A 53,461-nucleotide genomic window follows, 5' to 3' on the forward strand; every position below is an offset into this window, starting at 1 on the left:
GTCCGCGTAGCCCAACTAACGGACAATGAGAGTCGCACAGATCGGGTCGGGAACGCCGGAGATCGCAGTCGTTGCGGGCGTCCACGGGGACGAACCCTGTGGCGTCCGCGCGGTCGAACGGCTGCTGGACGAGCGCCCGACCGTCGAACGGCCCGTCAAGCTCATCGTCGCCAACGAGAAAGCCTTGGAGCGGCGGGTGCGATTCGTCGACGAGGATCTCAACCGCGCGTTCCCGGGCGATCCGGACGCGAAGACCCACGAAGGACAGCTCGCCAACCGGCTCGTCGAGGAACTCGAGGGTTGTCTCACCTTCTCGATGCACTCCACACAGAGCCACGCAGAGCCGTTCGCAATCGTTAACGGCGTCAGCGAGACGGCCGAGGAAATCGTTCCGCAACTCCCGGTTACGGCGATGGTCGAGACGAGCAACTTCGCGGAGGGACGGCTCTTCTCCGAGATCGACACCATCGAGGTCGAGTGTGGGATGCAGGGGTCGGAGACGGCCGCGCAGAACGCCGACCGGTTGACGCGGGCGTTCCTCACGGCCGTCGGCGCCTTGCCCGGCGACGCGATGCGTCGCGATCTGCCGGTCTTCCGGCTCACCGACGTCATCCGCAAGCAGGAGGCCGACACCTACGAGGTGTTCGTCGACAACTTCACCGAGGTCGAGGCCGGCGAGTCGTTCGCGGCGGCCGACGGCGACGAGCAGATCGCCGACGAGTCGTTCTACCCGGTGCTCATGTCGTCGAACGGCTACCGCGACGTCTTCGGTTACGCCGCCGAAAAGCTGGACGTGCTGACGGCGCCGCCGGCAGCCGACTGAACCGATTGCACCGACGGTAGCGGCGCGTTCGAGGACCAACTGTTGTCGCACCCGCATGCTTCCTTGAGGTGAGTGTGCCGGGGGAAGGTACGGTGCTCGCAACAGTTGTGATCGCGGTGTGAGTTTTTCTCGCCGTTGTTACTGTATCCAGCCTGAACGCAGCCTGTCTCGGGGGCTCCGCTCGTAGTCATCGCTGGTAGTGCGACGGAATCCCACACTGTGGAAATACCTAACAGGACCGTTCTCGATACGTGTCGTATGGTCGACAAAGACGCCGTTCGTCGGGGCTACGACGGACTGGCGGAAACGTACGCCGCGCGGCGCGATCCCGACGACGGCGAGTGGGCGATGCTCGAGCGACTGCGGAAGCAGTTGCCGGCAGCCGCGCGGGTGCTCGACGCCGGCTGCGGGCAGGGCGATCCGATACTGCGCCGGCTGGCAGAGGCTCCCGCGATCGAAGCGACCGGCGTCGACTTCTCGCGCGAGCAACTGCGGTTCGCGCACGAAGCCGCTCCGGACGCCGCCCTCGCGCAAGGCGATATCACGTCGCTTCCAGTGGGCGACGACGCGTTCGACGCCGTGACCGCCTTTCACTCGCTGATTCACGTCCCCGAATCGGAACATCAGGCGGTCATCGACGAGTTCGCGCGCATCCTGCGTCCGGGCGGGCTGGCCCTGCTGACCGAAGGGACGAACGACTGGCACGGCAGGAACCCGGACTGGCTCGAGACCGGCGTCGAGATGCAGTGGCACATCGCCGGCGCGGACACAACGCGGGAGCAACTCCGGGCCGCCGGATTTACCGTCCGCGACGAGCGGCTGGTCGGCGACGAACTCGCCGACGAAGACGCTTCGTGGACGGTGTTTCTCGCGCAACTCGAGGCCTGAGCGGGCTGCTCGAGCGCTCGAGCCGCCGCGGGGCTTCCGGACAGTACCGTGGGCCGACGCAAGGTCTATCCCTCCGCGCCGCCATACGACGGATATGGACTTTCCACCGAACCAGGGACTCGATCAGGAGGAAGTAAACGAACACGTTGCAGAAGCCATCGAAGAAAACGAGGTCGTCCTCTTCATGAAGGGGACCGAACTCATGCCCCAGTGTGGCTACTCCCGCAAGGCGCTCGGGCTGATCGATCACCACCGCGACGAGTACGAGACGGTCGACGTCCTCGAGTCGCTCGACGAGTACCGACAGGCCCTTGCCGAACACAGCGACTGGGAGACCATCCCGCAGACGTTCGTCGACGGCGAGTTCGTGGGCGGCTCGGACATCCTCGAGGAACTCGAGGAGCGCGACGAGCTCGCAGAGACGCTCAACGCGGCCTAACAGCGCCGAATCGAGTTGTGGCTCGTTCGCCGTTCGTTTCTATCGTTCAGAGGCGAAACGAGACGAAACGGCCGGTACGAGCGCTCTACTCGGAATACCCGGTGAGCCTGTGACTTAAATTTATCCAGATACGCGGTACACGCATTTAATAGCAGATCATATAAGTCACGCACCCGTACACTGAAGCAAGCGACCGTCGCCCCACAGTCAACTTCCCACTATGTCAACAGAGGAATCCAGACACGTTTATCGGCTGCACTCGACGCTCGAACTGCCCCTCGAAGACCTGCGCGACCACCTCGAAGAGGCGAAATACCCGGACGGCATCGACGACGTCGAGCTCACGCGGCGGAACAACACGCTCATTCTCAAGGCCGTCGCGGAGGATCAGTCGGTCAGCAAGTACACGCCGACGGCCCAGCTCAAGGCCAGCGTCACCGAGAACCGCGTCTACGAGGAGGATCCCGACGAGCGCCGCCAGTCCTTTAGCTGGGACGAGGAGGAAGAGGAGGAGATCGAGTCCGAACTCGTCGAGTTCGCGGCGTTCAAAGGCGACCGCGAGACGGTACTGCAGAACTCCTTGCTGCAGTACGAGATGTTCCTCGTGCTCTGCGAGATCGCCGAAGCCGCCGAGAAGGGCACGCTGACGGCCATCTCGGAGCGTGACGGCGAACTGCAGGCGACCCGGATCGTCGACGGCGAACCGCGGCCGGCGAACATCGAAGTCGTCGAGGGGCCGCGCGACCACGGCTCCGGCGAAGGCGGTGTCAACTGGCGCGACAACAAGTTCATCAGCGACTGATAGCGCTCCGTTTTAGCGGCTATCCTTTTAGCGGCTATCCCCCACCCCCGCGGACGAGTAGGCTCGACCCCGAACGCTGGACGGAAAGAGACGAGTGACGCCGAGTATTCGAACGTTCCTACGCGTCTCCCTAATCACGGCTCTCCCGTCTAATGGTCCTGTTTACCGGCCTATACGACTACTACGGACGAAACAAGAGAACGGCGGGCAGCGAGTAACGGGGAACGCGGGAGATAACAAACCGAATCGACGGTACCAGAAACCGGAACGAATGAGTTGCACGGACATCGGCGTCCTCCTCGACGGCGAGTACCTGCCCGCGTATCAGACGGCGGCCCTCGAGAAAGTGAGCGCCGAGACGGCGGCCGACGTGTCGCTCGTCGTCGTCAACCAGGAATCCCGTTCGCTCCGGCACCGGTCGCTGCGTCGCCAGGCCCGGCGCGCCTGGAGCTGGGGGGCGTGGCTGCCCGTCTGGACGGGGACCGAACTGCTGCGATCCGTCCGGGGCCGACCCGCGTACGACGAGCCGCGGCACGTCTCGACGGTCGATGTGTTCGCCGGCGCGGACGTCGTCGGTTGCACACCGGAACGGACGGACGACCTGTGGGCGACGCTGCCGGATCCGATCGTCGACAGGCTCGCCGCCGAAACCGACGTCGTGATCCGCTTCGGCTTCGGCCTGCTCACCGGTCGGATCCTGAACGCGCCCGAGCACGGCGTCCTCTCGTTTCACTACAGCGATATTCGCGACTACCGCGGCCGAATCGGCGGCCTGTGGGAGTTCATCGGCGACGACTCGAACGCCGGCGTCACGCTTCAGCAGCTCACCGACCGCATCGACGGCGGCCGGATCGTCGCGCTCGAGCACGTTCCGATCGAAGAGACCGATACGTACCAGGACCTCAAGCACCGCCAGCGCGATCCCACCACGGGAACGGTACTGGTCGACGGCGTCCGGAACCTGAACGATCCCGAGTTCGAACCGGCCGCTCCGGACACGCTGGGGACCTACCGCACCGCACCCACGCCGCTCGAGGTCGCGCGGTACCTCCGGAAGAACAACGCGAACAAACTCAGACGGCTACTCTCCGAAGGTCGACCAGCGTCCAGCCCTCCGTGACTGTTGCCGCGGAGGCGACGGCTCGAGTCTCCGGTGTTACGCTCGTCCGAGCGATCTTTCGCGGCGGTCGCGGGGTAGTGGGTCGGACTGCAGCGGTGCCGCTCCCGATGGCGACACCGTCGGCGAATCCGCCGAGCAGTCGCCGTCGACTGAGAGCGAGCGGGCCGGGACCGTCGTACCTGCCGGCGATCCTCGGTATCGAAGATGTCTTTTCCCGTGACGGTCACGACACGATGATCGGACGCGGCCCGGCCGCTTCGAAGCGGCCGGATCAGCGGGGTAATGAGTTGCTGAGGATTCACGAGGCGCCGACGGCAGCTGCCGGGACGGCGACCGCGAGGGGTGAAACGATCCGTAGTTGCGTCCTAGCCACCCGGCGCCGTTGCGGTCGAACCGAGGTAGTCCGAGGTAGTCGCTCATTTTCGCGCGTAGCCGAACCCAACACCGACGCCCGAGTGCGAGCGCCGTCACTCGACGACGCATTACGATGGCTAAAATTCGCCGCCGCGCCCGCTACTCGCGGCCGATCCGGTCGCCATCCGGAGTAGCGCGCTGATAACGATATAGCGCGTTTTGGAAGGGACAGTTGTCATGAGCTACGAGGTGATACGACGTGCGCTGTCTCTTCTTTAACAATACGCCGGCTCACGTTCATCTGTACAAACACACCGTCGAGCGACTCGAGGCGGACGGACACGACGTGCTCGTGCTCGCGCGCGGCGACGAGTTCACCGAGTCGCTGCTCTCGTACCACGACGTGCCCTACGAGACCTACGGCGATCGGGGCGAGTCGCTGTCCTCGCTGCTGTGGGAGCTGCCGACCCACCTGTACGCGATGGGCCGCAAGGCGCGAGCGTTCGATCCGGACGTCATCTTCGGCATCGGCCCCTACGCGGCCTATACGGGCACGATCACGGAGACCCCGGCGATCGCCGTCCTCGATTCGGAGCCGTCGCTGGACCACGTCGTTTCCCGCCCCTTCGTGCAGGCGTTCCTGACGCCGGAGGCCTTCCAGAAGGACCTCGGCGCGAAACACTACCGGTTCGAGGGGTTCAAGGAATCGGCCTATCTCCACCCCGACGTCTTCGAGCCGGACGAGTCGGTCCGCGACGATCTGGGCGTCGGTTCCGACGAACCGTACGCGATCGTCCGACTCAACGCCTTCAACGGCCACCACGACGTCGGCCGCGAGGGCTTCTCGCTCGAGCAGCGCCGGCGGCTGATCGAGACGCTTTCCGAGCACGCGACCATCTTCGTCTCCGACGAGGGCGGCGATCTCGACTTCGCGAATCTCGACGCGCAGCCGTACGATCTCCACCCGGCGCGGATCCACGATGCGCTCGCGGAGGCCGACCTGCTTGTCGCGGACACGCAGACGATGGTCACCGAGGCCGCGCTGCTGGGCACGCCGGCGATCCGCTCGAACTCCTTCGTCGGCGAGGACGACATGGGCAACTTCCTCGAGCTCGAGGACGCGGGGCTCGTCGAGAACCTCGCGGAGTTCGAGGCGGTGCTCGAGCGCGCGGCGGAACTGCTCGCGGACGAATCGGCACCCGAACGGTGGGAGCGGCGGCGGGACGACTACGTCGAAGATATGGTCAATCTCACGGAGGTTCTCTCGAACATCGCACTGGCGTACAGCGAGACGAGCACCGATCCGGTTCCGGTCGACGTGACCGGGCCAAGCGCAGGAACAGGGACAGGCCGCGGCGAGGGGGTGAACTGATCGATGCGCGTCTGTTCGGTCGTCGGCGCGCGCCCGCAGTTCGTCAAGGCCGCGGTCGTCTCCCGGAAAATCCGCGACGTCGGCGAGGAGGTGCTGGTCCACACCGGCCAGCACTACGACGAGGAGATGTCCGACGTCTTCTTCGAGGAACTGGACATCCCCGAACCCGAGTACAACCTCGGCGTCCAGTCCGACACGCACGGCCGCCAGACCGCCCGGATGATCGCCGAACTCGAACCGGTCGTCGAGGCGGAAGACCCCGACGTGATGCTGCTGTACGGGGACACGAACTCGACGCTGGCCGGCGCGATCGTCGGCTCGAAGCGCGATATGGCCGTCGCCCACGTCGAGGCCGGGCTGCGCAGCGGCAACCGCGAGATGCCCGAGGAGATCAATCGCATCCTCACGGACCACGCCTCGGATCTGTGTTTCGCGCCCAGCCAGGCCGCGGTCGACAACCTCGCGGCCGAGGGAATCGTCGACGGCGTCCACTGGACCGGCGACGTGATGTACGACGCCGTCCTCGCGGCCCGCGACCGCGCACGCGAGAACTCGACGATCCTCGCGGACCTCGGCCTCGAACCCGACGAGTTCGTCCTGACGACGGTCCACCGCGCGAGCAACACCGACGAGCGCGAGAATCTCGAGGCGATCTTGGACGGCCTCGCGGACGCGCCGCTGCCGGTCGTCTTCCCCGCGCACCCGCGGACGGTGAACCGGCTGCAGGAGTACGACCTCTGGGAGCGCGCCAACGAGGCCCTCGAGATCATCGAGCCGCTGGGCTACCTCGATTTCGTCCGGCTGCTCGATACGGCCGAGCGGGTCGCCACCGACTCCGGCGGCGTCCAGAAGGAGGCGTTCTTCCTCGGCACCCGCTGCGTAACGATGCGCGAGGAGACCGAGTGGACCGAAACCGTCGACTGCGGCTGGAACCAACTCGTCGGCCCGAACGCGGACCTGATCCGCGAAGGACTGACGACCGACTGGGAGCCCGAATCGAACCCGCAGCCCTACGGCGACGGCTCCGCCAGCCGACGAATCGTCGGACTGCTGCAGGAGGAACTCGAGACGATGCCGGATCGGCGGATCGAAGCGCCGCCGCTCGACTAGCGGCCGTCGTTGCGGTATGACGTCCGAAATGCCGTGCCGACGTTTCGGAACGGCCGAGTATTGCCGCTGCTATCGCGCCTTCGATTGACTGTCGACTCCGCGAAGCCGGTGCCGACCGGCCGTCCGAGCGTCGATTGCCGCCCAGATCGACATCGAGAGCGGCCCGTCGCGTACTCGCAGCTTCCGTCAGGCGTTTCCGGTCCCAAAAAGTGTTTAACCCTGCTAATTATATCTAATTACACGAAATGACGGAGAACTTCCCCGACTACGTCGACGTCGACTACGACGACGGCGACGGCGAAGATCCCGAGGACTACCCGCACATCCAGGACAAGATCGAGAAGGCCATCGAGGTCACCCGCGAGGGCCTCGAGGCGTACGAGAACCCGGCCGTGATGTGGACCGGCGGCAAGGACTCGACGCTCACGCTGTACTTCATCAAGGAGGTCGCCGACCGCTTCGACCTCGAAGTACCGCCCGCGGTCTTCATCGACCACTACCAGCACTTCGACGAGATCCACGACTTCGTCGACCACTGGGCCGACGAGTGGGACCTCGAGGTCATCTACGCGCGCAACGAGGACGTCGGCGAGTACGTCGACGAGCACGGCCTCGACCCCGGCGACGACATCGAGATCTCCGAACTGTCGGAGCACAACCAGCACCACGTCCGCGAGATCCTCGAGTACGAGGAGGACACCTTCCCGTTCCTGCTGGACACCTACGTCGGCAACCACCTGCTGAAGACGGTCGCGCTCAACGACGCGCTCGAGGAGTACGACATCGACGGCGTCATCTCCGGCGTCCGCTGGGACGAGCAGGAGGCCCGCGCCGACGAGACGTTCTTCTCGCCGCGCCACGATCCGGACATCTACCCGCCCCACGACCGCATCCAGCCCATCCTGCAGTTCGACGAGGCCGCGGTGTGGGACGCCTTCTGGAACTTCGTCGTCCCGGACACCGTCGACGAGTTCCCCGAGGAGGGCTACGTCCCGCAGGCCGACGACGACCTGCCGGAGGGCGTCACGCAGGCGGACATCCCGATCTCGCCCAAGTACTTCGCCGGCTTCCGCTCGCTGGGCAGCGAGGTCTCGACCGAAAAAAGCGACGAGGATCCCGCCTGGCTGCAGGACCTCGAAGGAACGACCGAGCGCGCGGGCCGCGCCCAGGACAAGGAGGACCTGATGGAGCGCCTGCGCGACCTCGGCTACATGTAAGTCGCGTCGGTTCGCTCACCGCTTCGCGTTTCGCGTTTCCGTTTCCGTTTCCGTTTTTGCGACGACCCGCACTCGAGTAGTGGCGACGATGCTGAGCGGCTAGTCATCGCCCAATCTCGAGTAGGAATCAGGCTAACTACGGCGGCAACGCAGTCAGGGACTCGCCCGATACTGGCCGTGGAGGAGACCGATGCCGAACATAATCAACCCGAAGACGATCATCGACGGCGCGACCATCATCAGGACGGTGTCCGTCGTCATCATCGGCGCGGCGATGAGGCCGCCGACGCCGAGTGCGATCACTGCGATGAACGCGGCCGCGGTCGTGGGAAGATCGAATTCCATACGTGAGCGTTGGGAAGCGACCGCCTAATGGTAACGGAATCCGGAAATCAGTTCAGCGAGCCGATTCCTGATCGCGAGTCAATCCGATCGCGAGGCGAGAATCCCGTGACTGTCGCGAAAACGTGGTGCTGAGTCCGTCGCAGCGCTCAGTTCGACGGCCGAACCAGATTCGCCAACGCGACGACGATCCCGAAGAACCAGCCCAGCGGGAAGGAGAGACCGAACCACATTCCCGCGTAGGCGGCGCCCTCGAGGCTGTAGTTCGCCCAGAGGTACTCGTTGATGCCGCCGATCGACAGCGGGTTCTCGAGCAACCAGGCCGCGAACGCGTAGCTCGGCTCGAGGACGTACGGCTCGAGCGCGGGCGTCACGAGGGCGGCGACGACCGGGGGCAGGAACAGCGCCGTCATCGCGAAGGGATAGGCGAGGACGACGGTCGTGACGCGGCCGCCGAACTTGGCACAGGACGCGGCGAGTGCAGTCGCCAGCGTCGCGACGCCGCTGGCTGCGGCGACGGCGAGCACCGAGTTGAGCGGGATATCGACCTGTTCCATATACGACATCGCGCCCCAGGCGAGCGTCAGCGCGCCCCAGCCGACCAGCGCGAGGGCGGTAACGCCGACGATGCCGAGTCGGGTGCGGGTCGAGTCGAGTTTCGCCGCGTAGTAGCGGGTCGCGAGACCGACGACTGTGAGCGGATAGAGGAGGAGCAAACCGATCGTTCCGAGGACGCTCCAGCCGTGGTAGCCGATCTTCTGCGGGAGCGTTTCGGGCTCCCACTTGCCCATGACGGAGTGGCCGCGGCCGCGCTGCCTGGGGAAGACGATTTCCATCCAGGCACCGTGTAACCGCTGTAAGTCGGTCTTCACCGCGCCGACGATCCCACCACCGCCACGACTCCGTGTGCGGGTGGACATACCCGATCCAAACTGCCGGCGTACCGTAAGCTTTCCTTCTCTTTCAGGATTCGTTACAGGTTAGCGATCGGAGTCGACATCGCCGGTTTCCGAGCCAGGACGGGCGAGGGGTTCGATTCGCGGCGGTGCGAACCGGTCAGTTCCACGGAGCGAATCCGGGATCGATCGTGCGGTTCGTCTCCGCAATGGCGTCGATCGCGTCGACGTCTTCTCGAGCCAACTCGAGGGTCAGCGACTCGAAGTTATCCCGAATGTGCTCCGCGCCGGTCGCCTTCGGAATCGCCGTTATCCCCTTCTCGCGCAGCCAGGCGAGGCTGACCTGCGCCTCGGTGACGTCGTATTCGTCCGCGATCTCCCGAATCTCGGGCCGGTCGAAGATCCCGCCGCGCGCGAGCGGACTGTACGCGACGACCTCGACGTCGTAGTGCTCGCAGGCTTCCCGGATCTCTTTCTGGGGTAACAGCGGATGGCACTCGATCTGATTCGCGAGGATCGGCGCGTCGCAGACGTCGACCGCGACCTCGAGTTGTTCGGGTTCGAAGTTGCTGACGCCGACGTGCTCGATCAGCCCCTCGTCGTACAGTTCCGAAAACGCGGCCAGCGTCTCCTCGGGGTCGTACGTCTTGGCCGGCCAGTGGACGTACAGCAGGTCGACCGTCTCGACGCCAAGGCGGTCGAGGCTCGCGCGGGTCGTCTCGAGGACGTCGTCGTGTGCGAGGTTCGACGTCGAGACCTTGGTTGCGAGGAAGAGTTCCTCGCGGTCGACGTCTGCTCGGGCGATTCCCTCGCCGACGGCGGCCTCGTTGTCGTAGCCCTGTGCGGTATCGATGTGGCGGTAGCCCGTCTCGAGCGCCGTGCGGACGCTCTCGGCGCACTGATCGCCCGTGTTTTGCCACGTCCCGAGGCCGAGCATCGGGATCCCGCTGGCGGTCGGACACAGTTCCGGATCGATCGCGTCGGCGTCGTCGACTCCCATAGGCGACGGACAACCGGCACGCGAAAAGTGGTTAGGGTACCGGTGACTCGAGGCTGACATCTGCTCGAGCGCGGGCCGTCAGGATGTCGTACAATAGCTGAGAAGCAGCTTGACGGCCGTCGCGACCTGCCGCTGGATTCCGGTTTACTGAACGGAAATCGCGTAGTAATCGGTGTACTTCACGAGGTCACAATCGCGAAAGTCCGCTGCAGCCGCCCCGTCCACTGTGACGGTCCCGTCGTTCGCGAGCGCTGGAAGCGTCGCCTTTGCCGGTTCGTCGAGTTCGTCGTAGTGACAGACCCGCGATTCCGCAGGTACTTCCTCGATCCGCTCGAGCGTAACTTTCTGTCCCATGGTATCGTACATCATACGATGGATTCGGATAACTTCAAACTTTCTCCGGTCTAAGTCCACTCAGATCAATCTGAAGTCGATATACCGGGCAAAGATTAGACATACGTCTTCTTCAACCGGTAACCGGATATTCTGCCTACTGTCCTCGGCTGTTTCGTCATAGAAAACCACGTTCGCAGTCTTTCACCACTCATTCGGCTTACTAATACCTGCGTTCGTTCCGAAAGTTATTAACGGGCGAATGTGGCCCTACGTAGCAATGGCACGGACACTCGAGACGGAGCCGGACCGGGTATACGAACGGATCGTGACCGAGGTCGCGGCGATAGACGGGACGGATCCGATGGAGCTCCCGCCGTTGTTCAACGCGGTCGATCCCGATGCTCTGCTGTCCGTTTTCTCGGCTACCGAATCCGGCGTTTCACGATCGGGCCGCGTCGAGTTTCCGTACGCCGGCTACGAGATTACGATCACGTTCGACGACGATCCGGAACTGCGGATCGAACGTGCGTAACTGCGCGTCGCTGCATTCGTTCGACTCGAGAACCGTCGATCCGCATCGGCGATCCGTGAACCCGAACCGCCGCGAGACGGAAGCGATCCTTAGTGGTCGATACCCGGCCGTTGGAACGTCGTTTCGTCGTCCGTCGGATCCGCGAGCGCGCGCTTGATCTCCGGTGCAGCGAGGATTTCGTTCCGATCGTCGTCGGACGGCCGTCTGAAGTAGTAGGTGTCCGCACAGCCGGCGACCATCTCGGAGAGGGCTCGGTCGTCGGTGTGCACGACGGACACGAGATCGCCGGTCACCGCCACTAATACTGCGTCCTCGGGTTTGTGCAGTTCGTCCCGCAGTTGCTCGACGGTACAGTCGTCGGGCAGTTGCAGATAAACACCGTCGACGGTTGCCCATCGCGTCTCCATACCGCTCCGTTGGGAGGGGAGACCCTATACCATTGTGCCCGCAACGACAGGTTGGCGCCTGCAACCCTGCCGTATTTCTCCCGTCCGGGGCGGGAAGCACTCGTGCCGAACGGGCCCGTCTTATCGTCGATCGCTACGACCGGCACCGACCGGTCCGGAAACGCTTAGGGCGGTCAGGTCGCTACCTCGAGTGTGAGCGAGAATCGCGTCGTTCAGGGGCGTATGGTGACGGCCGAAAAACTCGCCGAACTGGTCGAGGGCGGCTCCGTGATGGAAGTCGACTCGATCGAGGAGGCCGACAGGGAGTGTCCGGACTGCGGCGGTAACGTCCTCAAAGTCACGTACATGCCGTCGGTGACGGAGCTCGTGACCGGCTGGAAGTGCCAGGACTGCGACTGGAGCGAGGCCGACCGCGACTGATCGCTTCGGCCGGGACCGCGCCCCTTCGTTCGGACGGGAACTACCCCTTGTTTAGCGGCTGCGCTACGTGCAGTCACCAGACCGCCCACTCGAGGGCGATCACGAGCGCGGCCAGAAAGACGTGCTCGCCGTCGACGACGAACCCGTAGAACAGCGGGCCGCGATCCTCGGTCGAGAACGGGATGTAACAGGCCACGTAGGCGTTCATCGCGAGGACGACGAGGAACTGGCTCGAGAGCGAGGTGAGCGCGACGACGGCGACGACCGCCGCGGCGACCGCCACGTTTGCGGCCTGGCAGACGCGTCGGGTCGTCGCCGGCCCGTACCGGTTCGGCACCGTCGCGATCCCTTCTTCGCGGTCGCCCTCGATGTCCTTCACGTCGAAGATCACGGCGGCGATGGTGATCATGGCGGTGATGTAGCCGGCGACGAACAGGATCGCGAGCGACTGAAACTGTCCGTAGTAGTAGCCGACCCCGAGCGGGATGATCCCCCACGCGAAGCCCACGAACAGGTTTTTCACCAGAAACACGCGCTTGACCCCGGCCAACGAGTAGAGGACGGCGACCGCGACCGGCAGGAGCATGAACCCCGCGCCCGGCAACTCCAGCGCGACCGCAACCCCGATCGCCGCGAGGTAGAGTCCGCCGCCGAGCGCGAGCCAGAAGCGGCCGTAGCGCTTGACGAACGCGGCTCGTCGCGGGACGTTCTGCTCGTCCTCCTCGAGGTCGAGGAACCGGTTAATCGTGTAGATGAACAGCGTCGCCGCGAAGACGATGAAGATCGGCAGCGGTTCGACCGGCAGGTCCGCGAGGAGAATCGTCGTCGTCGCCACGCCGACGGTCGCCAGCGAGATAAAGAGGTTGCTGTGAACCAGAAACCGGAGGGCGCCCTCGAGCGACGACGCCCACCGCCGGACGCGACGCGTGCGAGTCGGGGTCGTCACCGGGGGTCGACCTCCGGCGTGGATCGGGTGACGTGTCTGGCGTGTCCCATGTGTGATCTCGATCGGCGTGACGTTCCTGATCCCGGCCCGATTGCGCGCTCGGTCGCGGTTCCAGTCTCGGTGTCGCTTTGCTATTGGGACTCGCGCGAGTCAAACGCTGCGGTTGGGGCGACGCGTTCATCGTTGAGTGCGGCGCCGCAGCCGGAGGCGACGGTGGTCACCGACGAATCCGAACCGTACGCGGCCCGAGAAAAATTGACGAACGTCGCGGGGATCACGGTATCGATCCACGAAACATCCACGACTGTGTTCGTTTCTCCCACACGTGGTTTAGATGCGGAACAAATGGCGGGTTATGAGTACGAGTATATAGCCGCTCGAGCGGCGGAGTTCCATACCCGTCGATGGATTCCCGTCGCGAGTGGAAACTGGCAGGATTTAAGCGGGGTCGGAACGCGGGTTCGAATGCCTATGAAGCTACACGAGTACCAGGCGAAGGACGTCTTCGCCGACGCCGGCATTCCGACGCCGGCATCCCAACTCGCCTCCGATGTCGACGGCGTCGTCGCCGCGGCCGAGGAGATCGGGTATCCAGTCGCAGTCAAGGCGCAGGTACAGGTCGGCGGCCGCGGGAAGGCCGGCGGTATTAAACTCGCCGAGGACGAGGACGAGGCTCGCGAGGCAGCCGAGTCCATCCTCGGCATGGACCTGAAGGGTTACCACGTGGATCAGGTCCTGGTCGAGGAAGCGGTCGACTTCGTGAACGAACTCTACGTCGGCATCACGATGGACCGCGGCGAGGGCAAGCCCGTCGCCATGGTCTCGACCAAGGGTGGGGTCAACATCGAGGAAGTCGCCGAGGAGGACCCCGAAGCCATCGCGCGGGAGCACATCGACCCCTCCTTCGGCATGCACCCGTACCAGGCTCGAAAGGCCGTCTACGACGCGGGCGTCGACCAGTCGGTCGCGCGCGACGTCTCGAGCGTCCTCACGACGCTCTACCAGCTCTGGGACGAGAAGGACGGCGCCGACGCCGAGATCAACCCGCTGATGGTCACCAGCGACGACGAGGTCATCGCGGCCGACGCCGTGATGAACATCGACGAGGACGCCCTGTTCCGCCAGCCCGAACTGGCCGAGATGGAAGAGGAGGCGTCCTCGGGCGACGAACTCGAGCAGAAGGCCGACGAGTACGACTTCGACTACGTCCGCCTCTCGGGCAACGTCGGCATCATCGGCAACGGTGCGGGCCTCGTGATGACGACGCTGGACCTCGTCGACCACTACGGCGGCGAGCCCGCCAACTTCCTGGACGTCGGCGGTGGCGCGAAGGCCCAGCGCATCGCCAACGCCCTGGACATGGTCTTCTCGGACGACAACGTCGATTCCGTCGTCTTCAACATCTTCGGCGGGATCACCCGCGGCGACGAGGTCGCCCGGGGGATCAACGAGGCGCTCGAACAGTTCGACGAAATCCCCAAGCCGGTCGTCGTCCGTCTGGCCGGCACCAACTGGGAGGAAGGTATGGAGATTCTCAATGAAGACCTCGTGACGGTCGAACAGACCCTCGAGGACGCGGTTCAGCGTGCCGTCGAATACGCTGACGAGGTGGAAGCATGAGTGTACTAGTCGACGACGACACGCGCGTCGTGGTACAGGGCATCACGGGCGGGGAAGGCAAGTTCCACGCCAAGCAGATGATGGAGTACGGCACCAACGTCGTCGCCGGCGCGGTCCCCGGCAAGGGCGGCCAGGAGGTCGAGGGCGTCCCCGTCTACGACACGGTCCACGAGGCCGTCGAGGAGGAGAACGCCGACACCTCGGTCATCTTCGTCCCGCCGGCGTTCGCGGGCGACGCCATCTTCGAGGCGCTGGACACGGACCTCGATCTGGCGGTCGCCATCACGGAGGGCATCCCGACTCAGGACATGGCCCGGGTCAACAAGCGCCTCTCCGAGACCGATACTCGACTCATCGGCCCGAACTGTCCCGGTCTCATCACGCCCGGCGAGGCCAAACTCGGCATCCTCCCCGGCAACATCTTCTCCGAGGGGAAGGTCGGTCTGGTCTCCCGCTCGGGCACGCTGACCTACCAGGTCGTCGACAACCTGACGAACCGCGGCATGGGCCAGAGCACCGCGATCGGTATCGGCGGCGACCCGATCATCGGTACCGACTTCGTCGACGCCCTCGAGCTGTTCGAGAACGACCCCGAAACCGAAGCCATCGTCATGTGCGGTGAGATCGGCGGCGAAGACGAGGAGGAGGCCGCCGCCTACATCGACGAGCACGTCGATACGCCGGTCGCCGGCTTCATCGCCGGCCGCACGGCCCCGCCGGGCAAGCGCATGGGTCACGCCGGCGCGATCGTCTCCGGCTCCGGTACCGGCACCGCCGAGAGCAAGATCTCGGCGCTCAACGACGCCGGCGTCCCCGTCGGCGACACGCCCGAGGAAGTCGCCGACCACATCGAAGAGTTCCTCGCCTGATCGCGCGGCCCGCTCGCCGCGTTCCGTTCTCGGTCGCTTCTCTCGTCTGCGGTCCACGAATTCGAGTGCTCCTCGAGGAGCGTCGCGTATCCGCCGGCGGCTGTCTCCGTCGCTGCAGTCAGATTCGCCCGCTCACTCTCATCCCCGTCACTTCCCGGCAGCATTCCCATCCCCTATCGCAGCGTACCGACTCGTATGCCGGTCCATCTCGAGTGTGACGTTTGCGGCGCCGCGCACACGATTCCGGAGCGGCCGTTCGATCCGGATACGGGGACGGGCTGTCCGGAGTGTGGCGGGACCCCGTACACGGTCGTCCGGGCGGGGCTCGCGTGGCATCCGGAGCCGTAGAACGAGGGCGGAGTTCGCGAGAACCGACTGAATCGACTGTAGTGCCCCGCCGATTGCGGTCAGAAAGTGCGCTCGAGCGGCGTTACGAGAACTTCGAGCGGACCCAGCCGAGGAGGCCGGACGCGTCGCCTTCGTCCGCTTCGTCGGCCGTTTCGGTCTCGGCGGTCGGGTCGTCGGTATCGGAATCGGCACCGGCCGTTGCTCCGTCGACAGCCTCGGGTGCGTCCGCTTCGTCGGCAGCGGGTTCGTCACCTGCCTGCTCGTCAACGGACGGTTCGTCAGCCGATTCCGTGGGTTCGTCCTGCGTCTGTCCCTCGTCCTCCTCAGCCGACGCGTCAACGGCCGGCTCCGGTGCGTCGTCCGCGTCGGTGGACGGCTCGCCGGCGTCGCTGGACGCATCCGGTTCCGCGTCGGCGGAGCGGTCGTCGGCCTCGGCTGAGTCGTCGGGTTCGTCGGCCTCCGAATCCGATTCCGCCGAGTCGGACGGGTCCGGATCGACCCAGAGGAACTCCTCGCCCTTCGTCCGGCCCGACAGCAGGAGATTCTCGAGTTCCGCTTCGTCGGCGACCAGGTCGTCGTCGACGTCCCAGTCCGGTTCCACGGGTTCGTCCGCGCTCGCGATGATCTCCTCGGGCGTTTCGCCCTCGAGGACCTCGTCGGTGTCCTCGTCGCCGTCGACGTCGTCTTTGAGTTGCCCGAAGACGTTCGCCGCGGTTTGGTCTTCGATCCCGTCGTCGCCGCGCTCGTCGGCAGCGTCGGCGTCCCCGTCTCGATCGACCCCCGCCATCTCGGGTTCGTCGTCCGCGATCGCCCCGAACAGATCGTCGGCGCTCGCCCCGGCGTCGAACCCACCGTCGCCCGATTTATCGTCGATCGTACTTTCGCTCATAGGCTCGCTCTGTAGGTCTACATAATCACACGTCATTAAGTTTGGCAATTTTTTCAGTCACGATTCGTTAGGGGAGTACCATATTAGCGTGACGGCCGATCCCGGCTGTGTCCCCAGGAGCTGGTTTACAAACGTCTACTTCTCCCGGATAGGATCTGCCGATATGAAAAACACCGCTCGTCGGCCGGAAGATCTCCCCGTTCGAATGGTTCGCACGCCGAGACGGTCCCCAACTATTATATCTCCGTCAATCACTCTAGCAGGTGTGGTTTACGAGACGGGAAACGAGACGGTCGACGACGCGCTCGAGCGAGTGTTGGCCGGCGAGCGGCTCGATCGAACTGACGGACTAGCGCTGATCGCCCAGCCGGTCGAGCCGCTGGCCGAAGCCGGCGCGGTCGTGTGCGACCGCTTCGGCGACGGCACGGTCGACGCCTGCTCGATCGTCAACGCGAAGGCGGGCAACTGCGCCGAGGACTGTGGCTTCTGCGCGCAGTCGGTCCACTTCGACACCGGGATCGACACCTACGGCTTCCTCGGGCCGGAGAAGGTACTCGAGGCGGCAAAGCGCGCCGAGCGCGACGGCGCCCAGCGGTTCGGCATCGTCGTCGCCGAGAAGGGCGTCTCGAAGGAGCACCGTCCCGAGGAGTGGCGGGACGTCCTCGAGGCGATCCGCCTCGTCCGCGAGGAGTGCGACCTCGAGGTCGACGCTTCCCTTGGGATTCTCACCGAGGAAGAAGCCGAGATCCTCGCCGCGGAAGGAATCAACCACTACAATCACAACATCGAGACCTCGCCGCGGTACTTCCCCGAGATCGTCGATACGCACAGTTTCGAGGACCGCGTGCAGACCCTCGAGGTGGCCAAAGAGGCCGGGATGGACCTCTGTGCCGGCGTGATCCTCGGCATGGGCGAGACGCCGACCGACCGCGTCGAGGCGGCGATCGCCCTGCAGGATATCGGCGTCTCCTCGCTGCCAGTGAACGTCCTGAACCCGGTTCCCGGGACGCCGCTGGCCGAGCGGGGTGTCGAGATCACGACCGAGGAAATCGTGAAGACGGTCGCCGTCTTCCGGCTGCTCCACCCCGAGGCGCGCGTGCGCTTGACCGGCGGCCGCGAAGCCAACCTCGAGCCCGACGAACAGCACTTACCGCTCGAGGCCGGCGCCGACGGACTGCTGACGGGCGACTACCTCACGACCGACGGCCAGTCGCCCGCCGACGATCTCGAAATCATCGAGCGCGCGGGTCTCGAGCCGAACCGCGAGACGAATGCGTTCGACCCCGAGGCGGTCAAAGCACGCCGCGGCGACGGCGAGGCGTCGACGGCCGAATCGGAGGCAGCGACGAACGCGGACGCGGACGCGGATGCGGATGCGGAACCGAGCGACGACTGATTCGATTCACACGGATTTCGAACCCACACACCGATGGACGAAACGACGTTTGCAGTACTCGGCACCGGCGGTATCGGCAGACGAGCGCTCGAGGTCAGCCAGCACAAAGATGGGGTGACGCCGGTCGCGGCCTGCGACCGAAACGGCGTCGCCGTCGATTTCGACGGGCTGGACGTCGACGAACTGCTGGCGGCCACGGAAGGAAATATCGACAGCGGACCGAACGACGACGACGTTGCGGCCGACGGCGGCGCGGCAACTGGCGACGGCAGCACGACTACCGACGACGGCGAGACGACGGTCGACTCGAGCGGCGTCAAACAACACGGCGAGCAACGAGGCGTCGTCGCCTCCGCGCAGGCTCGGCCCAGCGACGATCCCATTCAGGACGTCATCGACGCGGGCGACGGGATCGACGCCGTCCTGCTCGCGCTGCCGAACTACGAGCACGACTTCATCCCCCGAACCGCGGATCGGTTCGTCGAGGGCGGCTACTCGGGCGTCTTGATCGACGTGCTCAAACGCTCGCGCGTGATTGACATGCTCGAGGATCGCAGCGACGACCTCGAGGCGGCGGGGATCACGTTCATCTGCGGCGCGGGCGCGACGCCCGGCTTCCTCACCGGCGCGGCCGCGCTGGCGGCCCAGTCGTTCGTCGAGGTCGAGTCGGTCGACATCTGGTGGGGCGTCGGCCTCAAATCGGGCTACGAGGACAACCGCGGCACCGTCCGCGAGGACATCGCGCACCTCCCCGAGTACGACCTCGAGACCGCCCGCGAACTCTCCGACGAGGAGATCGAGGAAATCGTCGACGACCACGACGGCGTCATCGAGTTCGAAGACATGGAACACGCCGACGACGTGCTGCTCGAGCGCGCCGGGATCTGCGACGCCGCGGACGTCACCGTCGGCGGAATTTTGGACGTTCGCAGCGACGAGAAACCGACGACGACCACGGTTTCGGTAACGGGGACGACCTTCGACGGCGAGCGCGCGACGAACACGTTCGAACTCGGCGACGAGACGAGCATGGAAGCGAACGTCAACGGGCCCGCGCTGGGCTACCTGAAGGCCGGCGTCAGGCGGAATCGAGCGGGCGAGTACGGCGTCTTCGGTCCCGCGGAACTGATGCCCGGCTTCTGAGGCGCCGGCGGCCGACTGTGCTCGTCCCGAACGCCTCGGACGAGAACCGTGAAAGTGATACCACGTCGATGACTCCGTTCACGCGAATGGAAGACCGCGACCGCGGGTTCGACCTCGAGGATCGGCTCGCGACTCTCGAGGACGGCGACCTGAAACGGACGCTCTCGCCCGTCGACCGGGTCGCCGAGCGGGGCTACTTCGCCGAACCCTCCGGCGGGGACCTGCCGGTCCTCGAGACCGACGAGGCGCTCGTGTTCGCGTCGAACAACTACCTGGGGTTGACCGCCGATCAGCGGGTCCAGGACGCGGCCCGTCGGGCCGCCGCGACCGTCGGTACGGGTGCCGGCGCGAGTCGGCTCGTCACCGGCGACACGATGGTCCACCGGGACCTGGAGCGACTGCTCGCGGAAACCAAGGGCTGCGAGCGGGCGCTGACCTTCTCCTCGGGATACGCGGCCAACGTCGGGACGATCACGGCCCTCGAGCCGGACGTCATCTTCTCCGACGAACTCAATCACGCGAGCCTCATCGACGGCTGCCGACTCTCGGACGCCGAGACGGTCGTCTACGACCACCGCGACGTCGCGGACCTGCGGTCGAAACTCGAGGCGCGCGCCGACCGTGACGACGCGAGCGAGGACCGGTGGCTCGTCGTCACGGACACCGTCTTCAGCATGGACGGCACCGTCGCCCCCCTCGAGGCGATCTGCGACCTCGCCGAGGAGTTCGGCGCGTGGGTGATGGTCGACGAGGCCCACGCGACGGGGTTGTACGTCGACGGCGGCGGCGTCGTGCAGGCCGAGGGGCTCGCGGACCGGGTCCACGTCCAGATGGGGACGCTCTCGAAGGCGCTGGCCAGTCAGGGCGGCTACGTCGCCGGCAGCGACGACCTAATCGAGTGTCTGGTCAACGAGGCGCGGTCGTTCGTCTACTCGACGGGACTGACGCCGCCGGCCGCCGCGGCGGCCAGCGAGGCACTGCACCTCGCGCGCCACGGCGACGCCCGCGAACGGCTCTGGGAGAACGTCGCCCACCTCCGGGACGGCCTCGAGACGATGGGCTTCGACGTGCCCGGCGACTCCCAGATCCTCCCCGTGATCGTCGGCGACCGGGAGGATGCGCTCGCGCTCGCCGAGGGACTGCGCGAGCGCGATATCGTCGCGCCGGCGATCCGACCGCCCACGGTGCCAGAGGGGACGAGCCGCATCCGCGTGACGCCGATCGCGACCCACGATAAGGACGATATCGTCACCTGTCTCGAGGCGTTCCGAACGGTCGGCGACGAGTTAGGACTGCTCTGAGACGGACGGACGATGAACGAATCCGAACCGATCGACGCGAACGGACCGATCGCCGTCGTCGGCACCGACACCGGCGTCGGCAAAACTGTCGTCACCGCGGCCCTCACGCGTTATTTTCGTAAGTCGGATATCGACGCCCGAGCGATCAAACCCGCTCAAACCGGACACCCGCCAGATGACGACGCCGGCTTCGTGGCCGACGCCTGTGACGACCCCGACGCCGCGACCTGTCTCCGATACCTCGAGCCCGCGCTCGCGCCGCGGGTCGCCGCCGAGGTGGCCGACGAGGACCTCTCGTACGAGTCGATCCTGGCCGCCTGTCGACGCGAATGCGAGGGAACGCCGCTGCCCCTCGTCGAAGGCATCGGCGGCCTGCGCGTCCCGCTGGCCGGCGACCGCGAGGTGATCGACCTCGTCGCCGATCTCGAGGCGACGGCGGTCGTCGTCGCGCGGTCCGGACTGGGGACGCTCAACCACACGGCGCTCACCGGCGAGGCCCTCGAGCGCCGCGGCGTTCCGGTCGCCGGAATCGTCTGTAACGAGTACGAGGGCGCGTCGCTCGCCGAGCGGACGAACCCCGACGAACTCGAGCGGCTGACCGGCGTCCGCGTCGAGACGGTCCCGCCGCTCGAGGGCGGACCGACGGCGCTGGCAGACGGCGTCGCCGACGCGCTCTCGACGAGGTTGTTCGATCGACTCGAGCGACTGGCGGCGGAGAGATAACGAAACCCGATACGGACACGAACGCGGCCGCAGCACTGACTCGCCGACCCACAGACCGGTTACGCCCCGCTCCGGCTCACGCCTGGGGGGCTCGCGGCTCGCCGTCGACCGTCATCGATCCGTCTTCCGCGTCCGCCGTCTCGGATCGGTGGCGCCGGGAGTCGATCAGCTTCGAGACGATTTCGGATTTGCGGTGTTCGACCTCGAGGTGGATTCGAAGGTTCGTTCGCTCGGCGTAGTGCTCCGCACAGAGTGGACAGCGTTGCTGGTCAGTCATGGGCCCGTTCACCGTCAGCACGTGACGCGACGGAACGACGTAATAGTGTCGTTTAGTCTATGTTTCGATATGTCTCTCACGAGAGAGTGACCGATCCGCTCAGAGGAAATCGTTCAGTCCCGACTGGTCGTCGTCCGGTTCCGTCGTCTCCGCTGCGGACTCGTCCGCATCTGTCGCCGTGCTCGAGTCGATCCCACTGTCGGCGTCGGCGTCGGCGCCGGCACCGCTCGAGGCCGCGAGCGTCGCTTGATCGTTCTCGCTTTCGTCGCCGGTCGTATCGCTCGAGTCGCTCGAGGCGGCCCCGTCGCTCGCGTCCTCGGCCTCGAAGAACGCGCTGCCGGAGTGCTCGACGGTCTCCTTCTCGCGCATCTCCTCGGCGTCCTCGACGATCGACTGGACCTTGTTGGTGTCTTTCCCGCTGCCGGTGACGAAGGAAACTTCCTTCTCGTCGAGTTCGTAGGTCGCGGCCATTCGGACGGTCAGGTCGCGGTTCTTGCAGTGGTGGGTCATCGCCGAGAGGTAGGGGAGGATCTCTCGGCGGGCGGTCCCGACGCTCGTCCCTTCGCGTTCGGCGATGCGTTCGGCGATCGAGTCCCGGGTGTTGCGCGTGCCCTTGCTGCTGCCGAGCTTGCGCCAGTAGCTCGGCGGGCCGTAGCGGGTCCAGCCGCCCTTGGGTTCGCGCCGCGAGGCGGCGACGCCGGCGGTCATGTTGTCCGTCGCGTAGCGCCAGAACGAGTAGTTCTGCGTCGAGCGGACGCGGCCGAGCCAGCGGTCGGCGTTCGCGAGGAACTCGTAGGCGTCGGCCAGTTCGGCCCCTTCGTAGTCCTTCGGGACGTTGTCCTCGATCCAGTTCAACATCTCGTCGGGGTTCTCGTCGACGTCGTAGGAGGCCCGCAGCGCGCCCTCGGCGTCCTCCTCCTTGATGAGCGTATCGAGGAAGTCGAAGATCCCCTCCGTCGTGTCGCGCTCGCTCGTGACGACGTCGTCGACGGTCAGGCGCTCGGTGTCCTCGGCGACCGCCTGCAGGTCGTTGACCGCCGAGCGCAGGTCGCCACTGGTCGACTCGGCGATCTTCTCCAAGGCTTCCTCCTCGAACTCGACGCCCTCGCGCCGGCAAATATCGCGGAGGACGGGGACGATCGAGCGCTTCGAGACGTCGCGGAACTCGATCGTCTCGCAGGCGTTCCGGAGGGAGTTGCTCATGTCGTAGAACTCGTTTGCCACGAGGACGATCGGCTGGTTCGCGTTCTTGACGACGCGGGTGACCTCCCTCGAGCCGCCGTAGTCGGCGTTGCCGTGGAAGTTGTCCGCCTCGTCTAAGATGACCAGCCGGCGGCCGGACTCGCCGCCCGTGAGCGTGCCGCTCTTGGAGGCCTCACCGGCGACGCGCTCGATGACGTCGGCGCCGCGGCTGTCGCTGGCGTTGAGTTCCATGACGGGCCAGCCCATGTCCGCGGCCAGCGCGTGGGCGGCGGAGGTCTTCCCGACGCCGGGGCTGCCGTGGACGATCACCGCATCCCGGTGCTCGTCCCACGTCTCGGCCCACTCCTGCAACTGGTCGCGGGCCTTGTTGTTCCCGCGTACCTCCGACAGCGTCGTCGGACGGTACTTCTCGGTCCAGTCGGTCATTGCATCGTGGTAGGGGTGAGTCGCGTTTAGTGGTTGCGGAGCGTCACGCCTCGCCTCTTGGCTTCAGATCTACTCGAGACGTACCGCCTTCGTACGCATCGTCGCTCGAGTCCGTATCGAGATCGACCGAATAGCTATTGGTATCAGATATCCAATCGGTTCGCATGCCCTACGAGACGGTCTACGAACTGACCGACAGCGATCTCGCCGACCTCCACGAGCGCTACCGAAACTACGCGTGGTGGGACGACCGCTCCCTCGAGGACGTTCGCACGGCGCTCGAGAACACCGACGTGGTCGCCGGTCTCCGCGACGAGCGGACAGGGGAGCTCGTTGCCGCCGGCCGCGTGCTGACGGACTTCGTCTACTACGGGAAGATCTACGACGTGATCGTCGCCGAATCCCACCGCGGCGAGGGACTCGGTCGGGACTTGCTCGAGGCGATCGTCTCGCATCCAGACCTCGAGAATCTCGAGGTGCTGACGCTGGACTGTCGCGAAGGATTGGTCCCCTTCTACGAGGACTGCGGCTTCGAACGTCACGAGATGATCGCCGAACTGCCGGACGGCGGCGAGGAGGATCTCGTTCCGATGCGGTACGTCGGATCCGAGGGCGATTCGGAGTCGGCGTGAGCCGGACGACAGATCCCGCCGAATGCGGACGCACCGTTCAGCCCTTCGTCTCCGCTTCGGGCGCGTCGGCCGGATCCACGACCTCGCCCGTCTCGGGGTAGACGCCGACCTGCTCGCAGAGATCGCCCATCGGACACGCCTCCGGATCCTCGAGACAGGCCGGCTTGCGCGCTGAGCAGTACTCGCGGCCGAACTGGATCGACGCCGTGTGGCCGAACCCGCACTTCTCCGCGGGCACCTCGCGCTCTAAGACCGCCCGAACCTCCTCGTGGTCGGCGTCGGCCGGCGCGATACCCAGTCGTCGGTAGATCCGGTGGACGTGCGTGTCGACGGGGAAGACGCCGCCGCGGCCGCCCGCGAACAGGAGCACGCAGTCCGCCGTTTTCGGCCCGACGCCGCGGACCTCGAGCAGCGTCTCGCGAACCTCGGCGGGGTCCTCGTCCTTGACGAACTCGTCGAAGGCCGCCGCGGAACCGAACGCCTCGAGGACCCACTCGGCCGCGTCGATGATGATCTCCGATTTTTGATTGTAGAGACCGGCAGAACTGATCGTCTCGGCGAGCGTCGATTGTTCGGTGGTCGCGAGCGACTCCGCGAGGTCAACATCCTCGGCTCGCGGTTGCCCGCTCGCTCCATCTGCGTCGCGTTGCGACGCACCGCCATCATACCGGTCGATCAGCGCGTCGTGGGCCGGCTGGCTCGCCTTGTCGCTCGTGTTCTGGCTCAGGATCGTCCGGACGAGACAGGTGAAAGCGTCCCGTCCGCCGTACGTTTTCTGCCAGTACAGTTCGCCGAGTCGGTCGACGATCTCCTCCGCGCGGGTGTCGGCGGCCGCCGGATCGAACTCGGCGACGACGCCGCCCCCCGATTCTCCGCCGCTGATGTTGACGGACGGCTCCGTGTCCTCGCTCATACGACGCAGTCGGGACGCTGCGCTCATTGGTTTTTCTCTCGTGGCACGAGCGCGGTCCGCTCGAGTGAAAACGACAGTCGCGACGCGAGGGCCCCCCACTGCCGATCGCGGTCGCGTGAACGAATCGATCCCCAGTCATATAGCGCGACGGCCGCGCGCCGTCGCCGAGCGATCCAGCCTAGCGTCGCTGTCGGGACGGGTCGGCGACCTTGCAGGCGAACTTCTCGCCGCACTTCGAGCAGGTGCCCGATCGATCGTAGCCGTCGTTCAGGGTGCCCACCTCCGTTTTCGTTCGCTGTACCTTTCGATTGATATCGACGAACGTCTTCTCGGAGCAGTGAGGGCAGACGACCCGTTGTGACATACTCTCCGATTGACGACATCCCCCATTTATTGTTTCGGCCACTGGACAAACAACTGAGACGAGCGAGCGTCGAAATCGCCGGACTACTCGACGGTGATCGTCACCGTCGCCTCGGCCCCGTCGGCCAGCGCCGCGACGAGATCGCGATCGAAGCCCTCGGCGGCGAACTCGGCGCCGTTCATGATCGTTCGATCGTCGACGTACTCGCTCGTGCGGCCGACCGCGCTGCGCTCGTTGGTGAACTCGAGGTCGGGATCACCCCGCCCGGTCACCGAGTCGCGGTGGCCGTCGGCTTCGATTTCGAACGTAATCGTGGCCTCGCGGTCCCGGCAGGCCTCAGCGAAATCGGGATCGAAGTCCGCGGGGGCGCGGTCGGCCTCGATCGCGAGGATACAGTCGCCCGCGGGGGTGAGATAGTCGTCGGTCGTTACCTCGAACGTGCTCGCGTGCTCGGCGGAGACGTTCTCGTGCCCGCGAGCGTGGATGACTTCCTCGAGCGGCATGGTCGTGTTCGGAAACGATGCCGCTGCGGGCGGAAAACGGGATCGAAAGCAACTGAAGCCCGACCGATTCAAACTCGCGTCGAACGCCAACCGCCGGACGTTACAGCAGGCTCGCGCCGTCGAACTCGCCGCGGCTGTACTCGAGGTCCATCAGGTCGAGGATCGTCGGCGTGATGTCGAACAGGTCGGCGTCGCCGATGGTCGCGTCGGGGTGGTCGATGTACAGCGACGTGTTGTCGAAGCTGTGCATCCCGTTTCGCGGGCCGGTGTCGAAGATTTCGGCGTCGCCCTTGAAGCCGGATTTGAGGTCGAAGCCCTTGTTCGGGATCGCGACCAGATCCGGCGCGATGTCGTCGTGATCGCCGCGGAAGGCGTCTTCCTTCTCGACGACGCGGTCGACGACCTTGTTCCCGTCGGGGCCCTCGAGTTCCAGCAGTTCGGACTTGAGCTGGTCGCGGACGTCGTCGTACTCGTCCTCGGAGACGGAGCCGCGCGGTTCGCGGCCCTCGAGGTTGATGTAGAACCGGCCGGGGATGAACGAGTAGGCCTTGGTGTCGTCGGAGATGTCGCCCAGTTCCTCGGGGTCGTCGGTCTTGAAGGAGAGCCAGCCGTTCTCTCGGAGCCACTCGTTGAAGTGGACCTCGTAGTCTAAGCTGGTAAAGCCGTGGTCGGAGGCGACGATCAGCGTGACGTCCTCGGGGAGCGACTCGCGCAGACGGCCGATGTAGTCGTCGACCTTCTGGTAGAACTCGAGGAACTCGTCCTTGTACTCGCCGTCGCGCTCGTAGTCCTTGAAGAGGAAGTGATTGACTCGGTCGGTCGTCATGAAGACGCCGAAGAAGAGGTCCCAGTCGTCCTCCTCGATGTAGTGGCGGAACGCTTCGAACCGCGCGTCGACGGTCGCGTGGGCGTCCTCGATGAACTCCGATTTGTCCTCCTGGTGGCCCAGTTTCGGATTGACGTCGATCCGATAGTCGAGTCCCTCGAGGTACTCGCGGACCTCGTCGGGGTGGGCGGCCTTCTCGAGGCCGGGCGAGAGGAAGCCCGAGACCATCCGCTGGACGTTGCGCTCGGGCGGGAACGTGACCGGGACGTTCATCACGGTGGCCTGGCGGCCCTCCTCCTGGACGCGGTCCCAGACGCGGTCCGCCTGCACGTCCCGACCCATCGGGACGTAGGTGTCGTACGTGCCGACCTCGCGGTCCTGGAAGCCGTAGACGCCCGTTTCACCGGGGTTGACGCCGGTGGTCAGGGACGGCCAGCAGGCGCTGGATTCGGGCGGGACGATGCTCGAGATTTCGCCCGCGGTTCCGTCGTCGGCGATCGCCGCGAAGTTGGGGAAGAGATCCTCGTTCTCCGCCAGGAGACTATACGGCACACCGTCAACGCCGATAAACGCGACGCGGGGAGCATCATCGCCCCGCAGTCGATCGAACAGACCCATGGGCGGTCGTTGTTCAAGCGTATACAAGAAGGTTCGTTTCGAGACACTCTTTTGAGAGGGGCGTGCCAGCGAATAACGTGGCGCCGATGGATTGGGGACGACGGACTGCGTTGGCCACGGGGCGCGGGTCTAGATCGTTGCGGTGACCCCGGACTCGAGGCGTCGAGGTAACCCGAGATCAGTCGTCGCGTTCGTCGTCGTCCGCGGGGGGCTCGAAGTTCGCGGGGACGACCGTCAGGTGATCGATCCCGACGCCGTCGTCCGATTCGGGCGCGTCGTGAGCGGAGGGCGTGGATGCTGCCATAACGGATACACGTACGCCGCGTTCCCCAATAAAATTACCCATGCTCATAATGCATGTGCCCCCGGCGGCGGGATAACTGGCGGGTATCCGATCGCGGGGGCGATCAGTTTTATATCAAACACATGAGTGGGGTTCGGTGTACGCGTTCGAGCGCAGGAGCGGCGTACGAGGGACACTCGAGATGAACGGACTTACCGTCACGCTGCAGAAGGGCGGCGTCGGCAAGACGACGATCGCGACCAATCTGGCCGATCGGCTCGCGGCCCGCGGACACGAAGTGGTGCTCGTCGACGTCGACCCGCAGGGGAGCGCGACGGAGGCGCTCGGCTGCGGCGAGACCTACACCGCGGACACGCACCTGGCGCACGTCCTCGATCCGGACGATCCGACCGCACCGACGGATTTGCTCCGGACGGACACCGAGCCGTGGGGCGTCGATCTCGTGCCCTCCAACGCGGCGCTCCATCGGGTCAGCGCGACGATCCAGACGGCCGACGACGGCGAGGCGAAACTCTACCGCTCGCTCGTCCGGCCGCTGTCGGACCGCTACGACTGGATCGTCTTCGACGCGCCGCCGACGATCGGCCCGCTCGCGGACGCAGCGCTGGTCGCGACGCGGCAGGCGGTGTTGCCGATGCAACTGTCGAAACCGAGCGCCGACGCCTTAGTGCGGACGGTGACGAACCAGCTGTTTCCGCTCTCCGATCGCCTTCCCGACTCGGAGGCGATCGAGATCCTCGCGATCGTCCCCAACCGCGTCAAGGGAGACAACGAAGAACGGCGCGTCCTCGAGGCGCTCGAGGACAGCCAGTTCGCCCGGTACTTGCCGGAATTCGCCGACTCGAGCCACCTCGATCGGGAGGACTCTCCGGGGCCCGGCATCCGCGAACGGATCGCGTTTCGGCGGGCCTACCGGGACGGGGTGTCGCTGGCGACCCACGACGACACCGTCGACATGATCGACCGGTTCGACGCGCTGGCGGCGCTGGCCGACGAGACCGTCAAACCGAACGAAAACGAATAGTGAGTTCCGGAGGCGATTCGAGCAGTTACTGGAAGTTCTCGTCGTAGAGTTCCTGGGCGTGCTCGATCGCGTCGTAGGCTGCCTGCTTGTCCTCCCAGCCCAGCGTCTCGACTTCCTTGCCCTCTTCGAGGTTCTTGTAGGTCGCGAAGAACTCGTCGATCTCGTCGAGTTGCTGCTGCGGGATGTCCTCGAGGTCCTCGATGTGGTCGTATCGGGGGTCCTCGCTGGGGACGGCGATGACCTTGTCGTCTTGCTCGCCGTCGTCGTCCATCTTCATCAGGGCGACGGGGCGTGCTTCGATGACGCAGCCCGGGAACGTCTGGTCCTCGACGAGAACGAGGACGTCGAAGGGGTCCTCGTCGTCGTAGTACGACTGCGGGATAAAGCCGTAGTCGGAGGGGTAGTGGACGTTGCTGTGGAGCACGCGGTCCAGCACGACGCCCGGCACGTCCTTGTCGTACTCGTACTTGTTTCGCTCGCCCTTGAGACACTCGACGACGGCGTAGATCTCTTCCGGCGGATTCGGTCCAGTCTCGAGGTCTTCCCAGAGGTTGACCATGTACGTGAGACTCCACGGTCGATCAAAAAGTACTTTCGTAATCGATTCTACCTTACATTTGACGGCCACCAGACAGCCGAAAGACAGGTATTGGACGACGGTAAAGTCCGATACGACACCGTCGTGGTATCGACGGTTTGCTGGTCGATACCACCGAATGGTCGGAAAGTCTTAAATAGTCTGGTGACATTTGCACAGGTATGTCAGAGGCACAATCAATCACCGGCGAACAGGGCATCGCACGCGAACTTACCGCATTCCAGACGAATATCCTCGTCATCCTCGCCAAGGAGCCGATGTACGGCCTGGCGATCAAGCGAGAACTCGAGGAGTACTACGGGACCGAGGTCAACCACGGTCGTCTCTACCCGAACCTCGACGAGCTCGTCGAGCTCGGCTTGGTCGAGAAGAGCGAACTCGACAAGCGAACGAACCAGTACTCGCTGACCGACGACGGCTACGAGGCCGTCCTCGACGGCGTCCGCTGGACGCTCTCGAAGGTCGTCACGGGCGAGGATCGCGCGGACGAGATCCGCGAGATCGTCGACGAGAGTCTCGAGAACTAACGATCGACGGCGGCGATTCGACGACCACCAGCGACGAATCGCGAGTGCAACCGAACGCGGCTACGGGTCGAATTCGGGCATCGGCTCGCCGGCCGTTTCGTACACGAGCGCGATCGATTCGTCGATTACCTCCCGCTGTTCTTCTGACGGCCACGCGTTGCGGACGTAGTAGTCGGTCCGAAACTCCCGGAGTTCCGACCCTGTGAGCGATTCGATCGGCTTCGCGTAGTGATTCCCGACGAAATCGGCCAAAATGTCGGCGTTAGCGCCGTGAGCGTCGCCGTATTCCTCGCGAACTGCAGCGGCGAGCTCGCGGTTGTGCGCGTCGACGTCGTCCCAGTCGTCCGGATCGCCGGTCCCCTCGAGCGGAATCTCGACGGCCCGCGAGAGGTCGTCGATCCGGTCGGTTCTGATAACGCCCGCCTCGTCGTCGTGCCACTCCTCGGGGTGGAGCACGAGCGTCGCGTCGTCTTCCTCGCGGATCCGCGAGGTGAAGTCGTGATCTGCGAGCAGGTCGTCGCGTCGCTCGGCGTACGCTTCGGCCTCGTTGTCGTCGACCGCCGCTCGCTCGAGGTGAGCGAGGCGTTCGGCTTCGTCGACGACGTCGTCGGGGAGTTCTTCGGACGCCGTCTCGGCGCCGATGCCCGCGTCGGTTTCTACGTCCGTCTCGTCTGCGGCTCCGTTCGAGTCGCTCGTCGGCATAGGTATACGTCGCGATTAGCGCCAGGCCCCTATCACGGCGTCGCCTCGGGCTGTGGCGCAGCCCGACGCTTAGCCGGTGACCACCTCAGACGCGGTCGACGACGACCCCGTCGGCCATCCGCGCGAGGACGACGTACGGAACGGTCGCCCGTCGACCGCTCGAGTCCAGATCGACCGTGACGCCGGTGTCAGCGTCGATCTCCTCCCCGTCTCCCTCGAGGCCCGCAACCTGCTCGTAGAACTCGCGGGCGATATCGCGAGCGACCGCCTCGTCGTCGGCGTCGTCGACCTTGTTGACCAGCGGAACGACGGCTGCGCCGTCGGGCACGTCCTTCAGTCCGCCCTCCTCACTGGCGAGGACGGCCGCGACGTGCGCCGGTTCGATGACGTCCCCGACCTCGAGCGCGAGGCCCGCGTCGCCGGCAACGGCCGCGACTCGTTCCGGACGGTGGACGACCTCATCCGTAAGCCGCTCGCCGACGACGTGGGCGCTGGCGATCGGGACGACGACGTCCGTGGCCGACGGGAGCTGGGGCTCGCGGTCGTTCGGCGCCTTGAACTCGCGCATGCGGGCTCCGTCGGCCTTGATCAACACCGGCCCGTCGTGGGCCTCGATGAGCCGGTCGACGGCCGCGGTGTCGTAACCGAGGTAGCGCGATTCACCCTCCTGCTCGGGCACGAGGCCGAGCGGGAAGTCCGCCGGTTCGGCCGACCGAAGCGCCTCGAGGGGTGACTCGGTTACGGCGACGCGGCTCACGGACGAGTCGAAGATCGGAATGCGAACCGACGCGGTGACGACGGCCCGCTCGAGTTGCTCGGCGAGGGTGTACAGCGTGGTCTTCTTGCCGCCGGCGCCGACGACGGCGACTGCGGCGGTCGGATCGGAACGGATCCGTCCCTGCTTCCGTCCGTCTTCGTCCTCCCCATCCTCGTCCTCAACGGCGACGCAGAGGGCCTCGGCTGGCGTCATTACGCCCGCGTTCGCCGCCGATGACCGTCAGCCTATCGAACTATCGAACCGTCGAACTACCGGACCGAGAGATCCGAGCCGCCGCTGGCCTCGCTAAACTCGAGTTCCAACTCGAGTTCGCGCTCGCGCTGGGCCGTGAACTCGATCTCGACCTCGATCGGATCGCGGTACTCGAAGGGGATCTCCCAGTCGTCGCCCGTAATCGTCACCCGGGTGTCGGACTCGAGTTGGTCGGCGAGGTCGCGGAGGAAAGCGGCGGTTTCCGTCCGCGAGAGGTACACTTCCCGCTCGAAGAACCCGTCCGTGATCGTGCGCCGGTCGCGGTCCCGATCCTCGGGGATGTTGACCCGATCAGACATGGTATACGGTATCACGGTCGGCGGCATAAACCTGCACCAACGTACAGGAACTCGTGTAGGTACGCGGTCCGTACCGGCGAAATCCTTCTTTGGGCGGCCCACAAAGAGGCCGGCATGTCGCTCACCCTCATCGAGGCGCTGGGCAACGGCACGCGCCTCGAGATTCTCCGCGAACTCTCCCGGGAACCGAAGTACGTCACCGAACTCGCGGAGGCGACCGGCATGGACGGGAAGACGGCCGTTCACCACCTCTCGACGCTCGAGGAGGCCGGGCTGGTCGACCACTACATGCGTGGCAACCGGAAGTACTACGAACTGACCGCGGCCATCGAGTTGCAGATCGCACCGCCGCCCGAGCGGACGTTCGTCCTGCAGGCCGACGACGTCGATGGGGACGCGACGAATCACTAACTCGAGTCGTCGGTTCGGGGCGTGCTCGAGCGCGTTTCTCGCGGGAGAACTGTCCCGGCCGGATGACTGTCGGCGCGATCGGACCGAGCATTTAGAGTCGGCCGCGTAGTGAAGACTGATAGCATATGCCATCGAACGACCGAATTCCCGTCACCGTCGTCAGCGGCTACCTCGGCGCGGGGAAGACGACGCTACTCAACCACGTGCTGTCGAATCCGGGGGACCGACGGATCGCGGTGATCGTCAACGACATGGGCGAGGTCAACGTCGACGCGGATCTCATCGAACGGGCCAACGACGACGAGGGTGTCATCGACCTCTCGAACGGGTGCATCTGCTGTCGGCTGCAGGACGACCTCCTCGCGGAAGCGGCTCGACTCGCGGAGAGCCGCACGTTCGACTACCTGCTGGTCGAGTCCTCGGGGATCAGCGAACCGATCCCCGTCGCGCAGGTGTTCACCGAGGGGACCGAGGAAAGCGACGTCGACCCGACGCGCCTGTTTCGGCTGGATACGATGGTGACCGTCCTCGATACGTACGGGTTCTGGAAGGAGTTCGACGCCGGCGCGGAGCTACCCGAGGGCGCGCAGCCGGACGCCGACCGGCCGCTGAGCGACGTCCTCGTCGAGGGGATCGAGTTCTGCGACGTCCTCCTCCTGAACAAGACCGATATGATCCCCGACGACGTTCTCGAGGAGATCGAAGCGGTCGTCGAGCAACTCCAGCCGCGGGCGAACCGGCTCCGAACGACCTACTCCGAGGTTGATCCGGACGTCATCCTCGATACCGGCCGATTCGACTTCGAGGCGGCGACGCGCTCGCAGGGGTGGAAACGACACTTGCGCGGCGAGGGACACGATCACGGCACCGAATCCGGCGAGCACGACGCCGCGCGAGCGGCCGCCGACCGCCACGACGTCTCGTCGTTCGTCTTCCGCGCCGACCGACCGTTCCATCCCGAGCGGCTCGCCGACTGGCTCGAGGAGTGGGACGGCTCGATCGTCCGCGCCAAGGGCGTCTGTTACGTCGCGAACCGCGAGGAGGTGATCGGCGTCAGTCAGGCGGGACCGTCCGTCAGCGCCGGTCCGATCGGCGAGTGGCGGCCGGAGGACGACCGCGGGACGCAGTTGGTGTTCATCGGCCGAGAGATGGACGAGGAGCGGATTCGCGACGAACTCGAGGCGTGCCTCCTCGAGGATAACGAATCGGCTGCCGCGGACGCAGCCGATGCGGCGGACGCCGCCGATCCGTTTCCGCTGTAGCCGTTCGCCCTAGGACTCGAGTTGCTCGCTGAGTTCCTCCCACGACTCGTGAAAGCCGTGGGTCGACCGGTCCGCCGTCCGATCCGGGAGGGCGTTCTGATAGACGTCGTCGTACTCGAGCAGCCCCGTCCAGCCGTCGTGGTGGGTGTAGCTACAGTACTGACACATGGGATCGGCTACGTCGGGCGACGGGATATCCGTTTCTCCGGTCGCGGTTTCGGTTGTCCTCCGCAGCGCTCGAGCCTTCCGGTCTCGACTGCAGCGCCGGACAGTCGCGCGACGGCTGGGGATCGAACGGGCGGCCCAGACGAGCCGGAGTCGGAAGAGCTATACCCTCGCGGTAGAGCGACGGGCGTATGCATCAACGAGGGGGCTACGTTCAGAGCGCAACCGACACGGTCGACCGAGAGTGCGACCACTGCGAGTGGTACGGGGTCGCGAGTTCCTACCCGACGCTGATCAAGCAGTATCAGGATCACCTTCGCGACGAACATCCCAAGGTCTGGCTGCGAAGCTGACGCGCGGCTCGCTTGCCGCCCGCACTGCGGATCGCTCCGAGCGGTCGGTTCGACTGTTCTGTGTTCCACATATCACTCGAGGAGCAATACGGCCGCTCTCGAGGGGGATATCGTCAATTACGTTAGCAGAACGCCGCAATTCTCATGGTGACGGTCACCCCATGAACACTCGTGGCTATCTGGAACCGTCTCATCTCCGCCGTCGGCGGGCGGCGACTGATCGTCGCGCTCGGAGCGGTGTATATCGCGCTCGCCGTCGGACGGGCTGTCGTGCGCACGACAGCGGGGACGCCGCTGGGGAACGTCCTCGTTATCTCGCTGCTCGTCGCCGGTCCCGGATTCGTGCTCCTCTATTTCGGCTATCGCTTGCCCGCGTTCGATATCCACGCCGAATTTTACGCCGCTATCGCGGCGTGGTGTCTCGCCGGATTCGGGGCGATGGGGACCGTCCTCGTCGTATACAGTCTCCAGCCCGGCGAAATCGTCGACGATTTCTCGACGATCCTCATCCTGACGGCGCTCGGCAGCGTCGCCGGTCTGGCCGTCGGGCTCCACGACGCGGAGGCCAAAACGCGAACCCGCGAACTCGAGCACCGAAACGAGGAACTCCAGGTGACGCAATCGGAACTCGAGGAGACGGTCGACGAACTCGAGACGGCCAACGAGCGGCTGGCGACCTCGAACGAGCAACTCGAACACTACCGGGAGTACACCGATCACGTGCTAAACGCCATCCACGACATCTTCTACGTCCTCGAAAAAGACGGCACGCTACAGCGCTGGAACGAGAGCCTCTGCGAAGTGACGGGCTATTCGGACGCGGAAGTCGCGTCGATGAACGCCGTCGAATTCATCGACGGGGACGATCGCGATCTGATCGAGGACGCGATCGCGAGCGGGTTCGAAACCGGGAGTACTCAACTCGAAGCGGAACTGCGGACCAAAGACGGCGAGTCGATCCCCTACGAGTTCGCGGCCTCGACGCTCGAGACGCCCGAGGGCGAGGTGGTGCTGGCGGGGATCGGCCGCGACATCTCGGAACGGACCGAGCGTCAACGGGAACTCGAGCGGCGGGCGCGACAACAGCAGGTCGTGGCCGACCTCGGGCAGCTCGCCCTCGAGACCGACGATCTCGACGAACTCATGCGCGAAGCGTCCCGGCAGGTGGCGACCGTCCTCGACAACGAGTACTGCAAGGTGCTGGACCTCGACGCGAGACGCGACGAACTCCTGCTTCGCCAGGGCGTCGGGTGGACCGACGGGATCGCCGGCGAGGCGACGGTCTCCGCCGTCGAGGCGGACTCGCAGGCCGCCTACACCCTCGAGAACGATCACCCGATCGTCGTCGAGGATCTCGAGACGGAAGCGCGGTTCGGCGGCCCCGCGTTGCTCCGAGACCACGACGTTCGCAGCGGTATCAGTACCATCATCGGCCCGTCCGACGAACCGTGGGGAATCCTGGGAACCCACGGCACGGAGCGCAAAACGTTCACCGACGAAGACGTGAATTTCGTCCAGAGCGTCGCCAACGTTCTCGCCGAAGCGATCGAGCGCCAGCAGTACCAGACGGAACTCGAGGCGCTGGTCGCCGATCTCGAGGCGTCGAACGAACGCTTAGAGCAGTTCGCCTACGCAGCCTCCCACGACCTCCAGGAGCCCCTGCGGATGGTCTCGAGCTACCTGCGACTGATCGAGAACCGGTACGGCGACGAGTTGGACGCGGACGGGGAGGAGTTCCTCGCGTTCGCGGTCGACGGCGCCGACCGCATGCGCGAGATGATCGACGGCCTGCTCCAGTACTCCCGCGTCGAGACCGGCGGCGACGAGTTCGAACCGGTCGATCTAAACGAGGTACTCGCGGACGTTCGCGACAACCTCCGCGTGACGATCGAGGAATCGGACGCCGAGATCACCGCTGAGCGGCTCCCTCGCGTCGAGGGCGACCGAGGACAGCTACAGCAGATCTTCCAGAACGTGCTCGCCAACGCGATCCAGTACAGCGGCGACGAACCGCCGCGGGTCCACGTCTCCGCCGAACAGTCCGGCAGTCGGTGGACGGTCTCGATCGCGGACGAGGGGATCGGCATCGATCCCGAGGATCAGGATCGCATCTTCGACGTCTTTCAGCGGCTCCACAGCCGCGACACTCACCCCGGAACCGGAATCGGACTCGCCCTGTGCGAGCGCATCGTCGAACGCCACGGCGGCGAGATCTGGGTCGAGTCCGAACCGGGCGCGGGAACGACCGTCTCGTTTACGCTGCCGACGGTCGACGAGCAGGACCCCGAACGCACGTCGGAACTGCGCTCGGGCGGCCCTCCCGTCGATCGTAACTGAGTCCCAGATTACTGACTACGGCTCGAGCAGGACCTTGGTGACGCCCTCTTCGCGCTCGTCGAATTTCTCGTACATCTCCGGGGCCTGGTCGAGATCGACGCGATGGGAGACGACCCAACTGGGGTCCGCGCGACCCTCGATGATCATGTCGCGCAGCTCTCGGTTGTACTCCTTGACGTTACACTGCCCGGTGCCGACCTTCAGCCCCTTCTCGAAGAGTTTCCCGAAGTCGATACCGAGTCGGCCCTGGGCCGCCATCTCGTCGGGTGCGCCGGGGTCGGAGGGGACGTACAGCCCCGGAACACCCAACTCGCCGGTCGGACGAACGGTCTGGATCAACTGATTCAGCACGATCGCGGGATTCTCCCGCGCCGGATCGTAGGCGTCGTCGCTCGGATCCGTTTCCGGGTCGATCGCCTGATAGCCGACGGCGTCGACGCCGTTGTCGACCCCGCCGCCGTGTGCGTCTTTGATCTGCTCGACGGGATCGCTGTCTTCGAAGTTGATAGCGTGAGCGTCGCAGTGGTCCTCGGCTAGCTCGAGGCGACTCGGCACGCGATCGACGACGTAGATCTCCGAGGCGCCCTGCAGCTTGGCGCTGTAGGCGGCCATCAGACCGACGGGGCCGGCCCCGAAGATCGCGATCGACTCGCCGGGCTGGAGGTTTGCGAGCCGAGTGCCGTGCCACCCCGTCGGGAAGATGTCCGCGAGGAGCACGAAGGAGTCCTCGTGTTCGTTCCCCTCCGGCAGTTTCAGCGCGTTGAAATCGGCGAACGGAACGCGGAGTTTCTCGGCCTGTCCGCCCTTGTACGGGCCCATCGCGACGTAGCCGTACGCGCCGCCGGCGAAGCCGGGATTGACGTTGGTACAGAAGCCGGTATAGCCGTTCTCGCAGTTCCGGCAGAAGCCACAGGCCACGTTAAAGGGCATCACGACCCGGTCGCCCTCCTCGAGCGAGGTGACGGCCTCGCCGGTTTCGATGACGGTCCCCATGTTTTCGTGGCCGAAGACGATCCCCGGATCGGCCGAGGTCCGGCCCTCGTACATGTGCAGATCCGAGCCGCAGATCGCCGTGGTCGTGATATCGACGATGATATCGTTCTCGTGTTCGATTTCGGGTTCGTCGACCTCTTCGATCGCTACATCGTGCGGTCCCTGATAAACGACGGCATTCATTGACATGTGGTATCGAACCTCAGTACACGGACCACAACCACCGTTGTAAACCTTCCTGGTAACAACGTTCACCGCGGAATATCGGCAGTAAATCCTGCTGAACGGGCGTGAATGGAAATTTATCTGTCCGGAACTGACACGGGTAGCATTTTCATAGCCGGTGTTTATGGCCTGTTGGCCTGTGGGCCCCTTCAACATGGTCGACTCAGTTCCGCTCGAGACGGCGAAAGACGTGATCGACGCGGCCGAGCAGCGGGCAGACGAGATCGACAACCCCATGGTCATCACGGTCGCGAACGCCGAGGGGAACCTCGTCGCGCAACACCGGATGGACGGGGCGTGGCTCGCGTCGGTCGATATCTCGCGCGACAAGGCCTACACGGCGGCTGCCCTGGATATGCCGACGGACGAACTGGCCGAGCCGACCAAACCGGGCGAATCGCTGTACGGCCTGCAGAATACCAACCAGGGGCGGATGGTGATCTTCGGCGGCGGCTACCCCTTAAAGCGGGATGGCGACGTCGTCGGCGCGATCGGCGTCAGCGGCGGGGAAGTCACGCAGGATATGGACGTCGCGGAGTCGGGCGTCGATAGGTTCGACGACCTCGCCGAGTAATGGCGACGACCTGACTCGAGTCTGCCGTCCATCGATCCGTCGATCCGCCACTCTCGGTGGCAGTTACTAGCGGGTTTCCGTACGGATACTCGATGCCGACCATCCCTTCTCTCGAGTACGGCGCGTGAAAAATAATCGCCGATCGACGGCGGACGGGAGACGACGTCAGTCGCTGGTAGTTTCGTTGCCGTCTACCTCCGCGGTTTCGTTGTCCTCCGATTCCACGGTTTCGTTGCCGTCTACCTCCGCCGTCTCGTTGCCGGTCGCTTCTACGGTTTCGTTGCCGTCCCCCGTCGCTGTCTCGTTCCCATCAACTGTCGCCGTCTCGTTGCCGCTCGTCTCCGCCGTTTCCGTCTCGCTCGACTCCATTCCGCCGGATTGGCCCCCGACGGAGATTTCGCCGACCGCCTCGAGTTGCGACTGATCGAGGTAGATCGCCATGTTCTCCTCGGCGACGAACTCGACGGTCTGGGTTGCGCCCTCTTCGGCGGTGAAGTCCGATCGGACGTAGGTGTTCCAGTCGGTCGTCTCGCCGTTGCTGGCGATCGCGAGGTTGTGTCCGGGCAGCGGCTCGTAACTCCGATTCTCCGCTTCCGGCTGGTGGCGCCCGATCGCGTTCTCCCACTCGATCGCGTACGTTTCGCCCGCCTCGAGGTCGAGCGTCGGGTTCGTCGCGTCGGCGATCGCGTCCGGTTCGACGCCGACCCACTGGCCTTCCTCGAGGCGCATCGAGTAGGTTTCGGTCGGCTCGCCGGGGTCGACCGCCGACAGCGTGACCGTTACCTCCGCGTCCTCGCCGTCGATCTCGACCGTCTCGGAGACGCGTTCGTAGCCATAGGTCCAGACCTCGAGATCGTACTCCCCGTCCTCGAGCATGTCGAAGCGGGCGATGGAGGGCGCTTCCTCCTGTTGGCCTTCGCCGTCGCCGTCCCCCCCTTCGCCATCACCTGGTTCCGCCTCTTCTGACTCTTCGCCCTGTCCGTCCTCCGTGAACGGGTCCGGCCGGGCTGCGAGGTTGGAAAAGGAGTGCATATCGTCGAGGTAGACCTCGGCGCCGAGGGGGTCGCCGTTCTCGTCTTCGACGTGGACGACGAGTTCGTTGGTGTCCTCGGGATCGATCAGTTCGATCGGCCCCCGCATCTGGGCCGGGTGGGGCATGCAGAAGTACTCGTCCATCTCCTCCGTCGCGGTGAACTCGAGGGACGTGAACTCGCCCTGCTCGGTGACGGTTTCCGTAGCCTCGAGTACCTCGACGTCCTCGGCGACGGCGCTGCCGGCACAGATGTTGAAGTTGTGCATCGAGCCGTCGCCGTTGACCCAGACGACTTCGTGCGTTTCGCCCTCGACCAGTCGGAGCGGGGGATTGGATTGGCCGTCGATCTCGTGCGGTGTGACGCCGAGCCAGCCGCCGACGATGCCGGTCAGCGTGAACGTTCTGGCGGCCTCGTCGTTCTGTGCGACGGGCATCCGGAAGTCGAAGGCGTCACGATAGGCGCCGGCTTCGCCGCTGATCGCGGCCGTGCTCGCGAGCGCCGCCGTGCCCTTCAGCACGCCGCGGCGCGAGAGGTTCTCGCCTGACTGTTGTTCGTTCGTCATAGATATCGTGTGTCGCGTGTGGTTGGTTCGTGTCAGTTGGTCGTTCGTGTCGGTCGATCTCGATCAGGCGTCCATCGAGAACACGGCGAGCGTGTCGCCGCGAGTTCCTTGCCGGAGCCAGCCGCTGCCGCCGACCTGCACGGCGACGTACTGTTTCTCCTCGCCGGGGTCGTACCAGCTCATGGGGGAGGCGCTGATCGGGACGTCGAACTCGTACTCCCAGAGGCGGTCGCCGGTCTCGCCGTCGTAGGCGACGAGAACGCCGTTCTGGGTGCCGTTGAACACCAGTCCCGTCGCGGTCGACATCGAGCCGCCCCACATGTAGAACTCGTCTTCGCTCTCGATCCAGTCGCGCCAGACGCGCTCGCCGGTCGACGGGTCGACCGCCGCGAAGGCGGTAATGTTGCCGTTCCACTCGTCGGGGAACTCGCTGGCCGGATCGTCCAGGCCGCCGCCCCAGTAGGGGTTGCCCTCGCTGTACTCCTCGTAGCGCCAGTACAGATCCTGCGGGAAGTTCTGGTGGACGACGTAGACGTACCCCGTTTCGGGGTTGTACGACGGCGGCTGCCAGTCGTTGCCGCCCGGCGCGCCGGGGACGAACGGGATCCGCTCGTCGGAACTGATGTGGGGGATCATCTCCCACATATTGATGTGCTGGCAAATCTCCTCGCTGCGCTCGTAGAGCTGGCCCGACTCGGCGTCCATCATGTACACCCAGCCGGTCTTGTCCGAGCCGACGACCATCTCGGTCTCCTCGCCGTCGACCTCCACGTCCCGCAGCAGCACCCGCGGCGCGACCGCGTCGTAGTCCCAGACGTCGTGGGGACTGGACTGGAAGCCCCACTGGAACTCGCCGCTCTCTAAGTCGAGCGAGATCGTTCCGCAGGTGGGGAAGTTCGGTCCCGGCCGCACCGTCCCGTCGAAGTCGGGGCCGGGGTTCGCGACCGCCGTGTAGAGGACGCCGCGCTCCTCGTCGATCGTCGGCGTCATCCAGGTCGTTCCGCAGCCGTGCTCGCGGCTCGCGCCGATCCACTCGTCCTCTAACAGCGAGTCGGTCTTCCAGAGCATCTCGCCGCTCTCGGCGTCGATCGCCGCGACGAAACCGAGGACGCCGTACTCGCCGCCGGCGCTGCCCGTATAGATCGTGCCGTCGTGGATCACCGGCGCCCACGTCGCCGAGTAGCCGAGTTCGTGATCGGCGGTGCTCGTGTACCACTCTTCCTCGCCGGTGTAGCGGTTCAAGGCGATGACGCCCGAGTCGAGGGTCGTCATGTATACCTTGTCGCCGAGCACGGCGGCGCCGCGGTTGTTGTCGTCACAGCAGAGTTCGACGCCGACCGGCGGCGCGTAGGTGTAGCTCCAGAGAACCTCCCCCTCGCGGGGGTCGATCGCCTTCATGTGGTTCGGCCCGTTGGTCTGGTACATCACCGGCGGGTCGCCCGGAACCACGATCGGCGTCCCCTCCATGCTCGAGCCGGTCCCGACCGACATCTCGTACTCGAGCTCGAGGTCGGAGACGTTGTCGGGCGTGATGACGTCGGCGGTCGTGACCCGTTGCTGTTCGTAGTTGCCGCCGTACATCAGCCAGGCTTCGGGCGTCTCGCCCGACCCGCTCAGCATCTCCTGGTCGACGTCGACCTCGGGAATGCGGTCGGTGTCGTGTTGTTGCGTGATCGATTCCTCCGGTCCGCCAACCAGCGTATAGCCGTCTTCGATCTCCTTCAGTTCGATCTCTCGTGCGGCCTGAACGGCCCTGTCGTTGCGGAGTGCCATGTGGATCACCTCGTCTCCTCTCGCAGTTCGCTCGGTGCGCGCATCTCGTCCGTGATGTAGAAGACGTCGTGTAACACGTCCTCCTGCTCGACGATCTGGATCGCGGCGCCGGCGGTGAACGCGGCCACCAGCCCCTCGTCCGTGAACGCGTCCGTCTCGTCGTCCGCGAGATCGAGAGCGGCCGTCGCCGTGACGTAGATACCGCCCAGCATCCCCTTGACGTGACGGACGGCGTCGTCGAGGATCTCGTCCGTTACCAGCGGCTCGTACTGCCAGAGGTGGCGGTCGAGCCCGTCGATCCAGAGCAGGGCGCCGCCCATCGCGCGCCGGTGCAGCGGCGGGACGTTCGAGGTGTCGTACTCGACGCCCTCGGGGATCTGATTCGAGGGGACCCACCGCGAGAGCCGTTCGTCGTTGTTCGCTACCGCCGTCAGCAGTGCGATCTTCTCGTCCTCGTCGAACCCGGCCTCGCCGAGGGCCGCGCCCAGCGACTCGGTTCGGACCAGTTCCCGCGTCGTTGCGGTGATATACTCCGGCTCGAATCGGAGCGCGTGCTCCTCGAGGCTCTCGAAGAAGCCGACCTCGAGCAAGTGGTCGTAGAGTCGCCAGCCCGGTTCCGCGATCTCGGTGTACGGGCCGTCCGTCCCGTCCGGAATGCCGACCTCGCGGACGTCCGGCAAGCGGTCGATCGCCTCGACGAGGCGTTCGCGCTCTCGCTCGATCAGGTCGGGATCGAGTTTGCCGTCGAGGGCTGCCCGGATCGCCTCGCCTCTCGAGGCGAACGCCGGCTCGGTCGTCGGTTCGATCGCGCCGGCGAGTCGACCCCACGTTAACTCCCCGTCTCCGTCGCCAGTGTCGTCGACACCGAGCGTCTCCGCGAGATCTCGTCGATCCGCGACGGTCGCGTTCGGTGCCGTGGTTATCTGTGCCATGGTGTCACCACACACGCCCCCTCATCATGGTGCCGAATAATCATTATTGAAATATTCCAATACGATAGTCGACGTCTAAATTAGTTTCTAACAGGCCTAAACGAGCCGCGATCTGGTTAACATTCGCTGAATTTTCGCGTGTCTGCGGTAACTGTACTGACTGGTGGCAGTAGCCGTCGGTTAGTCCAGAATTCGACGACCCGACGGCGACGCGTCCGCCTCATAAATCCGAACATACGTCGCGCGGCGACGGTCCGCCGGCCCGTGAATACGCTTATAGGCTGTCGTGTGGATAGTCACCGCGACCCATGCACGCGCGCTCGTTCTGGGTGCTCGACGACGCGGACGAGCGCCTCGTCACGCGGCTCGCGACCGGCCTCGGCCGTACCCCGGCTCGAGTCCTCGCGTACCTGCTGTTGCGGGCCGACCGCGAGTCCGAGCCGGCAACGACCGTTCACCTTCGGATCGGCACCGGCTGCAACCGCCCGGCGATCAGCGACGCGACCGCGCGCCTCGAGGCGCTGGACCTCCTCGAGCGGTCGTCCCTTCGGGGTGACGACGCGGCGCCGGGCCGCCCCCAGACGGCCTGGCAGCCGACCGCCGGCGTCGAGTCGACCGTCCGGCGCGTCTACGACCGCCACGGGCAGGCGCTGCTCGAGCAGGCCGAGGCGTGTCACGCGACTGGCGCGGCGGACGGGGTGAACGGGGACGGTACGGAGAGTCCGGACGGATCGGAACACTCCGACGCGGACGGCACTGACGCCGACGATCCCACCCCCGTCACGCTCGCCGTCAACTGGCGGCCGAACGCCCTCCACGCGCCGATCTACGCCGCGCTCGAGGCTGGCTGGTACGAAACCTTCGGCATCGACCTTCGGGTCGACCACTGCGACGGCTCGCGGCGGGCCCTCGAGCGCGTCCGAGCGGGTGCGGCCGACATCGCTATCGCCGGCGCGGCGACGGTCGTTCGCGCGCGTGCCGCCGCCGAATCGGTCGTCCCGATCGCGGTCTGCTACCAGCGGGCGATGACCGTCCTCTACACCCTTCGAGACGTCTTCGGCGAACCGTTCCGGAGCGTCGCCCAACTCGAGGGGAAACGCGTCGGGATGCCGCCCAGTTCCGAGACCCGACTCTTGGGCCGGCTCTTCCTCTCGCAGACGGCGCTGGGTGAGGGCGTCCAAATCGTCGACACGAACGGCGAGGAACGGGATGCGCTCCGCCGCGGCGACGCGGACGTCGTCACCGGCTCGTTTTCAGATCCCCGCGCGCTCGAGCAGCGGGGCGAGCGCGTCGATGTCCTCCCGCTGGCTGATCACTTCCCGCTCTACGGCCCGACGCTCGTCGTCCGCCGGGAAGCGCTCGCGGAGCAACGGCCGGCGCTCCACGGGATGCTCGCGGGAACTACTGCCGGGTGGGCCACAGCGTGTCGAGATGCGGGACCGGCGGCCGAGCGAATCGTTGCGCGCCGCGACGAGGGCCGCCCTGACGAGCACCGCGATGACGACGGCGAGTCCGCGGACCGGATCGAGGCCGAGTTCGACGAAGCCGCCGCGGAGTTCGGCGGCAGCGACGCCGTCACCGAACACGGCTGGGGGTGGCAGCGAGAAGCGATGTGGGACCGGCTCCGAACCGCGCTGACGCAGGCAGAACTCCTGGCCGACCCATGATCGACCTCGAGAACGTCACCGTCACCTTCGACGAGTTCACCGCCGTCGCGGACGTCGATCTGACGATCGACGAGGGCGAGTTCGTCACCGTCGTCGGCCCCTCGGGTTGCGGCAAGACGACGCTGCTGCGGACGATCGGCGGCCTGCAGGAGCCGACGACGGGCCGCGTCCGGATCGACGGCCGCTCGCCCGCCGCCGCGCAGGCCGGGGCCGACCTCGGGTTCGTCTTCCAGCGCCACACCCTCTTTCCGTGGAAGACGGCCCTCGAGAACGTCACCTTCCTGCGAAAACTGGCCGACCAGCCGCCGAACGAAGCCGACGCGCGGGCCTTGCTCCGCTCGATGGGCCTCGAGGGGTTCGAGGACGCGCGGCCGGCCGAACTCTCCGGCGGGATGCGACAGCGGGTCGCGATCGCGCGGGCGCTGCACCTCGGCGCCGACGTCCTCCTGATGGACGAGCCGTTCGGCGAACTCGACGAGATCACGCGCGACGAACTCGGCGTCGAGATTCGGGACCTCTGGCGCCGCGAGCGCAAGACCGTCGTGTTCGTCACCCACAGCGTCCCCGAGGCGGTGTTTCTGGCCGACCGCTGTCTCGTCATGTGCGACCGTCCCGGCCGACTCGAGGCGGCGTTCGAGATCGACCTCCCGGAACCTCGCGACGCGTCGGTCTTCGGCACGCAGGCGTTCCAGGAGCAGGTCGCAAAGGTCCGGGAGACGCTCCACGAGAGCTACGACACGGAGGCGAGAGCAAGCGATGACTGAGACTGGAAGCGAGCCCGCGACCGACCGAACGGACCGGCCGGCGTCTCTCGAGCCGGGAGCCGGTACCGGCCAGCGTCACGCGGCGCTCGATGTCCTCGCGCCGACGGCCGCGCTCGCGGTCGGCATGCTGTGCTGGTGGGCCGTCACCGCCGCCGGGACCGTCCCCTCGTTCATCCTCCCGTCGCCGACCGCAGTTGCAGCCCAGTTGCTCGGCAACCCCGAACTGTACGCGCAGAACGCGCTCTCGACGCTCGAGAAGGTCGTCTACGGCGGCAGCGTCGGGATCGCGACCGGCTTCCTGCTGGCGGTACTGGTCGCGTACCTGCCGTGGGTTCGGACCGCCGTTTACCCCTACCTCGTGGCCGTGCGCGTGCTGCCGAAGATCGCCGTCGCGCCGCTGCTGTTGATCTACCTCGGAACGGGGACGCAGACGGCGATCGTCTTCGTCGCGCTCATCGCGTTTTTCCCGTTGGTCCTGAACACGGCGGCGGGCCTCGACCGGGCGCCGACCGAACACCGCGAACTGCTGCGCTCGGTCGATGCCGGCGCGCTCGAGCGGATCGTCTACGTCGACCTGCCGTACGCGCTGCCGGACGTCTTCGCGGGGCTCAAGCAGTCGGTGACGCTCGCGGTCGTCGGCGCCGTGGTCGGCGAGTGGGTGATCGCGGACGACGGATTGGGCTTTCTCGTGTTGATGGGGTCGGAGAACGTCCGGCCCGAGGTCATGCTCGCCGCGCTGTCGGTGCTGCTCGCGCTCGGGCTGGCGCTGTACGGATCGGTCGTGCTCGTCCAGCGCGGTATCCGGCGACGGCTCGGACTCGAGGCGATGGACCGGCGGTGAGTGCCCGCTCGAGTAACCCACGCTTACGCCTCCGCCCAGCACAACCGCTCGATCGCCACCGGCACCAGATAGAACCCGATCCCGAGTCCCGAGAGGACGACCAGCGCGGCGTAGGTCTCGGCCGTCTCGAGGTAGGTCGCCGTCTCGAAGACGCGGGCGCCGAGGCCGGCCCGCAGGGTGACGAACTCGGCGACGACGGTTCCGACCACGGAGAGCGCGCTCGCGATCTTGAACCCGGCGACGACGCTCGGGGCCGCTGCGGGGACGCGGACGAACAGGAACGTCTCGAGTCGCGACGCGCCCACCGACTCGGCGAGGTCGAGGTAGGCGTCGGGGGTCTCCCGCAGCCCGTCCAGCGCGGCGATCGTCACCGGAAACGTCGTCAGCGTGGCGACCAGCGCCGCTCGAGCCGGGATCCCCCGCCCCAGCCAGAGGAACAGCAGCGGCGCGACCGCGATCACCGGCGCGATCCGCAGGGCGACGACGTAGGGCAGCAGGGTGCGGGTCGCCGTCCGCGAGTGCGTCATCGCGAAGGCGAGGACGAGGCCGACGAGTCCGCCGGTGGCCAGACCGAGCGCGGCGGTCGTCCCCGTCACGATCGCGTCGCCGAGCAGCGTCGGATACGTCTCGAGCAGCGCCAGCGCGACGTCGCGCGGCGACGGCAGGATGAGCGTCGGAAGCTCGGCGGCGACGACGGCGGCGTGCCACGCGGCGAGTAGAACTGCGAGGACGATCGCCGGCGGCAGGACCCGCCGGCCGACGATGACGAGTCCGTCGCGAACGACGCCCGATCGCGTCGCTGTCGCCGTCCGAACCTGCTGTCGATGGTGATCGGCCCGTCCGTCGCTCATCGGTTCTGTCGATCTCCCCTCGCTACGAGTCGGTCGATTCGGCGTAGTCCCCGATGGACTCCGCCTCCGCGTCGAGATAGTCGTTCGTCCACACCGTCTCCGGATCGACCTCGCCCTCGAGCACGTCGCCGTCCGCGAGCGTCTCGTAGGTCGCCTGCCACGGCTCGGACTCGCTCCAGCCCCACCCGTGCTCGGCGACGGCGTCCGAGCGCATGTACTCGGCGTGCATTCGGTCCCACTTGTCGCGTTGGTTCTCCCTGACTTCCTCGAGTTCCGGCTGGGCCGCGACGAGGTGGTCGATCGCCGCCTCGGGATTCTGCGTCGCCCAGACGGCACCTCGCGCGGTCGCCCGGAGGAACGCGCGGACGGTGGCTCCGTTGTTCGCTGCGAACCCCTCGTCGGTGGCGATCAGGTGCCCGTAGGAGGGGATCGCCTCGTGGATCGACAGCACGTCGACCTCGGCGTCCTGGTGCTCGGCGTCGACGACGTCGCCGAACACGCCGCCCGCGGCGTCGATCTCGCCCGACAGCAGCTGCTGGACCGTGTCGAAGCCCGAATCGACGTACTCGACGGCTTCGAGAACGCCGTGGTGCTCGAGGTAGGCCTGCGTCATCTGCCGGACCATTCCCGGGCCGCTGCCAACCGTCGCCCCCTCGAGCTGCGCGGGGTCGGTGAGCTCGCCGAACCCGTCGCGGGTGGCGAAGACGACGTTGGGGTTGCGCTGCATGACGACGCCGACGCACTGGGGCGAGAGGCCGCGGCTGTTGACGTTGAGGAGCTGATCGGGGCTCGAGACGGCGAACTCGACGTTGCCGAGGCCGGCCTGGTTGGCGGCGAAGTCGGAGCCGTCGCCGCTCTCGATGTCGACGCTCTCGAACCCTTCCTCGTCGTAGAACCCCTCCTCGTGGGCCGCGACGTAGGGTGCGTGGAGGCCGTTTATCTGCCAGTTGAGCAACAGCGTGACGTCGGTTACCTCGGGCTCGGTGCCGTCGGCGTCGGCGGGTTCGTCTTCGGCCTCGTCGCTCTCGGTCCCAGCCCCGTCGGCCGACGCGCTGGCGTTTCCGTTTCCGCCCCCGCCTCCGTTCCCCTCACCGTCCGCATCACCCCCGAGACAACCGGCTACTGCCGCCGCTCCCGTCACCGCGAGGAACCGACGGCGCGTGTGGCGAAATCGTGGCATGAGATGTCACACCGAGAGCGTCCACGGAGGTCGGGATAAAGGATTTGTATTAATGGTTAAGAGGTCGGGTCTGCACCGTATGACGGTCTGCTTCGGTGATATCTCGGGAATCGGGTTCCGCCGCTCGCTGCACGGACAGGGCGAACGATTTACAAACGCGACCGACCCCCGTGGTGCCCCGTGACGCGGTCGGCACGCTGACGGCACCGCGGGTTCGATTTTTGGGGCGGCACGGTGAAGCAACCGGTAGTGGTGCCCGTGATCGACCGATTCGACGCGCTCGAGCGGCTCCGACAGCCCGAATACACGGGCGAGAACCGCTGTCTGCCCTGTACGGTCGCGAACGTCGCGATCGCGTTCGCGATCGCCGTGGGGATCGCCGTCGCCTCGCCGCTCGCCGGCGTGCTCGCGTTCGGGTGCTGTCTCGCGATCATCGCCATACGAGGGTATTTGATTCCTGGTACGCCCACGCTCACGCAGCGGTACCTGCCCGAGCGCGTCCTTCGGGCGTTCGGGAAGGCGTCCGACGAACGGCCGACGGTCGAGACAGCCGACCTCGAGGACGCACTCGAGGCGCTCGTGGCGGCGGACGTCGTCGCGCGCGGCGCGTCCAGCCGGTCGTCGACGGAGGCGATCCGGCTCACTCCTCAGTTTCGACGGCGGTGGGACGACCGCCTCGAGCGGTTTGGACCCGGAGAATCAGCCAAATCCGCCGGGCAACGCGGGACCGATCCGACCGCCGAACGGACGCCCGACGCGACGGCCGTCGCGGAGTTTGTCAACCTCGAGCCCGACGCTGTCCGCCAGCGCGGCGAGACCACCTTCGAACTCGAGGGATCGCGGCGCCGCCGATGGGAGTCCGCTGCGGCGCTGGCGGCCGATATCGCCGCCGACCGCGAACTCCGCAATCGGCTCGAGGGGTGGGCCGATCTCGAAGTGGACGACCGTCAGGATGTCCTCACCGGGCTCCGACTGCTCCGCGAGCGGTGTCCCGCGCCGCCCTGTGACGGCCGGCTGACCGCGACTCGGGACCGCCTCGAACACTGCTGTCGGCGGACCCAGATCGGCCTCGAGGTCACCTGTGAGGACTGCGGCCGACCGATCGTCACGGTCGCCGCCCCCGAGGACGACCCGCTGCTCGAGTGGGTGGCGACGTCGGAGCGGGAGCACCGCGACGCCGCGGACGCTGCTGACGCCGCAGACGCCGACTGAGGGTCGCGACCGTTACTCGCGCCACTCCGGCTCCGTCCGCGGCGGAGAGAGCACCCCGAGACCGACAGCGGGCTCGTCGCTCCGGTTTTCGGCGCCGTGGCGCTCGTTGCTCGGGAATCGGTAGGCGTCTCCTTCCTCGAGGACGATCTCGCCGTCATCGACGATCGCCGTCAGCGTCCCCCGGAGCACGTAGCCGATCTGCTCGTGCTCGTGTCGGTGACTGGGTAGCGTCGCCCCGGGTTCGACCCGCCAGTACTTCATGCTCGCGCGGTCGCCCGTCGAGAGATCGCCGAGGTAGACGCCGTCCGCAACCTCCTCGAGGGTAGCGTCTACGGTCCGTCTGTGTTCCATGAAACCACTCACCACGACACGCATTGACGAGAGTTCGCTACGTGAAGCTTATTCCGAACTGGAATGACTGTATTTTCTCCACGAAGACTCGTATAAACGTTTCCTAGAAACGTTTTATTGGCCGCCTTCTCGTCACCAGTAGTGCATGTTACACAGTGACACGGTGCGGGTGTTTCACCTCCCGTTCTCGTTCATGCTGCCACAGCGGGTCGCGGCCGAACGCGGCTACTTCGCCGATGAGGGGTTGGACGTCGAGTTGCTGGAGCGCGACCGACGGCAGGTCGACCGGAAGTACATCCCCGCAGAATGGACGCTAACCGGCGACGACGACGTCGATATCTATCCGGTCTGCAAGTGGGAAAGCCTCCGACGCACGTGGTCGCTCGAGGACGGTCGAATCGTCGCCCACGGTGCGTTCGCCGACCTACCGTACACGCTCCACGTCCGACCGCAATCGGACTTCGAGTCGCCCGCGGACCTCGCGAACGTTCCCGTCGCCGTCAACCAGCGGACGGGCCAGGAGTACACCGCGATGCGCGCGCTCGAGGAGCACCTGCCTCCGGGGGACGTCGAACTCGAGCACTACGGGATGCCGACCGATCGGCTGCGAGCACTTCGGGACGGCGAGGTCGACGCCGCGACGCTGCTCGACCCCCACAGCACGCTGGCCGACCGGCTGGGGTTCGAGCGCCTCCTCGAGTTTCCGAACCACATCGGCGTCGTCGGCGCCGAAGGACTCGAGGGCGACACTCTCGAGGCGTTCATGCGGGCCTACGAGCGCGCCGTCGAGACGATCAACGGGAACCCCGACGCGTTCCGCGACCAGTACCTCGAGATGCTCGAGAAGGATGCCACGGTCGCGCCCGACCTTTTCGAAGACGTCGACCTCGAGGACCTCCGCGAGTCCGTGACGGTGCCGACGTATGAGACGCCGGAAATCGCGGCCGTAGACGACCTCGCGGGTCAACTCGAGTGGATGCAGAACCGCGAACTAATCGACGATAGCGCGGAGATCGAGACGATCGTCGCGCCCCCGCCGCTCGACTAAACCCATGGACATCGACACCCAACAGGCCGCGCTCGACGAGCACCACGACGACCCCGGCGACCTGCCGGTGATGCGAGCGCGGTTCGAACACAACGGCAGTCCGCGCTACCTGCTGTACACGATCAAGCGGTTCGGCTTCGACCGCGACCACGACTTCCACCTCGACGTCGAACTCGTCTCGGACGAACTCGAGAACGGCCTCGAGACCGTCGAGGCGAAGCTCCACGAGGGGGACGCGGACCTGATCGACATCGACTACATCTCGACGGCCCGCGAGCGGGTCGGCGGCGCGCCGATCGTGGCCTTCCACCCCTACGGGCGAACAGTGGGCGGACTCGTGGTCCCCGAGGACTCCGAGATCGAGGGTCTGACGGACCTCCGCAACTGCCGCGTCGGCGTCGTCCGCCGCCTCGACAAGAACTGGATCCTCACCCGCGCCGCCTGCCGGGAATACCACGACTTCGATCCCGAGGACGAGGCGACGTCGGTCGAGTCGGGTTCGAAGGTCGAACTCACCCGGATGCTGCGCGAGGGCGAGGTCGACGCCGCGCTCCAGTTCTGGCAGATCGTCCCCGAGATCGTCGAGACCGGGCCCTACCGCGAGGCGCTGCCGATGTCCGAACTCGTCCAGCGCCTCTCGGGGGCCGACGAGACGCTGCCGATCTCGACGTTCCTCACGAGCGAGGACTACCTCGCCGAGCGGCCCGACGCCGTCGAGGGGTTCAAACGAGCCTACGCGGACGCCGTCGAACGACTGCGGACCGACGATGACTGCTGGGACGAACTCGGCGAACGAATGATGTACGAGGACGACCCCGCCGTCGTCCGCGGCATCCGCGACGGCTGGCGCGAGATGGTCGTCACCGACTGGGACGAGGAGACGATTGCGGCGATGGAGCAACTGTTCGGCCACCTGCTCGAGGTCGCCGGCCCCGAGGCGCTCGGCGTCGACCACATTCCCGAGGACGTGTTCCGAACGGAGGTGGCGCCCTCGCAATGACGTCGAACGCGACGGAACCGGCGGACGCGACCGAGACGCGAACGACCGTCGACTTCCAACTCAACTGGGAGCCCAACGGTTTCCAGGCGCCGTACTTCCTCGCGCGCGAACGGGGCTTCTACGCGGACGAGGGCCTCGAGGTGCGGTTCGTCGAGGGCCACGGCTCGCCGTTCGCCGCCGAACAGGCCGCCAAGGGTCGGGCGGAGTTCGCGCTCGCCGGTGCGAGCGCCGTCCTCTCCGTACAGAGCCGGGGCCTCGAGCCGCTGGCGGTCGCCGCGGTCACCGGAACGACCCCGGCCGCGGTCTACACGCTGCGGGATACCTTCGGCGAGCCCCTCGAGGAGCCAGCCCAACTCGCCGGGTGCACGATCGCGCCGTCGGCGACGAAGACGCGCATCCTGGCGGCACAACTGCTCGAGGACGCCGGGATCCGCGACGAGATCGAACTGCTCGACGTTGACGACCACACGCACCACCGCGTCCAGCACAAGGTGCTCGAGGGCGAGGTGGACGCGGCGGTCGGCGTCGTGACCAACGGCTACGAACTCGAGCGCGAGCACGACCGGACTGCCGACGAACTCCCGATCGGCGACGCTCTCGGCGTCTACGGCATGACGATCGTCACCGAGCCCGCGTTCGCCGAGGCGAACCCCGAGACGGTTCGGTCGTTCCTCCGCGGGACGGCGCGAGGGTGGGAGGCGGCAACCAGCGACCCCGAGGCGGCGATCGACGTGCTCGTCTCGCGTAATGCGACGCTCGAGCGCACCAGAGACGTCGAGCGCCGGAAGTTCGAGACGGCCGCAACCGAGTTGCAGTTCACCGAGGTCGTCCGCCGCCGCGGGTGGGGGACCCACGACGGGCAGCGGTGGCGCCGACTCGGGCGAACGCTTTCGGAGACCGACCTGCTCGAGGGGGCGATCGATCCGGACGCGGCGTGGACGAACGAGTTCGCCGAAACGGACGAGCCGGTCCTCGCGAACTACGCGGACCGGGTGGACGACTAGTATGCGGGCCGTCGATCACATCAACGTCGACGTCGACGACCTCGAGGCCTGCTACGCCTTCTACCGCGACGTGCTGGGGCTCGAGGTTCGCCGGCCGCCGTCCGATTTCGTCGGTGAGCACGCGATGTTTCAGGTCGGCGACACCGTCGTCACGCTGGCCGAGACCGGCCGTGCCGAGGGGTGGGACGAACGCGGCCTCGAGCACCCGTTGGACAAGGCCCACCTCGCGTTCGAGACCGATCGAGCGCAGTACGAGGCGCTGCTGGACGAGCTGGACGGCCAGTTCCCCAAGCAGGGACCCTACGACTGGGACGAGTTCGAGGGGTTCTACTTCCTGGATCCGGACGGCAACCTGCTCGAGGTCGTCACGTACGATTCGCCGGCAGACGAGCGCGAGCGGCCGCTGCTGACCCACGACGACGTCGAATAAACTGGCGACCGGAACGAGCGGCTGGCGACCGGAACGAGCGGCTGCCGACGGCTTCAGTCGTCGGCGACCCCCTCGGCGTCCGCCGCCGGCTCGAGGCCGACCTCGATCTCCGCGGCCGCGGCCTTGTACTCGGGAATCTTCGATCGCTCGTCGAGCACGTCGTTCGTGAGCCGGTTCGCCGAGGCGGCCGCGAAGTGCGGCGTCGTCCAGACCACGCCCTCCTTGGTGTCCTCGGTGACCTGCGCTTCGACGGTGATCTCGCCGCGGCGCGACTTGAGGCGGACTTTCTCGCCGTCTTCGATCCCGTACCGTTCGGCGTCCGCCGGGTGGACGTCGACGAAGTTCTCCGGCGTCTGCCGGTTGAGCGTCGGCGACCGGCGGCTCATCGTCCCGGTGTTGTAGTGCTCCTCGAGCCGCGCCGTGGTCAAGATCAGCGGGTACTCGTCGTCGGGGGTCTCCCGGGGCGGCTGGTGGCTGACGCCCTCGATGTGGCCCTTGCCGCTCTCGGTGTCGAACTCGTGCTCGTAGAGGAACGGGTCGCCCTCGTCGCCGGGCTGGTAGCAGGGCCAGTGCAGCCCCTCCTCGCCGAGCAGGTCGTAGGTCATCCCGTGGTAGATCGGACAGACCTGCCGGAGTTCCTCGAAGACGTCCTCGGGGTCGTCGAAGTCGAACCCCTCGTCGAACAGGCGGGTGCCGACCTCCGAGAGGATCTCGAGGTCGTGCTTCGTGTTCTCGTGGACCTTTCCGACGCCGCGCATGCGCTGGACGCGGCGGTCGGTGTTGGTGACGGTCCCGCTGCGCTCAGCCCAGGTCGTCGCCGGGAGGACGACGTCGGCGTACTTCGCGGTTTCGGTCATGAAGATGTCCTGGACCACCATGAACTCGAGATCCTGGATCCGCTCGGCGACCTGATTCGCGTCCGGCTCGGACATGATGGGGTTCTCGCCCATCAC

Annotated in this window: 60 protein-coding genes (1 of these 60 running past the window's edge); 33 read left to right on the forward strand and 27 right to left on the reverse strand. The window is 66.1% G+C overall.

The genetic code is table 11. The features are described 5' to 3' along the window. The first annotated feature begins 25 nt into the window (after positions 1–25). The 8 genes from ATJ93_RS07935 (at position 26) to ATJ93_RS07970 (ending at position 8,125) form a co-directional block, all read left to right on the forward strand. Entirely contained in the window at positions 26–823 is a 798-nt protein-coding gene (locus tag ATJ93_RS07935; RefSeq protein ID WP_120244140.1) for a M14 family metallopeptidase, read from the forward strand. Positions 824–1,081: 258 nt separating this feature from the next. Beyond that, positions 1,082–1,711 (forward strand): class I SAM-dependent methyltransferase, encoded by a 630-nt coding sequence (locus ATJ93_RS07940; RefSeq protein ID WP_120244141.1) that lies wholly within the window; start codon positions 1,082–1,084, stop codon positions 1,709–1,711. A gap of 94 nt (positions 1,712–1,805) precedes the next feature. After that, positions 1,806–2,150 carry a glutaredoxin family protein gene (locus ATJ93_RS07945; RefSeq protein ID WP_120244142.1) on the forward strand — a complete coding sequence of 115 codons (345 nt, stop codon included), beginning with the start codon at positions 1,806–1,808 and terminating at the stop codon, positions 2,148–2,150. A 220-nt stretch (positions 2,151–2,370) separates the two neighbouring features. Beyond that, positions 2,371–2,952 carry a DUF7110 family protein gene (locus ATJ93_RS07950; RefSeq protein WP_120244143.1) on the forward strand — a complete coding sequence of 194 codons (582 nt, stop codon included), beginning with the start codon at positions 2,371–2,373 and terminating at the stop codon, positions 2,950–2,952. A 271-nt stretch (positions 2,953–3,223) separates the two neighbouring features. Continuing rightward, complete coding sequence (locus tag ATJ93_RS07955; RefSeq protein WP_120244144.1) at positions 3,224–4,072, forward strand: formyltransferase family protein; 849 nt, start codon at positions 3,224–3,226, stop codon at positions 4,070–4,072. Between the two features lie 613 nt (positions 4,073–4,685). Then, complete coding sequence (locus ATJ93_RS07960; RefSeq protein WP_120244145.1) at positions 4,686–5,798, forward strand: DUF354 domain-containing protein; 1,113 nt, start codon at positions 4,686–4,688, stop codon at positions 5,796–5,798. Positions 5,799–5,801: 3 nt separating this feature from the next. Then, positions 5,802–6,908 carry a non-hydrolyzing UDP-N-acetylglucosamine 2-epimerase gene (gene wecB / locus ATJ93_RS07965; protein WP_120244146.1) on the forward strand — a complete coding sequence of 369 codons (1,107 nt, stop codon included), beginning with the start codon at positions 5,802–5,804 and terminating at the stop codon, positions 6,906–6,908. A gap of 245 nt (positions 6,909–7,153) precedes the next feature. Continuing rightward, the gene (locus tag ATJ93_RS07970; protein WP_120244147.1) at positions 7,154–8,125 is read left to right on the forward strand and encodes a phosphoadenosine phosphosulfate reductase family protein; all 972 of its coding nucleotides are present in this window, start codon (positions 7,154–7,156) and stop codon (positions 8,123–8,125) included. Positions 8,126–8,278: 153 nt separating this feature from the next. Here the strand turns inward: ATJ93_RS07970 and ATJ93_RS07975 are convergent, their stop codons facing one another. From ATJ93_RS07975 to ATJ93_RS07990, 4 genes are all read right to left on the reverse strand, one after another. After that, positions 8,279–8,470, reverse strand: coding sequence for a DUF7333 family protein (locus ATJ93_RS07975; protein WP_013878424.1), 192 nt, complete (start codon positions 8,468–8,470; stop codon positions 8,279–8,281). A gap of 146 nt (positions 8,471–8,616) precedes the next feature. Then, positions 8,617–9,387, reverse strand: coding sequence for a hypothetical protein (locus ATJ93_RS07980; RefSeq protein WP_120244148.1), 771 nt, complete (start codon positions 9,385–9,387; stop codon positions 8,617–8,619). 136 nt (positions 9,388–9,523) lie between these two features. Then, positions 9,524–10,363: an aldo/keto reductase gene (locus ATJ93_RS07985; RefSeq protein ID WP_120244149.1), complete on the reverse strand. Its 840-nt coding sequence runs from the start codon at positions 10,361–10,363 to the stop codon at positions 9,524–9,526. 144 nt (positions 10,364–10,507) lie between these two features. Beyond that, complete coding sequence (locus ATJ93_RS07990; RefSeq protein WP_120245216.1) at positions 10,508–10,717, reverse strand: hypothetical protein; 210 nt, start codon at positions 10,715–10,717, stop codon at positions 10,508–10,510. A 259-nt stretch (positions 10,718–10,976) separates the two neighbouring features. Between ATJ93_RS07990 and ATJ93_RS07995 the strand changes: the two genes are divergently transcribed. Next, the gene (locus ATJ93_RS07995; RefSeq protein ID WP_120244150.1) at positions 10,977–11,231 is read left to right on the forward strand and encodes a HalOD1 output domain-containing protein; all 255 of its coding nucleotides are present in this window, start codon (positions 10,977–10,979) and stop codon (positions 11,229–11,231) included. A gap of 89 nt (positions 11,232–11,320) precedes the next feature. Here ATJ93_RS07995 and ATJ93_RS08000 read toward each other — a convergent pair whose 3' ends face one another. Further along, positions 11,321–11,638, reverse strand: a complete 318-nt coding sequence (locus tag ATJ93_RS08000; RefSeq protein WP_120244151.1) for a hypothetical protein — start codon at positions 11,636–11,638, stop codon at positions 11,321–11,323. 192 nt (positions 11,639–11,830) lie between these two features. Between ATJ93_RS08000 and ATJ93_RS08005 the strand changes: the two genes are divergently transcribed. Continuing rightward, complete coding sequence (locus ATJ93_RS08005) at positions 11,831–12,058, forward strand: DUF5795 family protein (protein ID WP_120244152.1); 228 nt, start codon at positions 11,831–11,833, stop codon at positions 12,056–12,058. Positions 12,059–12,131: 73 nt separating this feature from the next. On the opposite strand, the gene ATJ93_RS08010 is transcribed toward ATJ93_RS08005, so the two are convergent. Beyond that, a complete protein-coding gene (locus ATJ93_RS08010) occupies positions 12,132–13,004 on the reverse strand; it encodes a UbiA family prenyltransferase (protein WP_120244153.1) in 873 nt (290 codons plus the stop codon). Between the two features lie 471 nt (positions 13,005–13,475). Here ATJ93_RS08010 and sucC point away from each other — a divergent pair, with 471 nt between their 5' ends. From sucC to ATJ93_RS23580, 3 genes are all read left to right on the forward strand, one after another. Next, positions 13,476–14,624: an ADP-forming succinate--CoA ligase subunit beta gene (gene sucC / locus ATJ93_RS08015; protein WP_120244154.1), complete on the forward strand. Its 1,149-nt coding sequence runs from the start codon at positions 13,476–13,478 to the stop codon at positions 14,622–14,624. Continuing rightward, on the forward strand, positions 14,621–15,493 hold the full coding sequence (gene sucD / locus ATJ93_RS08020) for a succinate--CoA ligase subunit alpha (RefSeq protein WP_120244155.1): 873 nt from the start codon (positions 14,621–14,623) through the stop codon (positions 15,491–15,493). Before sucC ends, sucD begins: the two co-directional genes overlap by 4 nt. 195 nt (positions 15,494–15,688) lie before the next feature. Next, positions 15,689–15,841, forward strand: a complete 153-nt coding sequence (locus tag ATJ93_RS23580) for a hypothetical protein (protein WP_170155540.1) — start codon at positions 15,689–15,691, stop codon at positions 15,839–15,841. Positions 15,842–15,923: 82 nt separating this feature from the next. On the opposite strand, the gene ATJ93_RS08025 is transcribed toward ATJ93_RS23580, so the two are convergent. Beyond that, positions 15,924–16,730 (reverse strand): hypothetical protein, encoded by an 807-nt coding sequence (locus ATJ93_RS08025; protein ID WP_120244156.1) that lies wholly within the window; start codon positions 16,728–16,730, stop codon positions 15,924–15,926. 265 nt (positions 16,731–16,995) lie between these two features. Here ATJ93_RS08025 and bioB point away from each other — a divergent pair, with 265 nt between their 5' ends. From bioB to bioD, 4 genes are all read left to right on the forward strand, one after another. Beyond that, entirely contained in the window at positions 16,996–18,126 is a 1,131-nt protein-coding gene (gene bioB, locus ATJ93_RS08030) for a biotin synthase BioB (protein ID WP_120244157.1), read from the forward strand. A 33-nt stretch (positions 18,127–18,159) separates the two neighbouring features. Continuing rightward, positions 18,160–19,269 carry a transcriptional regulator gene (locus tag ATJ93_RS08035; RefSeq protein WP_120244158.1) on the forward strand — a complete coding sequence of 370 codons (1,110 nt, stop codon included), beginning with the start codon at positions 18,160–18,162 and terminating at the stop codon, positions 19,267–19,269. A gap of 86 nt (positions 19,270–19,355) precedes the next feature. Further along, positions 19,356–20,570 (forward strand): aminotransferase class I/II-fold pyridoxal phosphate-dependent enzyme, encoded by a 1,215-nt coding sequence (locus ATJ93_RS08040; protein ID WP_120245217.1) that lies wholly within the window; start codon positions 19,356–19,358, stop codon positions 20,568–20,570. Between the two features lie 12 nt (positions 20,571–20,582). Further along, positions 20,583–21,293: a dethiobiotin synthase gene (gene bioD, locus ATJ93_RS08045; RefSeq protein WP_120244159.1), complete on the forward strand. Its 711-nt coding sequence runs from the start codon at positions 20,583–20,585 to the stop codon at positions 21,291–21,293. 76 nt (positions 21,294–21,369) lie between these two features. Here bioD and ATJ93_RS08050 read toward each other — a convergent pair whose 3' ends face one another. Together ATJ93_RS08050 and ATJ93_RS08055 are read right to left on the reverse strand one after the other, a co-directional pair. Beyond that, positions 21,370–21,570 (reverse strand): hypothetical protein, encoded by a 201-nt coding sequence (locus ATJ93_RS08050; RefSeq protein WP_120244160.1) that lies wholly within the window; start codon positions 21,568–21,570, stop codon positions 21,370–21,372. A gap of 99 nt (positions 21,571–21,669) precedes the next feature. Further along, positions 21,670–23,199, reverse strand: coding sequence for a replication factor C large subunit (locus ATJ93_RS08055; RefSeq protein WP_120244161.1), 1,530 nt, complete (start codon positions 23,197–23,199; stop codon positions 21,670–21,672). A 164-nt stretch (positions 23,200–23,363) separates the two neighbouring features. On the opposite strand from ATJ93_RS08055, the gene ATJ93_RS08060 reads away from it, so the two are divergent. Then, the gene (locus ATJ93_RS08060) at positions 23,364–23,831 is read left to right on the forward strand and encodes a GNAT family N-acetyltransferase (protein ID WP_120244162.1); all 468 of its coding nucleotides are present in this window, start codon (positions 23,364–23,366) and stop codon (positions 23,829–23,831) included. Positions 23,832–23,868: 37 nt separating this feature from the next. On the opposite strand, the gene ATJ93_RS08065 is transcribed toward ATJ93_RS08060, so the two are convergent. The 5 genes from ATJ93_RS08065 to ATJ93_RS24340 all read right to left on the reverse strand — a co-directional run bounded on the left by ATJ93_RS08065 (position 23,869) and on the right by ATJ93_RS24340 (position 27,359). Further along, positions 23,869–24,744: an endonuclease III domain-containing protein gene (locus tag ATJ93_RS08065; protein WP_120244163.1), complete on the reverse strand. Its 876-nt coding sequence runs from the start codon at positions 24,742–24,744 to the stop codon at positions 23,869–23,871. Between the two features lie 178 nt (positions 24,745–24,922). Beyond that, complete coding sequence (locus ATJ93_RS08070) at positions 24,923–25,108, reverse strand: hypothetical protein (RefSeq protein ID WP_013878407.1); 186 nt, start codon at positions 25,106–25,108, stop codon at positions 24,923–24,925. 83 nt (positions 25,109–25,191) lie between these two features. After that, a complete protein-coding gene (locus ATJ93_RS08075; RefSeq protein ID WP_120244164.1) occupies positions 25,192–25,611 on the reverse strand; it encodes a DUF371 domain-containing protein in 420 nt (139 codons plus the stop codon). 100 nt (positions 25,612–25,711) lie between these two features. After that, positions 25,712–27,055 carry an alkaline phosphatase family protein gene (locus ATJ93_RS08080; protein WP_120244165.1) on the reverse strand — a complete coding sequence of 448 codons (1,344 nt, stop codon included), beginning with the start codon at positions 27,053–27,055 and terminating at the stop codon, positions 25,712–25,714. Between the two features lie 178 nt (positions 27,056–27,233). Next, on the reverse strand, positions 27,234–27,359 hold the full coding sequence (locus tag ATJ93_RS24340; RefSeq protein WP_281271536.1) for a hypothetical protein: 126 nt from the start codon (positions 27,357–27,359) through the stop codon (positions 27,234–27,236). A 181-nt stretch (positions 27,360–27,540) separates the two neighbouring features. On the opposite strand from ATJ93_RS24340, the gene ATJ93_RS08085 reads away from it, so the two are divergent. Next, a complete protein-coding gene (locus ATJ93_RS08085) occupies positions 27,541–28,383 on the forward strand; it encodes a ParA family protein (protein WP_120244166.1) in 843 nt (280 codons plus the stop codon). A gap of 25 nt (positions 28,384–28,408) precedes the next feature. Here ATJ93_RS08085 and ATJ93_RS08090 read toward each other — a convergent pair whose 3' ends face one another. Further along, positions 28,409–28,942, reverse strand: coding sequence for an inorganic diphosphatase (locus ATJ93_RS08090; RefSeq protein WP_120244167.1), 534 nt, complete (start codon positions 28,940–28,942; stop codon positions 28,409–28,411). Positions 28,943–29,142: 200 nt separating this feature from the next. Here ATJ93_RS08090 and ATJ93_RS08095 point away from each other — a divergent pair, with 200 nt between their 5' ends. Then, on the forward strand, positions 29,143–29,508 hold the full coding sequence (locus ATJ93_RS08095; RefSeq protein WP_013878400.1) for a PadR family transcriptional regulator: 366 nt from the start codon (positions 29,143–29,145) through the stop codon (positions 29,506–29,508). 60 nt (positions 29,509–29,568) lie between these two features. Here the strand turns inward: ATJ93_RS08095 and ATJ93_RS08100 are convergent, their stop codons facing one another. The 3 genes from ATJ93_RS08100 to ATJ93_RS08110 form a co-directional block, all read right to left on the reverse strand. Further along, positions 29,569–30,210, reverse strand: coding sequence for a DUF7108 family protein (locus ATJ93_RS08100; protein ID WP_120244168.1), 642 nt, complete (start codon positions 30,208–30,210; stop codon positions 29,569–29,571). 85 nt (positions 30,211–30,295) lie between these two features. Continuing rightward, positions 30,296–31,180 carry a selenium cofactor biosynthesis protein YqeC gene (yqeC, locus tag ATJ93_RS08105; RefSeq protein ID WP_120244169.1) on the reverse strand — a complete coding sequence of 295 codons (885 nt, stop codon included), beginning with the start codon at positions 31,178–31,180 and terminating at the stop codon, positions 30,296–30,298. 56 nt (positions 31,181–31,236) lie between these two features. Then, positions 31,237–31,539, reverse strand: coding sequence for an amphi-Trp domain-containing protein (locus ATJ93_RS08110; RefSeq protein WP_120244170.1), 303 nt, complete (start codon positions 31,537–31,539; stop codon positions 31,237–31,239). A gap of 114 nt (positions 31,540–31,653) precedes the next feature. Between ATJ93_RS08110 and ATJ93_RS08115 the strand changes: the two genes are divergently transcribed. Continuing rightward, the gene (locus ATJ93_RS08115; RefSeq protein WP_120244171.1) at positions 31,654–31,950 is read left to right on the forward strand and encodes an ArsR/SmtB family transcription factor; all 297 of its coding nucleotides are present in this window, start codon (positions 31,654–31,656) and stop codon (positions 31,948–31,950) included. Between the two features lie 125 nt (positions 31,951–32,075). After that, entirely contained in the window at positions 32,076–33,212 is a 1,137-nt protein-coding gene (locus ATJ93_RS08120; protein ID WP_120244172.1) for a CobW family GTP-binding protein, read from the forward strand. A 9-nt stretch (positions 33,213–33,221) separates the two neighbouring features. On the opposite strand, the gene ATJ93_RS23585 is transcribed toward ATJ93_RS08120, so the two are convergent. Next, positions 33,222–33,380, reverse strand: a complete 159-nt coding sequence (locus tag ATJ93_RS23585; RefSeq protein WP_170155541.1) for a hypothetical protein — start codon at positions 33,378–33,380, stop codon at positions 33,222–33,224. Positions 33,381–33,568: 188 nt separating this feature from the next. On the opposite strand from ATJ93_RS23585, the gene ATJ93_RS23590 reads away from it, so the two are divergent. Both ATJ93_RS23590 and ATJ93_RS08125 read left to right on the forward strand, forming a co-directional pair. Beyond that, a complete protein-coding gene (locus tag ATJ93_RS23590) occupies positions 33,569–33,730 on the forward strand; it encodes a hypothetical protein (protein WP_170155542.1) in 162 nt (53 codons plus the stop codon). A gap of 171 nt (positions 33,731–33,901) precedes the next feature. Continuing rightward, positions 33,902–36,067 carry an ATP-binding protein gene (locus tag ATJ93_RS08125; protein ID WP_120244173.1) on the forward strand — a complete coding sequence of 722 codons (2,166 nt, stop codon included), beginning with the start codon at positions 33,902–33,904 and terminating at the stop codon, positions 36,065–36,067. A gap of 15 nt (positions 36,068–36,082) precedes the next feature. Here ATJ93_RS08125 and ATJ93_RS08130 read toward each other — a convergent pair whose 3' ends face one another. After that, entirely contained in the window at positions 36,083–37,243 is a 1,161-nt protein-coding gene (locus tag ATJ93_RS08130; RefSeq protein ID WP_120244174.1) for a glutathione-independent formaldehyde dehydrogenase, read from the reverse strand. Between the two features lie 196 nt (positions 37,244–37,439). Here ATJ93_RS08130 and ATJ93_RS08135 point away from each other — a divergent pair, with 196 nt between their 5' ends. After that, the gene (locus tag ATJ93_RS08135; RefSeq protein WP_120244175.1) at positions 37,440–37,859 is read left to right on the forward strand and encodes a GlcG/HbpS family heme-binding protein; all 420 of its coding nucleotides are present in this window, start codon (positions 37,440–37,442) and stop codon (positions 37,857–37,859) included. A gap of 165 nt (positions 37,860–38,024) precedes the next feature. Here the strand turns inward: ATJ93_RS08135 and ATJ93_RS08140 are convergent, their stop codons facing one another. From ATJ93_RS08140 to ATJ93_RS08150, 3 genes are all read right to left on the reverse strand, one after another. Then, positions 38,025–39,455 carry a plastocyanin/azurin family copper-binding protein gene (locus tag ATJ93_RS08140; protein WP_120244176.1) on the reverse strand — a complete coding sequence of 477 codons (1,431 nt, stop codon included), beginning with the start codon at positions 39,453–39,455 and terminating at the stop codon, positions 38,025–38,027. A 63-nt stretch (positions 39,456–39,518) separates the two neighbouring features. After that, positions 39,519–41,228, reverse strand: coding sequence for a pyrroloquinoline quinone-dependent dehydrogenase (locus ATJ93_RS08145; RefSeq protein ID WP_120244177.1), 1,710 nt, complete (start codon positions 41,226–41,228; stop codon positions 39,519–39,521). 5 nt (positions 41,229–41,233) lie between these two features. Further along, positions 41,234–42,160 carry a hypothetical protein gene (locus tag ATJ93_RS08150; RefSeq protein WP_120244178.1) on the reverse strand — a complete coding sequence of 309 codons (927 nt, stop codon included), beginning with the start codon at positions 42,158–42,160 and terminating at the stop codon, positions 41,234–41,236. Between the two features lie 308 nt (positions 42,161–42,468). On the opposite strand from ATJ93_RS08150, the gene ATJ93_RS08155 reads away from it, so the two are divergent. From ATJ93_RS08155 to ATJ93_RS08165, 3 genes are read left to right on the forward strand one after another with little or no spacing between them, the layout of a single operon-like run. Then, entirely contained in the window at positions 42,469–43,827 is a 1,359-nt protein-coding gene (locus ATJ93_RS08155) for an ABC transporter substrate-binding protein (protein WP_120244179.1), read from the forward strand. Continuing rightward, the gene (locus ATJ93_RS08160; protein ID WP_120244180.1) at positions 43,824–44,591 is read left to right on the forward strand and encodes an ABC transporter ATP-binding protein; all 768 of its coding nucleotides are present in this window, start codon (positions 43,824–43,826) and stop codon (positions 44,589–44,591) included. The genes ATJ93_RS08155 and ATJ93_RS08160 overlap by 4 nt, the downstream gene beginning before the upstream one ends. Next, positions 44,584–45,432 carry an ABC transporter permease gene (locus ATJ93_RS08165; protein WP_120244181.1) on the forward strand — a complete coding sequence of 283 codons (849 nt, stop codon included), beginning with the start codon at positions 44,584–44,586 and terminating at the stop codon, positions 45,430–45,432. The genes ATJ93_RS08160 and ATJ93_RS08165 overlap by 8 nt, the downstream gene beginning before the upstream one ends. 23 nt (positions 45,433–45,455) lie before the next feature. Here ATJ93_RS08165 and ATJ93_RS08170 read toward each other — a convergent pair whose 3' ends face one another. Further along, the gene (locus ATJ93_RS08170; RefSeq protein WP_120244182.1) at positions 45,456–46,283 is read right to left on the reverse strand and encodes an ABC transporter permease; all 828 of its coding nucleotides are present in this window, start codon (positions 46,281–46,283) and stop codon (positions 45,456–45,458) included. Between the two features lie 22 nt (positions 46,284–46,305). Beyond that, positions 46,306–47,463, reverse strand: a complete 1,158-nt coding sequence (locus ATJ93_RS08175) for an ABC transporter substrate-binding protein (protein ID WP_120244183.1) — start codon at positions 47,461–47,463, stop codon at positions 46,306–46,308. Between the two features lie 249 nt (positions 47,464–47,712). On the opposite strand from ATJ93_RS08175, the gene ATJ93_RS08180 reads away from it, so the two are divergent. After that, positions 47,713–48,675, forward strand: a complete 963-nt coding sequence (locus ATJ93_RS08180; protein WP_120244184.1) for a hypothetical protein — start codon at positions 47,713–47,715, stop codon at positions 48,673–48,675. A 12-nt stretch (positions 48,676–48,687) separates the two neighbouring features. On the opposite strand, the gene ATJ93_RS08185 is transcribed toward ATJ93_RS08180, so the two are convergent. Continuing rightward, a complete protein-coding gene (locus ATJ93_RS08185) occupies positions 48,688–49,026 on the reverse strand; it encodes a cupin domain-containing protein (RefSeq protein WP_120244185.1) in 339 nt (112 codons plus the stop codon). A gap of 145 nt (positions 49,027–49,171) precedes the next feature. Between ATJ93_RS08185 and ATJ93_RS08190 the strand changes: the two genes are divergently transcribed. From ATJ93_RS08190 to ATJ93_RS08205, 4 genes are read left to right on the forward strand one after another with little or no spacing between them, the layout of a single operon-like run. Next, positions 49,172–50,074 carry an ABC transporter substrate-binding protein gene (locus ATJ93_RS08190; RefSeq protein ID WP_120244186.1) on the forward strand — a complete coding sequence of 301 codons (903 nt, stop codon included), beginning with the start codon at positions 49,172–49,174 and terminating at the stop codon, positions 50,072–50,074. A gap of 4 nt (positions 50,075–50,078) precedes the next feature. Next, positions 50,079–51,074 carry an ABC transporter substrate-binding protein gene (locus ATJ93_RS08195; RefSeq protein ID WP_120244187.1) on the forward strand — a complete coding sequence of 332 codons (996 nt, stop codon included), beginning with the start codon at positions 50,079–50,081 and terminating at the stop codon, positions 51,072–51,074. Then, on the forward strand, positions 51,071–52,078 hold the full coding sequence (locus ATJ93_RS08200) for an ABC transporter substrate-binding protein (RefSeq protein ID WP_120244188.1): 1,008 nt from the start codon (positions 51,071–51,073) through the stop codon (positions 52,076–52,078). The genes ATJ93_RS08195 and ATJ93_RS08200 overlap by 4 nt, the downstream gene beginning before the upstream one ends. 1 nt (position 52,079) lies before the next feature. Then, positions 52,080–52,508, forward strand: a complete 429-nt coding sequence (locus ATJ93_RS08205; protein ID WP_120244189.1) for a VOC family protein — start codon at positions 52,080–52,082, stop codon at positions 52,506–52,508. Between the two features lie 53 nt (positions 52,509–52,561). Here the strand turns inward: ATJ93_RS08205 and fdhF are convergent, their stop codons facing one another. Next, a protein-coding gene (fdhF, locus tag ATJ93_RS08210) for a formate dehydrogenase subunit alpha (RefSeq protein WP_120245218.1) crosses the window boundary here: on the reverse strand, positions 52,562–53,461 show its final stretch. Its footprint extends 1,236 nt past the window's final position; only the last 900 of its 2,136 coding nucleotides appear in the window; the start codon falls outside the window, past its right edge; it ends in the stop codon at positions 52,562–52,564.

It is taken from the genome of Halopiger aswanensis (assembly GCF_003610195.1).
In the GTDB taxonomy this organism is placed as follows: domain Archaea; phylum Halobacteriota; class Halobacteria; order Halobacteriales; family Natrialbaceae; genus Halopiger; species Halopiger aswanensis.

Excerpts from the sequence above, each read along its gene's own strand:
- ATJ93_RS23585 (WP_170155541.1), bottom strand. The coding sequence starts at position 33,380 with ATGTGTCAGTACTGTAGCTACACCCACCACGACGGCTGGACGGGGCTG.
- ATJ93_RS08170 (WP_120244182.1), bottom strand. The coding sequence starts at position 46,283 with ATGAGCGACGGACGGGCCGATCACCATCGACAGCAGGTTCGGACGGCG.
- ATJ93_RS08025 (WP_120244156.1), bottom strand. The coding sequence starts at position 16,730 with ATGAGCGAAAGTACGATCGACGATAAATCGGGCGACGGTGGGTTCGAC.
- ATJ93_RS07980 (WP_120244148.1), bottom strand. The coding sequence starts at position 9,387 with ATGTCCACCCGCACACGGAGTCGTGGCGGTGGTGGGATCGTCGGCGCG.
- ATJ93_RS08155 (WP_120244179.1), top strand. The coding sequence starts at position 42,469 with ATGCACGCGCGCTCGTTCTGGGTGCTCGACGACGCGGACGAGCGCCTC.
- yqeC (WP_120244169.1), bottom strand. The coding sequence starts at position 31,180 with ATGACGCCAGCCGAGGCCCTCTGCGTCGCCGTTGAGGACGAGGATGGG.
- ATJ93_RS08190 (WP_120244186.1), top strand. The coding sequence starts at position 49,172 with ATGTTACACAGTGACACGGTGCGGGTGTTTCACCTCCCGTTCTCGTTC.
- ATJ93_RS08095 (WP_013878400.1), top strand. The coding sequence starts at position 29,143 with ATGTCAGAGGCACAATCAATCACCGGCGAACAGGGCATCGCACGCGAA.
- ATJ93_RS08080 (WP_120244165.1), bottom strand. The coding sequence starts at position 27,055 with ATGGGTCTGTTCGATCGACTGCGGGGCGATGATGCTCCCCGCGTCGCG.
- bioD (WP_120244159.1), top strand. The coding sequence starts at position 20,583 with ATGAACGAATCCGAACCGATCGACGCGAACGGACCGATCGCCGTCGTC.
- ATJ93_RS07975 (WP_013878424.1), bottom strand. The coding sequence starts at position 8,470 with ATGGAATTCGATCTTCCCACGACCGCGGCCGCGTTCATCGCAGTGATC.
- ATJ93_RS08090 (WP_120244167.1), bottom strand. The coding sequence starts at position 28,942 with ATGGTCAACCTCTGGGAAGACCTCGAGACTGGACCGAATCCGCCGGAA.
- ATJ93_RS08145 (WP_120244177.1), bottom strand. The coding sequence starts at position 41,228 with ATGGCACTCCGCAACGACAGGGCCGTTCAGGCCGCACGAGAGATCGAA.
- ATJ93_RS08055 (WP_120244161.1), bottom strand. The coding sequence starts at position 23,199 with ATGACCGACTGGACCGAGAAGTACCGTCCGACGACGCTGTCGGAGGTA.
- ATJ93_RS08035 (WP_120244158.1), top strand. The coding sequence starts at position 18,160 with ATGGACGAAACGACGTTTGCAGTACTCGGCACCGGCGGTATCGGCAGA.
- ATJ93_RS07955 (WP_120244144.1), top strand. The coding sequence starts at position 3,224 with ATGAGTTGCACGGACATCGGCGTCCTCCTCGACGGCGAGTACCTGCCC.
- ATJ93_RS08195 (WP_120244187.1), top strand. The coding sequence starts at position 50,079 with ATGGACATCGACACCCAACAGGCCGCGCTCGACGAGCACCACGACGAC.
- ATJ93_RS08175 (WP_120244183.1), bottom strand. The coding sequence starts at position 47,463 with ATGCCACGATTTCGCCACACGCGCCGTCGGTTCCTCGCGGTGACGGGA.
- ATJ93_RS07945 (WP_120244142.1), top strand. The coding sequence starts at position 1,806 with ATGGACTTTCCACCGAACCAGGGACTCGATCAGGAGGAAGTAAACGAA.
- ATJ93_RS08110 (WP_120244170.1), bottom strand. The coding sequence starts at position 31,539 with ATGTCTGATCGGGTCAACATCCCCGAGGATCGGGACCGCGACCGGCGC.
- ATJ93_RS08115 (WP_120244171.1), top strand. The coding sequence starts at position 31,654 with ATGTCGCTCACCCTCATCGAGGCGCTGGGCAACGGCACGCGCCTCGAG.
- ATJ93_RS08040 (WP_120245217.1), top strand. The coding sequence starts at position 19,356 with ATGGAAGACCGCGACCGCGGGTTCGACCTCGAGGATCGGCTCGCGACT.
- ATJ93_RS08100 (WP_120244168.1), bottom strand. The coding sequence starts at position 30,210 with ATGCCGACGAGCGACTCGAACGGAGCCGCAGACGAGACGGACGTAGAA.
- ATJ93_RS08140 (WP_120244176.1), bottom strand. The coding sequence starts at position 39,455 with ATGACGAACGAACAACAGTCAGGCGAGAACCTCTCGCGCCGCGGCGTG.
- ATJ93_RS07940 (WP_120244141.1), top strand. The coding sequence starts at position 1,082 with ATGGTCGACAAAGACGCCGTTCGTCGGGGCTACGACGGACTGGCGGAA.
- sucC (WP_120244154.1), top strand. The coding sequence starts at position 13,476 with ATGAAGCTACACGAGTACCAGGCGAAGGACGTCTTCGCCGACGCCGGC.
- ATJ93_RS08060 (WP_120244162.1), top strand. The coding sequence starts at position 23,364 with ATGCCCTACGAGACGGTCTACGAACTGACCGACAGCGATCTCGCCGAC.
- ATJ93_RS08070 (WP_013878407.1), bottom strand. The coding sequence starts at position 25,108 with ATGTCACAACGGGTCGTCTGCCCTCACTGCTCCGAGAAGACGTTCGTC.
- ATJ93_RS08050 (WP_120244160.1), bottom strand. The coding sequence starts at position 21,570 with ATGACTGACCAGCAACGCTGTCCACTCTGTGCGGAGCACTACGCCGAG.
- ATJ93_RS08150 (WP_120244178.1), bottom strand. The coding sequence starts at position 42,160 with ATGGCACAGATAACCACGGCACCGAACGCGACCGTCGCGGATCGACGA.
- ATJ93_RS07995 (WP_120244150.1), top strand. The coding sequence starts at position 10,977 with ATGGCACGGACACTCGAGACGGAGCCGGACCGGGTATACGAACGGATC.
- ATJ93_RS08075 (WP_120244164.1), bottom strand. The coding sequence starts at position 25,611 with ATGCCGCTCGAGGAAGTCATCCACGCTCGCGGGCACGAGAACGTCTCC.
- ATJ93_RS08130 (WP_120244174.1), bottom strand. The coding sequence starts at position 37,243 with ATGAATGCCGTCGTTTATCAGGGACCGCACGATGTAGCGATCGAAGAG.
- ATJ93_RS07985 (WP_120244149.1), bottom strand. The coding sequence starts at position 10,363 with ATGGGAGTCGACGACGCCGACGCGATCGATCCGGAACTGTGTCCGACC.
- ATJ93_RS08000 (WP_120244151.1), bottom strand. The coding sequence starts at position 11,638 with ATGGAGACGCGATGGGCAACCGTCGACGGTGTTTATCTGCAACTGCCC.
- ATJ93_RS08120 (WP_120244172.1), top strand. The coding sequence starts at position 32,076 with ATGCCATCGAACGACCGAATTCCCGTCACCGTCGTCAGCGGCTACCTC.
- ATJ93_RS07990 (WP_120245216.1), bottom strand. The coding sequence starts at position 10,717 with ATGGGACAGAAAGTTACGCTCGAGCGGATCGAGGAAGTACCTGCGGAA.
- ATJ93_RS08135 (WP_120244175.1), top strand. The coding sequence starts at position 37,440 with ATGGTCGACTCAGTTCCGCTCGAGACGGCGAAAGACGTGATCGACGCG.
- ATJ93_RS24340 (WP_281271536.1), bottom strand. The coding sequence starts at position 27,359 with ATGGCAGCATCCACGCCCTCCGCTCACGACGCGCCCGAATCGGACGAC.
- ATJ93_RS08160 (WP_120244180.1), top strand. The coding sequence starts at position 43,824 with ATGATCGACCTCGAGAACGTCACCGTCACCTTCGACGAGTTCACCGCC.
- ATJ93_RS23580 (WP_170155540.1), top strand. The coding sequence starts at position 15,689 with ATGCCGGTCCATCTCGAGTGTGACGTTTGCGGCGCCGCGCACACGATT.
- ATJ93_RS08200 (WP_120244188.1), top strand. The coding sequence starts at position 51,071 with ATGACGTCGAACGCGACGGAACCGGCGGACGCGACCGAGACGCGAACG.
- ATJ93_RS08065 (WP_120244163.1), bottom strand. The coding sequence starts at position 24,744 with ATGAGCGAGGACACGGAGCCGTCCGTCAACATCAGCGGCGGAGAATCG.
- ATJ93_RS08205 (WP_120244189.1), top strand. The coding sequence starts at position 52,080 with ATGCGGGCCGTCGATCACATCAACGTCGACGTCGACGACCTCGAGGCC.
- ATJ93_RS08165 (WP_120244181.1), top strand. The coding sequence starts at position 44,584 with ATGACTGAGACTGGAAGCGAGCCCGCGACCGACCGAACGGACCGGCCG.
- ATJ93_RS23590 (WP_170155542.1), top strand. The coding sequence starts at position 33,569 with ATGCATCAACGAGGGGGCTACGTTCAGAGCGCAACCGACACGGTCGAC.
- ATJ93_RS07970 (WP_120244147.1), top strand. The coding sequence starts at position 7,154 with ATGACGGAGAACTTCCCCGACTACGTCGACGTCGACTACGACGACGGC.
- ATJ93_RS08185 (WP_120244185.1), bottom strand. The coding sequence starts at position 49,026 with ATGGAACACAGACGGACCGTAGACGCTACCCTCGAGGAGGTTGCGGAC.
- ATJ93_RS07935 (WP_120244140.1), top strand. The coding sequence starts at position 26 with ATGAGAGTCGCACAGATCGGGTCGGGAACGCCGGAGATCGCAGTCGTT.
- ATJ93_RS08085 (WP_120244166.1), top strand. The coding sequence starts at position 27,541 with ATGAACGGACTTACCGTCACGCTGCAGAAGGGCGGCGTCGGCAAGACG.
- wecB (WP_120244146.1), top strand. The coding sequence starts at position 5,802 with ATGCGCGTCTGTTCGGTCGTCGGCGCGCGCCCGCAGTTCGTCAAGGCC.
- sucD (WP_120244155.1), top strand. The coding sequence starts at position 14,621 with ATGAGTGTACTAGTCGACGACGACACGCGCGTCGTGGTACAGGGCATC.
- ATJ93_RS07950 (WP_120244143.1), top strand. The coding sequence starts at position 2,371 with ATGTCAACAGAGGAATCCAGACACGTTTATCGGCTGCACTCGACGCTC.